Source organism: Vibrio sp. 1731, from assembly GCF_033339955.1.
Taxonomy (GTDB): Bacteria; Pseudomonadota; Gammaproteobacteria; order Enterobacterales; family Vibrionaceae; genus Vibrio; species Vibrio alginolyticus.
This window is the reverse complement of sequence record NZ_JAWOVO010000003.1, coordinates 173,015-229,910: the sequence shown is the minus strand read 5'-3', so window position 1 is coordinate 229,910 and position 56,896 is coordinate 173,015. Positions and strand designations below refer to the sequence as shown.

General features: G+C 45.5%; 57 protein-coding genes (1 of these 57 only partly in view). 28 read left to right on the top strand and 29 right to left on the bottom strand.

The genetic code is table 11. The features are described 5' to 3' along the window. Positions 1 to 120: 120 nt before the first annotated feature. Positions 121 to 1,677, bottom strand: a complete 1,557-nt coding sequence (locus tag R7035_RS05720; protein ID WP_080773721.1) for a DUF3612 domain-containing protein — start codon at positions 1,675 to 1,677, stop codon at positions 121 to 123. Positions 1,678 to 1,851: 174 nt separating this feature from the next. Here R7035_RS05720 and R7035_RS05715 point away from each other — a divergent pair, with 174 nt between their 5' ends. Next, positions 1,852 to 2,430: a malate synthase gene (locus R7035_RS05715; protein ID WP_005374156.1), complete on the top strand. Its 579-nt coding sequence runs from the start codon at positions 1,852 to 1,854 to the stop codon at positions 2,428 to 2,430. 90 nt (positions 2,431 to 2,520) lie between these two features. Here the strand turns inward: R7035_RS05715 and R7035_RS05710 are convergent, their stop codons facing one another. After that, a complete protein-coding gene (locus tag R7035_RS05710) occupies positions 2,521 to 3,534 on the bottom strand; it encodes a GGDEF domain-containing protein (RefSeq protein ID WP_318146008.1) in 1,014 nt (337 codons plus the stop codon). Between the two features lie 349 nt (positions 3,535 to 3,883). On the opposite strand from R7035_RS05710, the gene R7035_RS05705 reads away from it, so the two are divergent. From R7035_RS05705 to R7035_RS05695, 3 genes are read left to right on the top strand one after another with little or no spacing between them, the layout of a single operon-like run. Further along, positions 3,884 to 5,236, top strand: coding sequence for a DASH family cryptochrome (locus R7035_RS05705; protein WP_318146007.1), 1,353 nt, complete (start codon positions 3,884 to 3,886; stop codon positions 5,234 to 5,236). After that, entirely contained in the window at positions 5,236 to 6,780 is a 1,545-nt protein-coding gene (locus R7035_RS05700) for a cryptochrome/photolyase family protein (protein ID WP_318146006.1), read from the top strand. The genes R7035_RS05705 and R7035_RS05700 overlap by 1 nt, the downstream gene beginning before the upstream one ends. Further along, positions 6,780 to 7,487, top strand: coding sequence for an SDR family oxidoreductase (locus R7035_RS05695; protein ID WP_318146005.1), 708 nt, complete (start codon positions 6,780 to 6,782; stop codon positions 7,485 to 7,487). The genes R7035_RS05700 and R7035_RS05695 overlap by 1 nt, the downstream gene beginning before the upstream one ends. A 61-nt stretch (positions 7,488 to 7,548) precedes the next feature. Here the strand turns inward: R7035_RS05695 and R7035_RS05690 are convergent, their stop codons facing one another. After that, positions 7,549 to 7,695: a DUF2256 domain-containing protein gene (locus R7035_RS05690; protein ID WP_318146018.1), complete on the bottom strand. Its 147-nt coding sequence runs from the start codon at positions 7,693 to 7,695 to the stop codon at positions 7,549 to 7,551. Positions 7,696 to 7,728: 33 nt separating this feature from the next. Next, positions 7,729 to 8,871: a peptide-methionine (R)-S-oxide reductase MsrB gene (gene msrB / locus R7035_RS05685; protein ID WP_318146004.1), complete on the bottom strand. Its 1,143-nt coding sequence runs from the start codon at positions 8,869 to 8,871 to the stop codon at positions 7,729 to 7,731. A gap of 202 nt (positions 8,872 to 9,073) precedes the next feature. On the opposite strand from msrB, the gene R7035_RS05680 reads away from it, so the two are divergent. Both R7035_RS05680 and R7035_RS05675 read left to right on the top strand, forming a co-directional pair. Next, a complete protein-coding gene (locus R7035_RS05680; RefSeq protein WP_318146003.1) occupies positions 9,074 to 9,472 on the top strand; it encodes an OsmC family protein in 399 nt (132 codons plus the stop codon). Between the two features lie 129 nt (positions 9,473 to 9,601). Beyond that, positions 9,602 to 10,156: a sugar O-acetyltransferase gene (locus R7035_RS05675; RefSeq protein WP_031780875.1), complete on the top strand. Its 555-nt coding sequence runs from the start codon at positions 9,602 to 9,604 to the stop codon at positions 10,154 to 10,156. 87 nt (positions 10,157 to 10,243) lie between these two features. Here the strand turns inward: R7035_RS05675 and R7035_RS05670 are convergent, their stop codons facing one another. The 5 genes from R7035_RS05670 to R7035_RS05650 all read right to left on the bottom strand — a co-directional run bounded on the left by R7035_RS05670 (position 10,244) and on the right by R7035_RS05650 (position 12,991). Then, positions 10,244 to 10,543, bottom strand: a complete 300-nt coding sequence (locus R7035_RS05670) for a hypothetical protein (protein WP_318146002.1) — start codon at positions 10,541 to 10,543, stop codon at positions 10,244 to 10,246. 13 nt (positions 10,544 to 10,556) lie between these two features. Beyond that, entirely contained in the window at positions 10,557 to 10,739 is a 183-nt protein-coding gene (locus tag R7035_RS05665; protein WP_021035913.1) for a hypothetical protein, read from the bottom strand. Between the two features lie 164 nt (positions 10,740 to 10,903). Further along, entirely contained in the window at positions 10,904 to 11,590 is a 687-nt protein-coding gene (locus tag R7035_RS05660) for a helix-turn-helix transcriptional regulator (RefSeq protein WP_005374113.1), read from the bottom strand. A gap of 47 nt (positions 11,591 to 11,637) precedes the next feature. After that, a complete protein-coding gene (locus R7035_RS05655; protein WP_318146001.1) occupies positions 11,638 to 11,952 on the bottom strand; it encodes a hypothetical protein in 315 nt (104 codons plus the stop codon). A gap of 115 nt (positions 11,953 to 12,067) precedes the next feature. Beyond that, the gene (locus R7035_RS05650; protein ID WP_318146000.1) at positions 12,068 to 12,991 is read right to left on the bottom strand and encodes a LysR family transcriptional regulator; all 924 of its coding nucleotides are present in this window, start codon (positions 12,989 to 12,991) and stop codon (positions 12,068 to 12,070) included. A gap of 138 nt (positions 12,992 to 13,129) precedes the next feature. On the opposite strand from R7035_RS05650, the gene yjjG reads away from it, so the two are divergent. Further along, entirely contained in the window at positions 13,130 to 13,804 is a 675-nt protein-coding gene (gene yjjG / locus R7035_RS05645) for a pyrimidine 5'-nucleotidase (RefSeq protein ID WP_318145999.1), read from the top strand. A 51-nt stretch (positions 13,805 to 13,855) separates the two neighbouring features. Beyond that, complete coding sequence (locus R7035_RS05640; protein ID WP_020834877.1) at positions 13,856 to 14,395, top strand: NUDIX domain-containing protein; 540 nt, start codon at positions 13,856 to 13,858, stop codon at positions 14,393 to 14,395. Positions 14,396 to 14,474: 79 nt separating this feature from the next. On the opposite strand, the gene R7035_RS05635 is transcribed toward R7035_RS05640, so the two are convergent. The 4 genes from R7035_RS05635 to R7035_RS05620 form a co-directional block, all read right to left on the bottom strand. Then, a complete protein-coding gene (locus tag R7035_RS05635) occupies positions 14,475 to 14,909 on the bottom strand; it encodes a hypothetical protein (RefSeq protein WP_104980368.1) in 435 nt (144 codons plus the stop codon). Positions 14,910 to 14,929: 20 nt separating this feature from the next. Continuing rightward, complete coding sequence (locus R7035_RS05630) at positions 14,930 to 15,481, bottom strand: YtfJ family protein (protein WP_104980370.1); 552 nt, start codon at positions 15,479 to 15,481, stop codon at positions 14,930 to 14,932. 79 nt (positions 15,482 to 15,560) lie between these two features. Next, positions 15,561 to 16,280: a carbonic anhydrase gene (locus R7035_RS05625; protein WP_206970441.1), complete on the bottom strand. Its 720-nt coding sequence runs from the start codon at positions 16,278 to 16,280 to the stop codon at positions 15,561 to 15,563. Positions 16,281 to 16,358: 78 nt separating this feature from the next. Then, a complete protein-coding gene (locus R7035_RS05620; protein WP_104980373.1) occupies positions 16,359 to 17,702 on the bottom strand; it encodes an OmpP1/FadL family transporter in 1,344 nt (447 codons plus the stop codon). Between the two features lie 771 nt (positions 17,703 to 18,473). On the opposite strand from R7035_RS05620, the gene R7035_RS05615 reads away from it, so the two are divergent. From R7035_RS05615 to R7035_RS05605, 3 genes are read left to right on the top strand one after another with little or no spacing between them, the layout of a single operon-like run. Then, positions 18,474 to 19,649 (top strand): efflux RND transporter periplasmic adaptor subunit, encoded by a 1,176-nt coding sequence (locus R7035_RS05615; protein ID WP_206970440.1) that lies wholly within the window; start codon positions 18,474 to 18,476, stop codon positions 19,647 to 19,649. 1 nt (position 19,650) lies between these two features. After that, positions 19,651 to 21,615 (top strand): MacB family efflux pump subunit, encoded by a 1,965-nt coding sequence (locus tag R7035_RS05610; RefSeq protein ID WP_047102808.1) that lies wholly within the window; start codon positions 19,651 to 19,653, stop codon positions 21,613 to 21,615. A gap of 14 nt (positions 21,616 to 21,629) precedes the next feature. Beyond that, positions 21,630 to 23,006, top strand: a complete 1,377-nt coding sequence (locus R7035_RS05605) for an efflux transporter outer membrane subunit (protein WP_206970439.1) — start codon at positions 21,630 to 21,632, stop codon at positions 23,004 to 23,006. A gap of 95 nt (positions 23,007 to 23,101) precedes the next feature. On the opposite strand, the gene R7035_RS05600 is transcribed toward R7035_RS05605, so the two are convergent. Then, positions 23,102 to 23,644, bottom strand: a complete 543-nt coding sequence (locus R7035_RS05600; protein ID WP_005374097.1) for a carboxymuconolactone decarboxylase family protein — start codon at positions 23,642 to 23,644, stop codon at positions 23,102 to 23,104. 111 nt (positions 23,645 to 23,755) lie between these two features. Here R7035_RS05600 and R7035_RS05595 point away from each other — a divergent pair, with 111 nt between their 5' ends. Beyond that, complete coding sequence (locus R7035_RS05595; RefSeq protein WP_054728629.1) at positions 23,756 to 24,355, top strand: TetR/AcrR family transcriptional regulator; 600 nt, start codon at positions 23,756 to 23,758, stop codon at positions 24,353 to 24,355. Between the two features lie 155 nt (positions 24,356 to 24,510). Here R7035_RS05595 and R7035_RS05590 read toward each other — a convergent pair whose 3' ends face one another. Continuing rightward, positions 24,511 to 25,767, bottom strand: coding sequence for a type 2 secretion system lipase (locus R7035_RS05590; RefSeq protein WP_017819748.1), 1,257 nt, complete (start codon positions 25,765 to 25,767; stop codon positions 24,511 to 24,513). Positions 25,768 to 26,233: 466 nt separating this feature from the next. Here R7035_RS05590 and R7035_RS05585 point away from each other — a divergent pair, with 466 nt between their 5' ends. Continuing rightward, positions 26,234 to 28,264, top strand: a complete 2,031-nt coding sequence (locus tag R7035_RS05585) for a S8 family serine peptidase (RefSeq protein WP_318145998.1) — start codon at positions 26,234 to 26,236, stop codon at positions 28,262 to 28,264. A gap of 9 nt (positions 28,265 to 28,273) precedes the next feature. Next, positions 28,274 to 28,636, top strand: coding sequence for an ATPase (locus tag R7035_RS05580; protein ID WP_213872749.1), 363 nt, complete (start codon positions 28,274 to 28,276; stop codon positions 28,634 to 28,636). Between the two features lie 218 nt (positions 28,637 to 28,854). Here the strand turns inward: R7035_RS05580 and R7035_RS05575 are convergent, their stop codons facing one another. Genes R7035_RS05575 through R7035_RS05565 form a run of 3 tightly spaced genes read right to left on the bottom strand, consistent with a single transcriptional unit; the run spans position 28,855 to position 30,910 of the window. Further along, positions 28,855 to 30,111 carry a PTS ascorbate transporter subunit IIC gene (locus R7035_RS05575; RefSeq protein WP_005384349.1) on the bottom strand — a complete coding sequence of 419 codons (1,257 nt, stop codon included), beginning with the start codon at positions 30,109 to 30,111 and terminating at the stop codon, positions 28,855 to 28,857. 9 nt (positions 30,112 to 30,120) lie between these two features. Further along, positions 30,121 to 30,408 (bottom strand): PTS sugar transporter subunit IIB, encoded by a 288-nt coding sequence (locus R7035_RS05570; protein ID WP_005374080.1) that lies wholly within the window; start codon positions 30,406 to 30,408, stop codon positions 30,121 to 30,123. Positions 30,409 to 30,466: 58 nt separating this feature from the next. Further along, positions 30,467 to 30,910 carry a PTS sugar transporter subunit IIA gene (locus tag R7035_RS05565; protein ID WP_005374077.1) on the bottom strand — a complete coding sequence of 148 codons (444 nt, stop codon included), beginning with the start codon at positions 30,908 to 30,910 and terminating at the stop codon, positions 30,467 to 30,469. Positions 30,911 to 31,158: 248 nt separating this feature from the next. On the opposite strand from R7035_RS05565, the gene R7035_RS05560 reads away from it, so the two are divergent. Continuing rightward, positions 31,159 to 32,187 (top strand): LacI family DNA-binding transcriptional regulator, encoded by a 1,029-nt coding sequence (locus tag R7035_RS05560; protein WP_005384358.1) that lies wholly within the window; start codon positions 31,159 to 31,161, stop codon positions 32,185 to 32,187. 86 nt (positions 32,188 to 32,273) lie between these two features. Here the strand turns inward: R7035_RS05560 and phnX are convergent, their stop codons facing one another. The 3 genes from phnX to phnW all read right to left on the bottom strand — a co-directional run bounded on the left by phnX (position 32,274) and on the right by phnW (position 35,675). Beyond that, a complete protein-coding gene (phnX, locus tag R7035_RS05555; protein WP_262651464.1) occupies positions 32,274 to 33,089 on the bottom strand; it encodes a phosphonoacetaldehyde hydrolase in 816 nt (271 codons plus the stop codon). Positions 33,090 to 33,165: 76 nt separating this feature from the next. Next, positions 33,166 to 34,545 carry an aspartate aminotransferase family protein gene (locus R7035_RS05550; RefSeq protein ID WP_256900879.1) on the bottom strand — a complete coding sequence of 460 codons (1,380 nt, stop codon included), beginning with the start codon at positions 34,543 to 34,545 and terminating at the stop codon, positions 33,166 to 33,168. Between the two features lie 26 nt (positions 34,546 to 34,571). Beyond that, entirely contained in the window at positions 34,572 to 35,675 is a 1,104-nt protein-coding gene (gene phnW, locus R7035_RS05545; protein WP_256900880.1) for a 2-aminoethylphosphonate--pyruvate transaminase, read from the bottom strand. Between the two features lie 266 nt (positions 35,676 to 35,941). Between phnW and R7035_RS05540 the strand changes: the two genes are divergently transcribed. From R7035_RS05540 to R7035_RS05520, 5 genes are all read left to right on the top strand, one after another. Next, entirely contained in the window at positions 35,942 to 36,952 is a 1,011-nt protein-coding gene (locus R7035_RS05540; RefSeq protein ID WP_005384363.1) for a putative 2-aminoethylphosphonate ABC transporter substrate-binding protein, read from the top strand. Positions 36,953 to 37,277: 325 nt separating this feature from the next. After that, positions 37,278 to 38,384 carry a putative 2-aminoethylphosphonate ABC transporter ATP-binding protein gene (locus tag R7035_RS05535; protein WP_005395343.1) on the top strand — a complete coding sequence of 369 codons (1,107 nt, stop codon included), beginning with the start codon at positions 37,278 to 37,280 and terminating at the stop codon, positions 38,382 to 38,384. 8 nt (positions 38,385 to 38,392) lie between these two features. After that, positions 38,393 to 40,117 (top strand): putative 2-aminoethylphosphonate ABC transporter permease subunit, encoded by a 1,725-nt coding sequence (locus R7035_RS05530; protein ID WP_033906280.1) that lies wholly within the window; start codon positions 38,393 to 38,395, stop codon positions 40,115 to 40,117. Positions 40,118 to 40,126: 9 nt separating this feature from the next. After that, complete coding sequence (gene phnR / locus R7035_RS05525) at positions 40,127 to 40,831, top strand: phosphonate utilization transcriptional regulator PhnR (protein WP_005374048.1); 705 nt, start codon at positions 40,127 to 40,129, stop codon at positions 40,829 to 40,831. A gap of 66 nt (positions 40,832 to 40,897) precedes the next feature. After that, entirely contained in the window at positions 40,898 to 41,803 is a 906-nt protein-coding gene (locus R7035_RS05520; protein WP_033906282.1) for an EamA family transporter, read from the top strand. 68 nt (positions 41,804 to 41,871) lie between these two features. Here R7035_RS05520 and R7035_RS05515 read toward each other — a convergent pair whose 3' ends face one another. Next, positions 41,872 to 42,423 carry an outer membrane beta-barrel protein gene (locus R7035_RS05515; RefSeq protein ID WP_005374044.1) on the bottom strand — a complete coding sequence of 184 codons (552 nt, stop codon included), beginning with the start codon at positions 42,421 to 42,423 and terminating at the stop codon, positions 41,872 to 41,874. A 12-nt stretch (positions 42,424 to 42,435) separates the two neighbouring features. Next, positions 42,436 to 43,362, bottom strand: a complete 927-nt coding sequence (locus R7035_RS05510; protein WP_005384371.1) for a VirK/YbjX family protein — start codon at positions 43,360 to 43,362, stop codon at positions 42,436 to 42,438. Between the two features lie 412 nt (positions 43,363 to 43,774). Here R7035_RS05510 and R7035_RS05505 point away from each other — a divergent pair, with 412 nt between their 5' ends. The 5 genes from R7035_RS05505 (at position 43,775) to R7035_RS05485 (ending at position 49,496) form a co-directional block, all read left to right on the top strand. Continuing rightward, the gene (locus R7035_RS05505) at positions 43,775 to 44,134 is read left to right on the top strand and encodes a DUF3316 domain-containing protein (RefSeq protein ID WP_005374041.1); all 360 of its coding nucleotides are present in this window, start codon (positions 43,775 to 43,777) and stop codon (positions 44,132 to 44,134) included. Positions 44,135 to 44,353: 219 nt separating this feature from the next. After that, complete coding sequence (locus tag R7035_RS05500; RefSeq protein ID WP_042523350.1) at positions 44,354 to 45,754, top strand: FAD-dependent oxidoreductase; 1,401 nt, start codon at positions 44,354 to 44,356, stop codon at positions 45,752 to 45,754. A 113-nt stretch (positions 45,755 to 45,867) separates the two neighbouring features. Then, positions 45,868 to 46,992, top strand: coding sequence for a M14-type cytosolic carboxypeptidase (locus R7035_RS05495; RefSeq protein WP_017819760.1), 1,125 nt, complete (start codon positions 45,868 to 45,870; stop codon positions 46,990 to 46,992). A gap of 453 nt (positions 46,993 to 47,445) precedes the next feature. Further along, complete coding sequence (locus tag R7035_RS05490; protein WP_005374035.1) at positions 47,446 to 48,426, top strand: OmpA family protein; 981 nt, start codon at positions 47,446 to 47,448, stop codon at positions 48,424 to 48,426. A gap of 200 nt (positions 48,427 to 48,626) precedes the next feature. Then, entirely contained in the window at positions 48,627 to 49,496 is an 870-nt protein-coding gene (locus R7035_RS05485) for a LysR substrate-binding domain-containing protein (protein WP_042523348.1), read from the top strand. A gap of 68 nt (positions 49,497 to 49,564) precedes the next feature. Here the strand turns inward: R7035_RS05485 and R7035_RS05480 are convergent, their stop codons facing one another. Further along, positions 49,565 to 50,440, bottom strand: a complete 876-nt coding sequence (locus tag R7035_RS05480) for a LysR family transcriptional regulator (RefSeq protein WP_258497979.1) — start codon at positions 50,438 to 50,440, stop codon at positions 49,565 to 49,567. 248 nt (positions 50,441 to 50,688) lie between these two features. On the opposite strand from R7035_RS05480, the gene R7035_RS05475 reads away from it, so the two are divergent. After that, on the top strand, positions 50,689 to 50,925 hold the full coding sequence (locus R7035_RS05475; RefSeq protein ID WP_054579233.1) for a hypothetical protein: 237 nt from the start codon (positions 50,689 to 50,691) through the stop codon (positions 50,923 to 50,925). 121 nt (positions 50,926 to 51,046) lie between these two features. Here R7035_RS05475 and R7035_RS05470 read toward each other — a convergent pair whose 3' ends face one another. Further along, on the bottom strand, positions 51,047 to 52,417 hold the full coding sequence (locus tag R7035_RS05470) for an L-serine ammonia-lyase (protein ID WP_017819764.1): 1,371 nt from the start codon (positions 52,415 to 52,417) through the stop codon (positions 51,047 to 51,049). A 131-nt stretch (positions 52,418 to 52,548) separates the two neighbouring features. Here R7035_RS05470 and R7035_RS05465 point away from each other — a divergent pair, with 131 nt between their 5' ends. Continuing rightward, a complete protein-coding gene (locus tag R7035_RS05465) occupies positions 52,549 to 53,391 on the top strand; it encodes a YdcF family protein (RefSeq protein ID WP_136976310.1) in 843 nt (280 codons plus the stop codon). On the opposite strand, the gene R7035_RS05460 is transcribed toward R7035_RS05465, so the two are convergent. Together R7035_RS05460 and R7035_RS05455 are read right to left on the bottom strand one after the other, a co-directional pair. After that, on the bottom strand, positions 53,381 to 54,037 hold the full coding sequence (locus tag R7035_RS05460) for a hypothetical protein (protein WP_005374025.1): 657 nt from the start codon (positions 54,035 to 54,037) through the stop codon (positions 53,381 to 53,383). The two genes, R7035_RS05465 and R7035_RS05460, sit on opposite strands and share 11 nt — an antisense overlap. 249 nt (positions 54,038 to 54,286) lie before the next feature. Beyond that, on the bottom strand, positions 54,287 to 54,553 hold the full coding sequence (locus R7035_RS05455) for a DUF333 domain-containing protein (protein WP_005374023.1): 267 nt from the start codon (positions 54,551 to 54,553) through the stop codon (positions 54,287 to 54,289). A gap of 277 nt (positions 54,554 to 54,830) precedes the next feature. Here R7035_RS05455 and R7035_RS05450 point away from each other — a divergent pair, with 277 nt between their 5' ends. Then, the gene (locus R7035_RS05450) at positions 54,831 to 55,349 is read left to right on the top strand and encodes an NUDIX hydrolase (RefSeq protein WP_005374021.1); all 519 of its coding nucleotides are present in this window, start codon (positions 54,831 to 54,833) and stop codon (positions 55,347 to 55,349) included. Positions 55,350 to 55,783: 434 nt separating this feature from the next. Here R7035_RS05450 and R7035_RS05445 read toward each other — a convergent pair whose 3' ends face one another. Both R7035_RS05445 and flgN read right to left on the bottom strand, forming a co-directional pair. Then, positions 55,784 to 56,530 carry a lytic transglycosylase domain-containing protein gene (locus R7035_RS05445; protein WP_136976309.1) on the bottom strand — a complete coding sequence of 249 codons (747 nt, stop codon included), beginning with the start codon at positions 56,528 to 56,530 and terminating at the stop codon, positions 55,784 to 55,786. Beyond that, positions 56,511 to 56,896 carry the 3' portion of a flagellar export chaperone FlgN gene (gene flgN, locus R7035_RS05440; RefSeq protein WP_005374018.1) on the bottom strand. The gene runs 52 nt beyond the window's last position, so the window shows 386 of its 438 coding nt (coding positions 53-438); the start codon falls outside the window, past its right edge; the stop codon is at positions 56,511 to 56,513. Before flgN ends, R7035_RS05445 begins: the two co-directional genes overlap by 20 nt.

The following is a 56,896-nucleotide window of genomic DNA, read 5'->3' as shown; positions in this document are numbered from 1 at the left end:
TACTTAGAGTGACCCTTATTAAGCCGAGGGTCACCTAGCCAACTGACGTTGTTAGTGAATACAAATTGTTCACAAGTATATACCGCCAATCACGTTTATTGTGATTGGCGTTTTTTCTTTCTAAAGCCCGATGATATTCACGTCGCTGCCCGTCTCATCAGCTTCTCCGCACTTGCTGTAACAACTAGGTTGTCTTGGACAAACCGCCCCTCTGGAGCAGATTAACCTTGCTTGGGTTTGAATCCCGCGCTCTATCCAGTTGATGTTTAATATCTTAGCGATAGTCGTTAAGTCTTTTTTGATGTGGGGAGGAATAACACTACTTCCGCCGGAAGCGACACAAAGGGACTTAAGTTCTTCCGCTATGGAAACGGCATCGCCACCTTGTGCAGAAATGGCAGGGTTAAGATCAATACCGGCACATAGCACGCGATTATTCCCCGCAGGATCAAATACGTTGACCGATTCGCAGCAGTAGATACGTGGCTCGTCGCCAACATTTAAAATCGAAATTTGCGCTGAACTGGTATCCAAAGGCTGGGAAAGGCGTCGGAATACCGCCCAGTGCTGGCAAGGGTCGTTCACTTTGCGCATGTTACCCCAAGGCAATGGAATACCATTTCCGCGATACACGGCTTTTAACTTGCCAGGGCCATAGGCATCAAAATAGTGCCAATGAGGGTAAGGCGAGACCACCGTCATGCGACGCATTGCAACGGAAGGAGAAACGCCGGCCTTTTTGTGAACATCAATTTCGTAACCGGAGCGATCAAGCAACTGACGAAAGGGTACTTTGGGGCAAAGCAAGGCACCAGCAAAAAAGCTGGACTCAAAATCACGCCAAGCTTGCAGGATATCTTGCGAATTGAGTTCAGAGTTCGACACAGGGCTGTCCATTTGCTCCCAATTGTTTTGATGCCCGATAGATAAAACGTTATTCATTGCATCGCTGCTATGGAGCACTCGATGGCCGATATATACCGCCAAGTCATACTTCAATCGGGTTGGATAGTCACGCATTCGTTTATTGAGATAAATAGTCCCAGGTGGCTCCATGAAAGACGTAATCAACTGTTTGGCGCTGACGCCCAGTTCATCAATCACATCTTGTGGTGCTCGATCTACCCAGCGGATATCCAATCCCATACTCTTTGCAATGTCTACGAGATCTTCTACAGATAGATTCAGCCGCTTCAAGCCGACCTCTTCGGCGGCGCGCTCTAAATCAGGAAAATGGTTTTGATGGTTTTCTTGGTGTGCGCGGATCAGTAAGTGGGCGAATTGACGCCCCGTGATACCTGTTTGGGAGAGCATTTCTGGTATCGCGATTTGAAGAATATCATTGGAGAACAGGAAGCTCGGCTCCAACGCCATGCCACTAATCCCGCCACGATTTCCTTTGTTGGGTGTGATGGCTTCTAATTCGGGTTCATCATCTAAAAACCAAGCAGGATCTTTTTGAAAAACTTCCGCGATCACTTCGAGCATATCGATACTCGGTACGCGTTTTCCGCGCTCAATCATTGAAAGGTAAGAAACCGACGGAGCGTACTCTGGATTAATTCTTACACAACGGGCAGACAAATCTTCCATCGTTAAATGGTTGTTTTTTCTTAGGTTACGAATTTTCGTACCAAGAAAATGAGACTGACGAATAAGGCTTTTTGACACAGACATTTTGTAAAATTCACATTGTAAAATTTTTGTTGTGAAATTGTAGTCAATATTTCGCTAGTCTACATAATGAGCAGGCAAGGAAATTAACCATCCACTTCACAGAATTGCCTGAAACTTAAATAAAGGATTTAAGTTTTTACTCTAGGACGAGTTTTTAAGTGCGAGGATATGACGATGAATATGCTGAACTTCGATAAAAAAGAGATGCAACAACAACAACGCCCATTTATCGCTGAAGCCGTATTTGCCGTCGAAGCGGTAAGTGCTGAGCAGCAGAGTGAGAAACAAGTAAAAGCGAAGCAACTGCTTGACCGCATGTTCCCATTGGAGAACGGGTCGCACCAAGATGTATCAAGTTACGTGATTGATTACCGCCATGTTTTGGCTTATTTCAAAGACGGTACACACAGCGGCCTGAAAAGCCCAAAACACTTCGTGGCGTACACTGGTGAAAAGGAAGATCCAAAATCGATTTTGTTTAAAGATGATTCGGGTAATCATGTAGAAGTGCTGTTTGGCTGTCACAAAGGCACTGGTTGCGTGGAATTAGTGGACATTGACGATATTCAATTGGAAACTCGCACGACGTTTCATCCTGAACTAACTGGCAATGCACCAACCGCGATGCGCCATTGGATAAGTCTAATCAAAGGCGACAAAAAAGGTAAGCCGATGGCATGCAGTGAAGATAAAGAATATACCGCAAAAAATGGTGACGACTACATTCTAAGTTACTGTTACAGCGTCGATTAAGATACTCATGATTGGATACAAAAACCCCGCACTTTACAGCGCGGGGTTTTCTTTTTCATCATAAAAGTCGTTTTCGCTTAGCCAGTTTATTTAAATTGGCATCACGCGGTTACGACCGAGTTGTTTTGCTTCATAAAGCTGTTTATCGGCTTTATTGATTAAGGCTTCAGGCGTATCACCCAGCTCAAATTCTGCTACCCCAAAAGAAGCGGTAATGCTGTGAACTTGTCTGCCTGAGCGCTTATCTCTGATACGCAGTTTTTCTATCATCCGGCGTAGTGTGTCTGCATATTGGCGAGCAATTCGCAGAGATTTGTTAGGTACAATTAACGCGAATTCTTCACCACCAAAACGGTACGCACATATCCCATCTCGACAGCTTTGTTGTAGCCGGCGGGCAATGGCTTTTAACACTGTATCGCCAAAAAGGTGCCCGTAATTGTCGTTAAATGATTTGAAATGATCGATATCAAGCATGATCAAGGTCATTGCCTGATTTGATGCGATAAGTGAAGAGAGATCTTTGTCAAATGCTCGGCGGTTGTATAGGTTTGACAAACCATCGAACAACGCATCTTGCTGTACTTCAGCCAGTTGGTTTTTGAGGCGAGAAATTTCTTCGCTCGCGTTAGTCAATTGGCTATTCAAAAACTTTGTTGAGTGACGAATTTCGTGTGACTCTGCGACAAGTTGACGAATCACCACCATCACTTCTTCAATGCTTAGGCTATTGTCCTCAACTTTTTCCAGTTTATTAAAGCTTTTGTCTACCATCTCAGAAAAGGAGGAAGTATCTGAAATCGTATCGCTCATTGAACTGGATACTTCATGTAGCAGAACTTCTACATTGGTTCTAAGATCTTCAAGGCTGGTTTCTGCTTTGCTGGCCACATAGTTGTTGTAAAGCTGTTTATTGGTTGCTGGCGGGCAAATACCGTAGTTTTCTAACACCGTGTCTAACTCAAAGTTGAGTTCTGGAATGGTCTTGTCAACGTAGGTATACCAAAGCGCGTAGTTGGCTGGCGTGGCAGCAACATGGTTTTTGATCATCAGTGGGACCGCTTTTTTTAAATTAGCGGTTGATTTCTTAAACTCGTCGGTCATTTCTGCGATGGTACTAGCAAAATGGGATTGGGCTTAGATTAACGGATATTAACTAATGTCGCTTTAATTTTTATCACTTTTGCATGGTTTATATAGAAAATGAGTGATTAAGATCGTGATCAATACCGTTGGATTTAAATTTTATAAAATATCAGTATGAAACATGTACAGGCGTTTGGTGGTATTGCGTGTTTTGAGATATCCAGCAAATGGATTCCGTGTGAACGTTAGTAACCTAATGATCGTCAAATTCTCGTTTTCGTATAAAAGCAAGTAAATCAAAAGGCTTAACGTCAGGGTCTCCGTGAAAAGAACTCGTAGACGAAGAATTAACATCTGAGGGTGCGAATTGAAAAAGAAAATAGGACTTTATTGGTTCACGAACGACTTGCGATTGCACGACAACCCACTGTTGAAAAGCGCCAGTGTAGAAATGGACGAGTTGATTTGCTTGTATTGCTACCCTTCAATGACGCCTTACTTGCATCACTTTGCGCAGGAAGTCTCTTTCGGGCGCGCGAAATTGCAGTTTCTCGACTTATCGCTTAGTGAACTCAATCAATCTTTGAATCACCTTGGTCAGCGATTATGGGCGGTTGAACTAACGCCCGATCAAGCAATCAAGTATGCTGTTAATCGCTTCGGCGTCACACATATATATGCTGACGCCTTTCCCGCTTCGGATGAGCAACAAGCGTTAGATCGCGCAGTTGAAGGCGCGTCTCATGTAAAAATAAAACAGCAAGTAATCCGGACCCTGTTAAGGGAAGAACAACTGCCATTTGACTTGAGCAATCTGCCTACGATTTTCACGCAGTTTAGAAAGCAAGTTGAAGGTTTAGACATCTCTCGGCCCCACGAGAGTATCCGTTCGTTACCTCCAATTCCTTTAGGTGTGAATCTTCCTTCCGTTACTGCATATTACTTTGACACAAAAGCTGCGTTTCATGGTGGAGAAAGCCGCGGGCTTGAACATTGTCGCCAGTATTTTGCTTCCACACTAGCCAGTGAATACAAACAAACACGCAACGGTTTAGATGGCATGGATTACTCCACTAAGTTCTCTCCTTGGCTAGCTCATGGGTGTGTTTCTCCGAAAACTATTTATGCCATGTTGAAACGTTATGAAGCGGAGAATGGTGCAAATGATTCAACCTACTGGATTTACTTCGAACTGCTTTGGCGTGAATACTTTTATTGGTATGCCCGTCGACACAAGCGACAGCTCTTCCGATTCGGTGGCATCCAAAATCGAGCACCACTCACCAGCTTTTACGCGCACCGTTTTCAACAATGGAAGAAAGGTGAAACGCCATTTCCTATCGTCAATGCGTGTATGCACCAACTTAATGAAACGGGTTATATGTCGAATCGTGGCAGACAGTTAGTCGCCAGTTGTTTGGTGCATGAACTTGGCCTTGATTGGCGTTATGGCGCGGCGTACTTTGAGTCACAACTGGTTGATTACGATGTGGCATCAAACTGGGGAAATTGGCAATACCTAGCGGGCGTTGGTGCTGATCCGCGTGGTTCACGACAATTCAACCTCGACAAGCAAACCGAAATGTACGATCCGCACATGGAGTTCATCGATAGGTGGCAAGGTCGTTGTGCTGGCGCGCATTTGGATAGTGTAGACATGGTCGATTGGCCTATCGTAATGGGCAGCAGTGACAAAGCTTCGTCATCGGAGAAACCGTAATGCAATTTGAAACCGTACGATTGATCTTGGGCGATCAACTTAACAGTGAGCACTCTTGGTTTCAGCAACCGGATGAGCAAGTGCTTTACCTGATTGCGGAGCTCAAGCAAGAGAATACTTACGTCACGCATCATATTCAGAAAGTGTGTGCGTTCTTTTCTGCAATGGAACAGTTTGCGAAAGAGCGTCAGAGTGAAGGTCATCAAGTTCTGCATCACACACTGGATGACACACAATCCTTCGACGATCTTGAGCAAGTCTTGCAACACTACGCGAGTGAAGTTGGTGCAAGTAAGTTTGAATATCAACGCCCGGATGAATACCGTCTGCTGGAGCAGTTAGCCAAACTAAAGCTTGATGGGGTCGTGACGCGTTGTGTCGATTCGGAGCACTTTTTGTTGCCGTTTGAGGAAATAGAATCGCAGTTTCCTCAAGGCAAACACATCATGATGGAGCACTTTTACCGCCGGATGCGCAAGCGCTTCGACATCTTGATGCAAGACGGAAAGCCCGTCGGCGGAAAATGGAATTACGATGCCAATAATCGTAACAAGCTCAAAGCCAAAGACATTGAACAACTGCCACAACCTTTGATGTTCAGTACCGACGTGCGCGATATTACTGAGCGGTTGGCACGACATGACATCAAAACTATCGGAAATCTTGAAGGAGACTTGTTGTGGCCGATTAATCGCGCGCAAAGCCTCTCTTTACTCGCGCATTTCTGCCAAGTCTGTCTGCCGTTATTTGGACGTTTTCAAGATGCCATGACAGGCCAGCACGATGCTAAGTGGAGCTTGTATCACAGCCGAATTTCATTCTCGCTTAACAGCAAATTGCTGCACCCGAGAGAAGTCATTGATGCTTCACTCAAGGCATTTCATTCCAACGCAGACATCGACATTTCTCAAGTCGAAGGGTTTATTCGCCAAATCTTAGGATGGCGAGAATACATCAGAGGTGTCTACTGGGCGAATATGCCTCATTACCCGAAAAAGAATGAGTTGGGCGCAGACAGAAAGCTGCCAGATTTCTTCTGGAATGGTGAAACTAAAATGGCCTGTATGCGCAATGCAATTGGTCAGTCCCTCGATTACGCCTACGCACACCACATTCAACGTTTGATGGTCACAGGTAACTTTTGTTTGCTAACCGAGATAGATCCAGACCAAGTGGATGAGTGGTATCTCGGTATCTATGTGGATGCAATTGAGTGGGTAGAAATGCCGAACACTCGTGGCATGGCGTTGTTTGCGGATGGCGGCATTGTTGGCACCAAACCTTATGCGGCGAGTGGCTCTTACATCAACAAGATGAGCGACTATTGCAAAGGCTGCCATTACGACAATAAAGCGCGCAGTGGGGAAGGATCGTGTCCGTTTAACAGTCTTTATTGGCGCTTTATGAACAAGCACGACAAGCGTCTCGCAACCAATCCACGAATCGGGATGATTTTCCGCTCTTGGGACAACATGGAAGAACAGCAGCGCCAAGCGATACTCGATACCGCAGAGCATTACATAGAAAACGTGGAGAACTTGTGATGGAAATACTCATCGTCGGTGGCAATGGTGGAATTGGTTTGGCGATGGTTCAAGAAGCCGCAGCTCGGTTCCCTCAAGAGCACGTGCATGCCACTTATCGTAAGCAGCAACCAGATTGGCAACATCCAAATGTCGTTTGGCATCAAGTGGATGTATCGCAAGACGAGCAGGTAAAAGCGTTCAGTGAGCAGATTGAACACGTCGATTGGTTAGTGAACTGCGTTGGTATGTTGCACACCCAAGAGAAAGGCCCTGAGAAGAATCTTAATTCGCTCGACGCTGACTTTTTTCAGCAAACCATCACGGTTAATACTTTGCCAAGTTTGCTGTTGGCGAAATACTTCACGCCCAAACTAAAATGCAGTACTGCACCTAAGTTTGCGACCATTTCAGCCAAAGTTGGCAGCATTAGCGATAATCAGTTAGGTGGTTGGTACAGCTATCGAGCATCGAAAGCCGCATTAAACATGTTCCTCAAAACCATGTCGATCGAATGGCAAAGAATGGTCAAACATGGCACGGTGCTGTCACTTCACCCAGGTACTACAGACACCGCTTTGTCGGCACCTTTTCAAACCAATGTGCCAGAGGGAAAGCTGTTCACACCAGAGCGAGTCGCAAAGGATTTATTAGGCTTGTTAGAAAAAGCAACTCCGCAAGATAGCGGGGCGTTTTGGGCTTATGATGGGACGTTATTACCTTGGTAAGAGAACGCGTACAAACGTTAATACAAAGGGAATAACATACTCCAGAGAGGGTCGGAGTGACCTACGTTTTCGTTGATTTATTTCTTCGGCAACGCTCAGAACAATAAACGATTTCCTCCCAATTTCGCGCCCACTTCTTTCTCCAAGAAAATGGGCGCTGACAGACCGGACAGACTTTCATGGGAAGGTTGGCTTTAAAACCTTTCATCACGCTGAATGTTCACTCCTAATTTGGTTAAAACTACTTATCAAATAGGTACAGGTAATCGCCGTAGCCTAAACTCGCCATCTTGTTCACAGGTACAAATTTCATCGCAGCAGAGTTCATGCAGTAGCGTAATCCTGTTGGCTTCGGACCGTCTTTAAAAACATGACCAAGGTGAGAATCGCCAAACTTACTGCGAACTTCCGTTCTTGGATAAATCAGCTTGTAATCGGTTTTTTCAACGATGTAACCTGGGTTGATTGGTCGAGTAAAGCTTGGCCAACCTGTGCCAGATTTGTATTTATCAGTAGAAGAAAATAGCGGTTCACCGGTCACAATATCAACATAAATTCCCGCTTCTTTGTTGTCCCAGTATTCATTATCAAACGGACGCTCCGTGCCTTCTTCTTGCGTCACGTAATACTGTAGCTCTGTTAAGTTTGATTTGATTTCAGACTGAGCAGGCTTACTGTACGCTTTCACTTTCGAAAGCAGCTTTTTTTCTTCAATCAACTGTCGAAGTGTTTTAGGACTTTCTTTTCGATCTTCACCAAACACTTCGTCGAGGTATTTATCGCGACCTGATGCGTAGCGGTAGTATTTGTACTTTAGGCTACTCTTCTTGTAGTAATCCTGATGGTACGACTCCGCAGGGTAAAACTTTTCAAACTCGATCAGCTCTGTTTTCAACGGTTTTGGATAGATCATCGCCTTGTCGATTTCCATCATAAACTGCTTAGCAATCTGCTTTTGCTCCGCATTATGATAGAAGATCGCCGGACGGTATTGAGGACCACGGTCAACAAATGAACCTTTATCGTCGGTAGGGTCGATATGTCGGAAGAAGTAATCCAGCACTTGTTCGTAGTTCACAACAGCAGGATCGTACTTCACCTCAATCACTTCAATATGACCAGATTTACCAGAAGAGACTTGGCGGTAAGTCGGGTCTTCAACATGACCACCAGAATAGCCTGATACGACATCGACTACGCCGGGCAGTTGCTCTAAATCCGATTCTGTACACCAGAAACAACCGCCAGCTAGCGTTGCGATTCTTGTATTCTCTGAAGCCTTCAGCTTATCCATCGTATCGGCGGTACCTGTTTTACTCAATAGTAGAAACAAGACTGGAAGTGCGAAGGAGAAACCGGCCAATAACTTAGACATATTCTTCATAGCTACCTCATCGTTATTTTTGTAGAAAGTGTTACTTGAATAAAAAGTGTTACGTATAGAGAAAGGTAACCGAGCGAAAAAATTACAGTAATGTTGAAAATTCCGTTGCCCTTTTATGCGATAGAGCTAAAGTATCGACAAGAAACACACCGCTAGTAAGGGCAACGATGCCTTGAATAAGCGATGCTAAATGAGGTAAATCATGCAAGCTGAAGTTAAATGGATAGAAGATTTTAAATTCCTTGGGCAATCTCAGTCGGGCCACTCCGTAGTGATGGATGGCAATGGTGGTGCAACCGCACCAAGCCCAATGGAAATGGTACTAATGGCTGCTGGTGGCTGTAGCTCTGTCGATGTTGTTGATGGTTTGAAAACAGCAAGCCAAAAGGTTTCGTCAGTTAATGCCAAGCTAACCACAGAGCGTCGTGAAACCGCACCGCGTATCTTTACGCAAGTGAATATCCACTTTGAAGTGTCAGGTGACGAGCTTGACCCAGAAGTCGTAGCAAAAGTGGCGGCTGACTCGCTAGAAAAATACTGCTCGGTTTGCTTAATGCTAGGCGAAGGTGTTGAGATGACCCACAGTTGGGAAATTGTGTAAGTCGACAAACTCCACAAAATATCAAAACAGGAAAGAGAAAAGTCCGGGCTTTTCTCTTTTTTTATTTCGCAATTCACGTACCTTGTGAAGAATCTGAAAGCAGTAATTGCAGGTTGTAGGAGTCTTCCAGTGACAGAACTAGAAAAAATGATGTCTGGCCAGGTCTTTGATGGCATGGACAAAGAAATTGACGCCATTAGAAGCCATGCTCTTCAAGCACTTAGAGCACTTAATAATAACACCGACGAAAGTCAGCGCGACGAATTGCAAAAGCAGCTATTTGGCAAGGTAGGCCGTTGTATTGTCCAGTCCCCTTTTCATTGTGAATTTGGTAAGACCATCGAAATAGGTGAAGAAACCTTTATCAACATGAACGTGGTCATGCTCGATGGCGCCAAAATTACCATCGGGAACCACGTGCTCATTGGACCGAGCGTGCAATTCTATACCGCTTCTCATTCTGTTGATTACCGCAGTCGCCGACGTTGGGAAACGTTTTGTAAACCCATCACGATTGAAGATGATGTGTGGATTGGCGGAAATTCCGTTATTAACCAAGGTGTAACAGTTGGCGCTCGCTCGGTGATTGCAGCGAACTCGGTAGTCAACCATGATGTGCCGCCAGATTGTCTATACGGAGGCACGCCAGCTAAGTTGATTCGTCGTCTCAACGAAGAAGAGTAGAGATCAGTATGCAATAACACTGGCGATTAGAGAGTTCTGACTGAGCTCTCTTCGTCGAGTACATCGTTATATTTTAATGTTAATTCCTCATTCAATTGCTAAAAGAATGGCCCCAATTGATAAAGTCAGGGCAACGATAACAGAGTTCACAATAATAATACCCAGTAATAGAATCGACAAATAACGATACCATTCTGGTACTTCTCTAGAAATATTAGGTAATTTTCGCTTTTTACCTGAGCTAGGTTGAACGATTAAACGAACAAACATCAATGTTCGGAAAAATGCGTAAGGCCAACCTCCAAATATAGTTGGTCGTGTATAAAATGGATAACGTGTAATGGCGAGATGTAAGCCTTGCACAACTAACAAAGGTTGGTTAAACAAGGCTAATAGTCGGTTATGGATGAATAACGATTTGTTGCTCCTCAGTCATCACAAGTGTCGCTTTGCTTTGTTCGATAAGTTGGGCAGCATAAGAAGGGGTAACGGCCTGCATATCACCTTTAGATCGAAGAGTTAAAGACTCCCACGCTTGATCTCTATATTTCCCTGCTTGGGTGTATTGAATCAGTACTTTCATAGCTTCACGCTCCGGTGTGGTTGACGTGCTACTTAAGTTAACGATCTTAGGTTGGTTGCGCATCTGTTAAAAATGAAACATTAGTTTAACCAAGTGTGCCTTTCCAAATATCGCGCATTGGGCAGAGCAATTTAGAATCCTTGTGATGAAGGGATGAAAAACACTCAATCTTTCGATTCATACTGCGCAATATAATGTTTGAGAGATTTGGTTTCCGCACTCTGAAACTCTTCATCGTGCATACGCAGTGCTTGGATACGGTCGAGGCGGAACTGGCGGTAGTCATCGCGCAATTCGCACCAGGCGACCAGCGTCCAGACTTTGCCCCAAAAGAACTGGCCTAACGGTTGGATTTTTCTTTCGGTCACTTGTCCGCTTTCATCTTGGTAATCCAAACTGACCTTAAACTGATGATCAATCGCGTGGCGCAGAAGCTGCCCTCGTTTGGCAGTCTCGGATTGGGTGTGATAATCGGGCACAATCAGCGGACAATCTTCCACTTGTTGTTTGAGCTTATCGGGCAATACCGAAAGTATTTTGGTGGACGCAGAGTGAGACGCTTCGGCGAGTTCAACATCCGACCAGGCTCGAACCATCCGCATACCCAGTTCAAGCGCCATCATCTCTTTTTCTGAGAACATCAAAGGCGGCAGATGAGAGCCAGCTTGCAACAAGTAGCCGACACCTGCTTCACCTTGAATAGGAACACCAGAACTAAGCAACGACTGAATATCGCGATAAATCGTACGTTCGCTAACTTCCATTCTTTCTGCGAGCTCTTTGGCTGTCACGGCGTAACGCTTTGCGCGCAAAAGCGTCAGTAGCTCAAACAGTCGTTCTGATTTGCTCATGATGTTCCTTATCTAGACCTACTGGTTGTTAGTGGTAGTGTGGCTGATTACTTCTCTAGCTCACTGCACATTTTTAAGTTGTGATGTTTAGGCTCGAAGCTTTCGCAGTCAATCATTGATAACAGAGGCTGAAATTCAACGGCTTGCTTAATCTGTTTTCCCGCCTGTTTTGCATCGTCCATTGAACGCCAGTAAATGATGTCTGTCCACACACCGTCCGTCGCTTCGTGACTGAGCGATCGGTACAAAAAGCCCGGCAGATTCTTCACAAACGTTTGTGACTGTTTGGCAGCGGCGATCACGTCTTGCTCTGTTGTGCCTGCGGTTAGACGAAATTGCACAGTTTCGATAACGGTTTCCATATTGTGACTCCTTATTGGTTTTGGCGGATTGCCTGTTGAGTTCCAAATAAGGTTACGCGGATGGAATGTCAGAACATGTCAGTAGTGAAATCTCACTCACTTATCATCAATATGGTTATTTTTCTGGGCTGTTGTAACGATCCCAGTAAGGTAAATCTGTACCGAGTTTTTCGCTGATAAAATCGATAAAGGCTCTTACTTTCAACGGCATGTGCTTGCGCTCAGGAAAAACCGCATAAATGGCGTGTTCTGGTAGAGAGTACTCTTCCATCACCGGTTTTAGATTTCCTGCGGCAAAGTCTCTTCCTGCAATAAATGTTGGCAGTTGCGCAATGCCCGAACCTCTTAACAGCAACTGGCGAATGGCTTCGCTGTTATTGACGATAAAGTTTCCTTTTGGAAGTACCTTGTATTCGCTGCCGTTGTTGATGAACATCCATTCGACGCCGCCACGGAAATAGGAGTAGCGCAGGCAGTTGTGACCGACTAAATCACTTGGTTTTTGTGGTGTTCCAAACTCCGCTAAGTAATCCGGTGAGGCACAAAGCACACTTTTACAAGGGGCGAGACGTTTTGCGATTAGATTGGAAGAGGTGAGTTCACCAATACGGATCCCCAAATCAAAACCGTCTTTAACCAAATTGACCATTTTGTCTTCGAGGTTTAAATCCACTTCAATTTTCGGGTAACGAGCGAGAAACTCGCTGATCAAAGGCGCGATATGCAGCACACCGAAAGACATCGGCACGGTAATTTTGAGCCGACCTTGTGGAGATCCTTGCAGCTCCGATACCGCGTCTACACCTTGTTGGGCCAGGTTGAGCGCTTGAGAAGCGTACTCAAAATAGCGTTCTCCTGCTTCGGTCAGGCTCAGCTTACGCGTAGTTCGATTAAGGAGACGAATGCCCAAATCGTCTTCTAGTTGGTTGATGCGTTTACTGATCGCCGATTTCGTCAGATTCAGCTGTTTGGCCGCAAGGGAAAAGCTGCCGCATTCGACAACAGCAACAAAAACAGGCAGGGAGGCAATCGCGTTCACATCAATCTCCTATTATCGTGAAGCATTTATTGTTGAGCATAAGGATACAATTAATTTCCAATTATAGAGATTATCTTCAAGAAGAAAACAATCTAGACTATGCACCAGTATTACGACCTTGATTTTGGGAAGAAGAAAATGAAGTACGATTGGATCCTGTTTGACGCTGACGAAACCTTATTCCACTTTGATGCTTTCAAAGGTTTGCAGCTTATGTTTTCTCGCAAAGGCGTAGATTTTACTGAACAAGATTTTGCTCATTACCAAACCGTAAACAAACCGCTTTGGGTGGATTACCAAGATGGCAAAGTAACGGCAGATGAGCTAAAACATAAGCGTTTTACCGAGTGGGCTGAGAAGCTGAATACCACAACAGCAGATCTCAACAGCGCATTTTTAGAAGCAATGGCCGATATTTGTAGTTTGTTGCCAGGTGCAAAAGAGCTGATGGAAGCGCTGCAAGGCAAAGCTAAAATGTGCATCATCACCAACGGTTTTACAGAGTTGCAAGCAATTCGCCTTGAGCGCACAGGGATGACTGAGTACTTCGATAAAGTGGTGATCTCTGAACAAGTGGGCGTAGCAAAACCGGACTTAGGTATTTTTGAATACGCGATGCAGCAAATGGGCAACCCATGCAAAACGCGCGTACTGATGGTGGGTGACAATCTGCATTCCGATATTCTGGGTGGTAATAATTTTGGTATTGAAACTTGCTGGTTAAATACCACAGGCGCAAGCGTCGATGAGCGTATCGCACCAAATTACACCGTTGAGTCTTTGAGTGAACTAAAGAACATTTTGGTGGCGTAACCGAATCGGGTATTATTCCGCAGTAACCCTCAGAAAAATCAAGGAATAACCATGTCAGACATCAAACAGTTAGACAGCAAAGTCGTTTACCAGAACAAGTGGATGACGGTGCGTGAGGACAAAATTTTACGTCCGAGCGGCGCAGAGGGCATCTATGGTGTGGTCGACAAACCTGATTGTGCTGCGATTCTGGCTATCGATAACGGGATGATTCACTTGGTTCAGCAGTACCGTTACACCGTAGGTCAACGTTGTTGGGAGATCCCACAAGGGGCGTGGGAATCAAACCCAGATGCGGATCATCTTGAGCTTGCCAAAGGCGAGCTGCGTGAAGAAACGGGCATGCAGGCGAGCGCCATGGCGTATGTCGGCGCGCAGTTTATCGCATACGGCTTTTTGAATCAGACATGTCACGTCTACTTCGCCAGTGATTTAACGGACGTGGGCAATCAACTCGACAGTGAAGAAGAGGATTTGATCACTCGCGCTTTTTCTGTTGAGGAGTTCGAACAGATGATGATCGACGGTACGATCAAAGATTGTGTCACCATCGCTGCTTATGGTTTGGCGAAGCTGAAGAAATTCATTTAGTTATTCATGACGATTTTTTAATGAAAACAGCGGCCTAGTGCCGCTGTTTTTAGTTTGGGTGAGTTCGTTGAGCCATTGCTTACTCGTCGATTTTCTTACCTAAGATTTCCACTTGCGCTTTTTTGGTCACCCCCGCGACTTGCAGCGCAGTGCTGCCAACCGATTCATAGTTCAACTCGATTTTGTCTAACTTCGCGTTATCTTTTGTTGGTAGGCTTAAGCTTCTTGATGACATGCCTTTAGTCAGAACACCTAAACTGTCGAACGTCTTTTCCTGACCATCTTTCATGATTACTTTAACGCTTTTCAGATCGACCGTACCTTGCGTACATTTGATTTTGATGTGGCTGAAACGAGCGTTAGCAAATGGTGACAGTGGATTGACTGTGTCGGTTTCCGATTTAAAACTGACGGTTTTATCTGCAATCTTGTCCCAACCGTTGTCTCCAGCAATCGATTGGAAAGAGGCTACAGCCGCTAAAAGACAGAGCGCGATGGTGTTGAATAGTTTCATAACTTTTCCTTACCTTAGGTTTAGATATTCTGTTTAATCAGTTCGATGACGTGTGTGACTTCGTCTTGAGTTAAAGCCCCTTCTTTCACGAATAAAATTTCGCCTTGTTTATTTTGTACGATAATCGCAGAACTTTCTTGCTGCAGATCCCAAGTTGTTGCTAATACGCCATTTTTGTCTAACACCATGGAAGACCAAAAGAATGTCTTTTTGCTGTCCTCTGCCGACGATTTTACAAATGTACCGGTTCCCCATATGGCGTCTTCTTGGTTGATTACGGTTGTGGTCTGATACTGATCTTCAGGAAAGTGAGCGGCAGTGATTGCTGACATCAGCGGCGCGTTCATCTCTTTAGCTTTACTACGACCTGCAATGGCTTGTATCACACGGACTTTGCCTAACATCTGCTGAGTTGCCCAAGGTTGATAAGCCACATCGTCTCCTTGCAGCGTCATTTCGCCATAGGTATCAATGCTGACGGATGGGGTAGTTTGACCGACAGAAAGGTTATGAGAGAAGGCGAGTGTCGGGGCGAGTGCGAGTAAGAGTGACAGAACAGATGGAGTTTTCATTGGGGGTTCCTGTAACGAAGTGAGGTTAGAGCGAATCAAAATAAGGGGCAAATACGATGCCCCTTATCGGATGTGGCGTTTAGTTAGAAAGTACAACGCGCGCATTTAGCGGTTGCAGCGGACGATTGTTTTGTCCCATGACTTCCATCAGTTTCGCGGCTTGATCTTTGGATAAGGTTTGAGTGTCTTTAAGCACAAACCAGCGCACACCTTCTGAACATGGCGGTGTGGTTAAAGAGCCGTTAAATCGATAGTAGTTTGCAGTTTTTGGCAGTAAGTCATTAATCTCAAAAGTATCTTTAAAGAGCGTGGTTTGATTCTCTTGTGGGATTGCGTTGATCAGTTTAGACAGCGCTGCGTTTTGATCGCCAGCATCAAACATCACCGAAATTACCGCCAACTCGCCGTCTGCGTTGGCGTGTACAAAGTGCGCTTCAAGTGGATATTGGCGGCCTTTGATTTGGTTTTCTGAAGGTGTGTGGAAATGGAACTGTTGCAGCTCGAACGTCTCGCCATCGATGGTGAAGCTGTTACGTCCGTTCACTTGCGCTTGCAGCGTATGACCATTGTTGGTTAAACCAATGACCTGACCAGTGTACGAAAGGTTCAGTGCTTCCAGTTTTGCGTCGGCTGGGTTGTCGATGTTGATTGGGCTTTGGTTTTTCGTGGTAGCGCAGTCTTTGGCGATTTCTCCCCAGTGTTCTGGCCCGTGTTTTTCATTGCCATAGCCCCATTCCGAAGCCTGAGCCGCGCCTAGAGTGAGAAGTGAGAGTGAAAAAGCAAGTAGTGTTTTGTTCATAATAATGTCTCTGTTCGGTCGCCTTGATAAGCGTTGTTACAAGGCAATGACCTAGAGGTCTGATCACTGCCTGACAAATTAGAAACGGTGGCTGAGCTGGGTACCAATTAGGAACGCATTTGAATGGGTAACGCCCGTCACCATCGGTGCAGGAACACCTTCATACGCGTACTCTTCTACGTTGACATCTTCACCAATCAAGTACGTCATGCCGATGTCAACCGTGGTATCTGATGACCATTGGTAAGAGGCACCCGCAGATAACCAGTGACGGTTTGAATCTGGGATAGAAAGCGAAGTCAGCTCATCGACAGGTGTTTTGTCGAACATGTAACCCGTGCGAAGTGTCCAACGTTCATTGGCGTACCAAGTCGCACCGATGGAGTAGTGCGCGGAGTCTTGCCACTGAAAATCTTTTAGCAACTGATCATCAGCTTTCAAGCTGTCAAATGCTGACCAACCAATCCACTGCACAGAATAGTGCAGGGCAAATTTAGGTAAGACGCGGTGATAACCGGAAAACTCCGCAATATCCGGTAGCGGCATAGCAAGCGAGTCGTACGATTCGCCAGCAAAGTGGATGTCACCCTTGGCATCAATGTTAGGGCTGTGCTTGTAGCTTAAACCTAAGCGATGACGTTCGTTAAACTCGTACATCATGCCAATGTTCGCGCCCAGCCCAATGCCGCCAGCCTCCACATCAAGTGCGTTGCCTTTTACGGATCCACAGTGTTGTTCTAGTTCGTTTCCAAGTATGTTCCCACCAACGCAAACACCCACGTCCATATCGCGGTACAGCTCACCAGAGCCGTAAATCACATCAATACCACCACCGATACTAAAACGATCGTTCACCTTGTATGCCAAGCTTGCGCCAAGGTTGACACTCGCTACGCTGGTGACACCGCCAAAAACAGGTGCGCCATAGTTTGGTTTAAACTCCATGTCGGTTCCGAAGTTGGAATATGCCGATAAGCCTAGATACCAGTCGTCGTTGATAGGGTGAATAAAGTAAAAATTGGGTACAACGGCTGGTTGACCAACGCCATCGACGTCATCAATGTCGGTCACGGTTTGAGAGAAGGACGGGGTAATGTCAACTTGAGGGGACGGAGGAAAACCGCCCATACCAACATTGACATCTGCATTAATATTAGCTCGATGATATTGCGCATTTTTAACGGTAACGTCAGGTTTGACGTAAGTGACACCGAACGATAAGGCATTTTGTTTAAACAGCGTCATCGCTGCGGCGTTGCGGCTGACTACAGATGCATTATCACCAATGACGGCATCACCAGCAAAAGCACGACCAAGACCCGTCGCAGAATGTTCGTTAATTTGAAAACCACCGGCATACGCCGTCGAGGAGGCTAACCCGATTAATAAATAAATCGGTGAAAGAGTTAATTGTCGTTGCATGTTTTTCTCATGAATTAATTAGAAGTTGTATTGCAACTAAAATTAGTAAAATAAACAAATCTGACCAGTGTGTTTAGGAGTAAAACTAACAGTGTGCTGACAATAAGTAAATTTAACTTAATAAATATTTATTGTTGAATTTATTAATGCTTCATGGCGTGAATATAGTAGTTATTTTAAGTGTAAATTAAACCCTGAACCTCTATTTTTATTTTTGCGGTATTACTTCTCTATTTTTATTGTGCTGACTGTTCCCTAACAAATAGAGGGAAATCCAGCGATAAAGTGTCCGTGATGGAAACTCTGAGTCATTTGTATTTCCATTGCATCCCAACGTTGGTAGTTCGAATCAGCAAGAGAACTATCGTTTAAACCCACATGACACACTCCTCTCGGTCTTACCTGTGTTATGTGGGTATTTTTTATTTAACTTGCCACTTAACTCCTCTTGAAATTCAATAATTAAAAATGGCCATAATGAAATTTTAATGGATTGCATATTGAATAAGTTAAGATTTTTACTGGTTTGTTGGTATTTAAAAGTTTTGTTTATAATACTTATAACTTGAATTTCTATATTAAAAATGGTCTTTGCTATACGTATTGAATAATAAAGCTTTGAAGTGACTATAATATCTCTGATTTTTCACGTTAGTGAAGTTATTCATTCAGTTTCTTGACGTTAATTTACCTATCTTTACGTCTCGTACCCTGTACGGCTAAGACAAATAGCAGTATAAAATCAAAACGATTATTTACTTCACTCCTGCTATGAAACTCAATAAAAAATGGCTCGTTTTGTGTGGCCTACTTGCTATTGGTGCTGGTGGTTATCATTATCTGCAACGTCCAGAACCCATTTCTCCTTACGCGACAGAAGTCGTTCGCAAAGGCAATATCGAAAAGGCGGTATTAGCTAACGGCATGTTGCAAGCGTCCAAATTGGTGAATGTAGGTGCGCAAGTATCTGGGCAAATTCAACGCCTCGCTGTGAACTTAGGGGATGAGATAAAACAGGGGGACTTGATTGCACAGATTGACAGCCTGACTCAGCAAAACAGCCTCAAAGAAGCCCAAGCGTCTCTTAATAGTCTCAACGCTCAGTACCAGGCTAAGCAAGCGCAGATTAAACAAGCAAACTATGAATACGTGCGCCAAAAAGGCATGTTGGCAGCGAAAGCGAGCTCACGAGCTGATTACGAGAATGCCGAAGCGACGCTCGCCATCTACAAAGCCGAGTTAGCGCAATTGGATGCCGAAATCGAGAAAGCCAAAATCAACGTCGACAATGCGCAGTTAGATCTCGGTTACACCACCATCAACGCACCGATGGATGGCACGGTGGTCTACACCGCGGTGGAAGAAGGACAAACCGTAAACGCCAATCAAACCACGCCAACTATTATCGAGTTAGCCAAGCTAGATACGATGACGGTGAAAGCCGAAATTTCGGAAGCCGATGTGATTTTTGTTCACCCAGGCCAAATGGCGCTGTTCACCATTTTAGGCAAACCGAATCAGCAGTTTAAAGGCACACTGCGCGCCATTGAGCCGGGGCCAACCATCATGGATGGCGATGACAGCTATTTGAGCATTTCAGATAGCGACGCCATTTACTACAACGCTGTATTTGATGTGAAGAACCCGCAAGGTATTTTGCGTATTGGCATGACTGCGCAAGTTTCGATTGTCCTTGAGCAATCGGAAAATACCTTGATTGTCCCTTCACAAGTGCTGCAAAAATCTGGCGGCAAAGGCAACTATACCGTGCCAGTGCTTGAACAGGGCCAAGTGGTGGAAAAGCCCGTGACAGTGGGTATTAACAACAAAGTGAACGCAGAAATTCTCTCAGGTTTGAAGGAGGGTGATCAGGTTGTTCTTGGCAATGCTATGGATGGAGAATCATCAAGCCGAAGTGATCGTCGTCGATCTCCAATGAGGTTCTAAGATGAGTGACGTGCTTTTAAAAGTTGAGGATTTAACTCGACGATTTGTCTCTGGCGACGAGTCGCTTACTGTGTTGAACCACATTAATTTAGAGATAAAACGCGGTGAAATGGTCGCGATCGTGGGTGCATCAGGCTCTGGTAAATCGACGCTGATGAATGTGCTCGGCTGCTTGGATAAACCGTCCAGCGGTCGATACTTCATTAATGGGCAAGATGTCTCGACGTTGGAATCCGACCAACTGGCGGAACTGCGCCGCGAGTATTTTGGCTTTATATTCCAGCGTTACCATCTGCTGGGGGATTTAACCGCGGTGGCAAACGTGGAAGTACCGGCGGTTTACGCGGGAGTTCCTCATCGTCAAAGAACGGAGCGAGCGCAGTCGTTATTGGCTCGCTTAGGGCTGGAAGATCGTTTCACTCACAAGCCCAGCCAACTGAGTGGTGGCCAGCAACAGCGCGTGAGTGTTGCTCGTGCACTGATGAACGGCGGTGAGGTGATTCTCGCTGATGAGCCCACTGGCGCATTAGACAGTCACAGTGGGCAAGAGATGATGGCACTGCTTAAAGAGTTGCATCAACTTGGGCATACGGTCATCTTAGTGACTCATGATATGAACGTGGCGAACTTTGCGGATCGCATCATTGAAATCAAAGATGGTGAAATCATTGCAGATACGCCAAATGCACAAGTTGTAATCAATGAGCAAGCAGTACAGACACCGAGCACGTCTTTTCATCGCCCAGCGCAAGTCGCCAGTAAGTGGTGGAAGTGGGACAGTTTTATTGACGCGCTCAAAATGGCGCTGCTGGCGATGTCTAGCCACAGAATGCGCACGTTTTTGACCATGCTCGGCATCATTATTGGTATAGCCTCGGTGGTTTCCGTGGTGGCACTAGGTAATGGTTCACAACAGCAAATTTTGTCGAATATTTCATCCATGGGAACAAACACCATTGATGTCAGGCCGGGCAAAGGGTTTGGTGACCGCCGCTCCGGACGAGTGAAAACGCTAACCGCCGACGATGCTAAATCGTTGGAGAGTCTACCTTTTGTCGACAGTGTCACGCCGTCTTTATCCAACAGCTTAACCGTGCGTTACGCCAATCAGGATGCAACCGCGTCTGTGGAAGGGGTTGGGGAAGATTATTTCCGTGTGCGCGGTTATGAGATCGCCAAAGGTCAGTTTTGGGATGAAGAGAGCGTGAACTCACTCGCCCAAGAAGCAGTGATTGATGACAACACCAGAAAGGAAATGTTTGCGGATAGAAATCCGATTGGTGAAGTGATTTTTCTTGGTTCATTGCCAGTGCGTATTGTGGGTGTCACGCAGAAAAAAGAAGACGCGTTTGGCAACAGCGACGCGCTGAAAATTTGGGTGCCATACACCACTATGTCGGGACGCATGATGGGACAACGCTACCTCAACGGCATTACTGTACGGATTGATGAGAACGCCCCAAGTGCGGCGGTAGAGCAGAGCATCATCAACTTGTTAAAAATGCGCCACGGTACAGAAGATTTCTTCACGATTAACACTGACACCATTCGTCAGAGCATCGAGAAAACCACCGCAACCATGACGTTACTGATCTCAGCGATTGCGGTGATCTCCCTAATTGTCGGGGGAATTGGCGTAATGAACATCATGTTGGTGTCGGTGACAGAGCGCACGAAAGAGATCGGTGTGCGAATGGCTGTGGGTGCGCGGCAAGCGGATATTTTGCGTCAGTTTTTGATTGAAGCGGTATTAGTGTGTTTGTGTGGTGGTATTGCTGGTATTGGCTTGGCGTTTTTGATTGGTTTTGCATTCAGTACATCTGGCAGCAGCTTCCAAATGATTTACTCAATGAACTCGATCATCTGGGCGTTTATTTGCTCAACGTTGATTGGCATCGCTTTCGGCTTTTTACCCGCTCGCAATGCCGCCAAACTCGATCCGATAGAAGCGCTAGCGAGAGACTAAAAATGAGTAACACAATGAAATTCAAAACTCGATTGGTCGCGGCTGCCTTAAGCGCAGTGTGGTTGTCAGGTTGTGGTTCGCTTATGCGTAGCGACTATCAAGCTCCTGAGGTGCAAGTGCCTGCAAATTGGCAACAGATGCATGTTGCGGGTGATGTCAGTATGGATCCTTGGTGGTTGGCGTTTAACGACCCAACGCTTAATCAATACATTACTCAGGTGTTGGCTCAAAATAACGATTTGACGCTGGCAACGCTAACGCTAAAGAAAGCGCGTTTACAGCTGGGTTTAGCGCAAGATGACCTTTTCCCTACGTTGAGTTCTTCCACATCAGGACAAGCTCAAAAATCTCTTGATAGCGGGGAATCGGCAGATAGTTACAGCACTAACTTATCCGTCAATTACGAGTTGGATTTATGGGGAAAAATCTCGGCAGACGTTGACCAAGCCAAGTGGTCGGCGATGGCAAGTCAACAAGATCGCGAGGCGACCGCACAAAGTTTGGTAGCAACGACGGCATCGCTATATTGGCAAATCGGCTATCTGCAACAGCGCTTAAACCTCAGCCAGCGTAATGTGGTAGACGCAGCTCAAACGCTACAATTGATTGAAAAACAGTACCAACTTGGCGCTGTGGATCAGTTAGATGTGCTTGAAGCCAAACGTACGTTGGCAAGCTTACAAGCGCAGCAAAGTGAGTTTGAACAGAGTTTACTTGAGGCAAACAACGCCTTTGCGATTTTGTTCAATCAACCGCCGAAGAGCATCAGTGCAAACATCCAAATGCTGCCTGAAGGCGATATGCCATCGTTGAGTGTTGGTGCTCCGTCTGATTTATTGATCCGCAGACCCGACATTAAAGCAGCGATTTATGACGTCAAAGCCGCGCTAGCAAATAAAGACGCAGCAGATTTGGACTACTTGCCTAAGCTGACGCTCACTGGGGCTTTGGGGGGATCGTCACAAGCGCTCAAAGACCTGCTTTCCAACCCGATCGGCAGTTTAAGTGCGGATATGACGCTACCGTTTTTGCAATGGAATGAGATGAAAAACAGCCAAGCCATTGCCGATTTAGACTATCAATCGGCTATTGTGAGCTATCGCCAAGTGTTGTACGCCGCATTCCAAGATGTCGAAAATGCCTTGTCAGCACGAGAAAAATTGAAGTATCAAGCGGCGCGTTTACAAGAGCAGTATGATGCCGCAAGTGCTGCTGAGTCCATTTATGCTGCGCGGTATCAGTATGGCTCGACATCGATCATAGACTATTTGAATGCACAAGAAGACACCAGAAACGCGCAAGCTTCTTTGTTGGAAAACCGCTACAACCAGTTTCTCACTCAGGTTACGCTTTACCAGTCTTTAGGAGGAACCGACGTTGCGCCGTTGTAATTAGGTGTCAGCTCACACTAGCGAAGCGCCATGCAACAAAGCCTTTTTGAAGGTATTACTGGTCCCATCAATGGGACCAGTAATAAAAGCTTAAGTTACTTGGCGAACTTCTTGAAAGGTGCATCAACCGGGGTGTCAGCTAGGTGATTGGTGTAGTTACTCATCACTTTTTGCGCTAGACCAAGAACAATTTCAAGCAGTTGCTGCTGTCCGTAACCCGCCGCAAAGAATTTCTCTATCTGAGACTCTTCCACTACACCACGTTGGCGCACCATTTGAAGCGTTGTCTCTCGTAGTGTTTCAAGTTTTTCGTCTGCCAATGGTGTTTGGTTGACGAGAGCATCGACAATCTCCTGATCCACTTTCATTGACGCCGCGATCGCACTATGAGCAGGAACGCAGTAGTGACAACCATGTTCAACGTTGATGGTTTGCCATACGACGGTCAATTCTTCTGCGTTAAATGATGTTTGTTGAAAGAGCTCATGCACAACTTGATAACCCTCAAGCAAGGTTGGCGCTTCAGCCATAACAGCATGAAGATTTGGTAGCATGCCAAACGCTTTGACTGAATTTTCAATCAGGTGCTTTGATCCTTCGGGTGCGTTTTCTGCGGTATACAGTTTAAATTCTGCCATGTTTAAATCTCCTGTAATTGGATATGAGCGGATTAGGCAAGAACAGGATAGTTGATTTTGAGCGGTCGCTCAATATAAAATTGAGCATATGTTCAAAATTGATAATTGCTCATGGCGAATACAAAGAAATTCCAACGTGATGAAGTGGTGAAAGCCGCCTCGGATCTATTCTGGAAGAAAGGTTTTCATGCAACATCTACACGTGATTTACAAGATAGCGTTAATCTGCGTCCTGGAAGTATTTATGCGACGTTTGGGTCAAAAGAGGGGCTATATTGTGAAGCGCTAAAAATGTACGTTGCGAACTTACAAGCCCTGTTTGAGTTGCATTTAGCTCAGAACACAACGGTTCTAGATGCAATAGAAGCTTTCGCGATTGATGTGGTTATCAATCAGCGAGACTCCAATCCCAGTGAAGTGTGCATGTTAGTCAAATCAGCAAGTGAATTTGCTGAGGATTTTAATGCGCTGCGCAATCAAACAAACAGCTTAGCAAACCAATTTGAATCTTTTCTTGCAAAGCTGTTTGAGCGAGCAATCGAGAATGGCGAAATTGAAGCCCAGGATACATTGCTTCTTGCTCAGTTGTTCCAGGTTCAGTTTACGGGTATACGAGCCTACTCATACCGTAGTGATGATGTAACCTTAAAGACGTTGATCTCTATTATGGTGGACAGCTTCCGCGGTAACGTATCAAAAACAGAAAGCTGAATGAGGCTGCTCAAAGTCAACGTCTCTAAATCAACGGCTTGAACTAAGCGAGCTCAAATAAACCCGTTATCGGGGGGCGATATCGATAAAAAATGACCACGAAGCATCGTGGTCATTTTTATGCAGATTAACTTGCAATGAACAACAACGGCTTATTAAAAGCGAAACTCTTCTAAGTTATTGCTGCTTTCTAACATTTTTTCAGCCACATAACGATGCGTTGCTGTGGTTGGGTGAGTCACATCCCAGAACACGAACTTATCTGCGCCAGATGCTGCACATTCAGAACGTAATGAGTGAGTGTACATGTAGTCAACAGAGGATGAACGGTTGATGTCTAAGCAAGGGTCGCTTGCATTTACGAAACCGTGTTCTTCTGGTGCCGAGGTTAACTTCTCAAACAGTGCGTGTGTATCAAACAATGCGATGTTGTAGCCTTGGGCTTTGTAGTACATCGCTTGTGCTTTGATGAACTCGTTCATTTTCAATACTTTCGCACGAATCGTTTCAATTTCTTCCTGTGTTGAGTATTTGAACTGTGGTGCTTTGGTTGCATCAGGCAGTGTCATCAACATGAAGTTCTTAGCGCCAGCGTCTGTTAAACGAATCAGAGCTTCAGCGTAATCCGCTTTTACTTCCGGCACGCTACGGTTGTAGTTCATGAAATCATTTAAACCAAACTCTAACGTAAACAATGTGTTAGCAGGGTTGTAGTTCTTCGCCAGCTTTGTGTAGGTTAAGTAAGAAGAAACTTGTTCGCCGACACCAGTTAGCGCGATGTATTGGTTTTCACCTGCTGCGCCACCAACTGCCCAGTTGTATAGCGGTAAGTTTTTGGCTTTAGCAACGTATTCCGTCCAAACAAAACCGTTTGAGAAGTGACCCAAGAACCAGCTATTCGGGTTAGGAAAGCGCCATTGGGACGCGTTAAAGATGTTGCCTGTATCAGACAAGCTATCGCCTAAAGCCACTACTTTGTTTATCTGATCTGGTTGCATTGCAGCATCATTGCTCCAGATCGTGTGGTTATAAGAATAACGATTGTCAGCAGCAAAAAATGTAATGTCTGCGTTCTCGTTCGCTAGATCTAGTGTTTCTTCACAACGCTGACGAATTACGTTTTGTGAGGTATTGGTGTAGAACATGTTTTTAAATGAAACAGAGCTCCACCAATAGCCATCGATAGTGAAGTCACTACCATCTTGGTTTTTTGCCCATTTCCAATCGGTAGCCGCATCGTCCTTAGAGTGGCTCGTACGATACCAGCATCGAACGTACGTATAAGTTTGATTTTCTTGCGCGCTAACCACTTCAGCCGCAGAAACCATTGCTGGTGATAAAGTTGGCTCCTCTGCAATGGCGGAGGCAAGCGGAAGTAATGCAGTTAATAGTGTGATTGTTTTTTTCATCATTCACTCTTCTTGTAATGGTTATTGTTCCGAATGCGTGAATACGCTCGGCTATAACAGTATTTAGATGAGAATTTTTCTCACTAAACCTTCTAATTCTGAGTAAATGCTCAAGACAGTCAACAACTAAATATTCAATATTTCAGTTTTGGCACCACGGTCAAAAAATCCATTCAGCATAGCAATCGATTAAATGGGTGATATTTAGAATAATTACTCACTAACATTAATTTAACATTCACTTTTTGTTAATTAAGTAATTGCTTTATAAGGTTTTGTCGGTGATTTTTAATGTTAACTTAAAGTGTTTATTGAATGATCTTTTGTACAAATTTGTATATTCATGAAACAAATTGTTTGGCATTTTTGCTCTGTAAACTATAGCTGAAGCTCTCATGCAAACATCATGATGATGACTTTTCATGAGAATATAGTGAATAAAAATTAGCTCAAATAAGGAATAGGGCAAATGCACTACACAACAAGTAAAAAACAAGGCTTATTTTCGTTGTCTGCCGTAGCAATAGCACTGACCACTTCGATGTCAGCGTTTGCGGCTCCACCAATGGGATTTGATGAATCTAAGTTACCGACGAAGTACATCGTCAAATTCAAAGAAGATGCAGTCAGCCGTTCTTCAATGGGTGGTAACTCATTCTGGGGGCCACGAATCGCGCAGGAGTCTGTTCTAGAACAGGTGAAGGCACGTAAGGTGGAAAAACTAGGCAATCGCGCCATTTACAGCGTTGAATTGGATGGCGATGACTTAGAGCCGCTTCGCAATCGTAGTGATGTGGAATACGTGGAAGTCGATCCACCTCGCTATTTGCTCAGCGAAACGACCCCATGGGGATATGAAGCGGTTAATGCTCAACTGCTAGCTGACTTCAATGCGGGTAATCGCACTGTATGTATTATCGATTCAGGGTACGACATTTCGCACAACGACCTAAGCGGTAACCGCGTTGCTGGTACTAACGATAGTGGTACGGGATCATGGAGTGATCCGGGTAACAACAATGCCCACGGTACTCACGTCGCGGGTACGATTGCTGCGATTGCCAACACCGAAGGTGTAAAGGGTGTGATGCCAAACCAGAATGTTAATTTGCACATCGTGAAAGTATTTAACGAATCGGGTTGGGGTTACTCATCTGGGCTTGTTAAAGCTATCCAGACCTGTGCCGATAATGGTGCTAACGTTGTGAACATGAGCCTTGGTGGTAGTCAATCAAGCCGAACTGAGCAAAATGCACTGCAAAATATTTACGATCAAGGCGTTCTATTGATCGCCGCTGCGGGTAATGATGGCAATACAGCGCACAGCTATCCAGCTTCTTATGACTCAGTGATGTCTGTTGCGGCTGTTGATAATCAAAATGATCATGCAGCGTTCTCACAATCTACTAATCAAGTTAAGATCTCAGGCCCGGGTGTGGCGATCTTATCAACGGTTACGGTAGGTGAAGGTAAACTTTCTGATATTACCTTGAATGGTGTCAGTCAGTTTGATCGTGGGATTGTTCCTCACAATCGTTTGATCAATAACGGTTCTTCGTATGTTCCGGATCCAATCGCGGGTTCAGTAACGGCAACGCTAGATAGCTGTGATGTCTCTGGCGGTAACTTTAACTGTGGTGATATGTCGGGCAAAATTTGTTTGACTGAGCGTATCGGCAACCAGTCTTCAGGAAACTACCCTGAAGTAGATGCGGTTCAGGCTTGTTACAATGCGGGTGCGCGAGCTGCAATCGTATACAGCAACTCTGAACTACCTGGTTTACAAAACCCTTTCTTGGTAGACACAAACAACGCTTATCGTATGGTTTCGGTAACGGTTGATCGTGCATTTGGTCAAGAGCTATTGGGGTATGTTGGTCAGGAAATTACTGTTGCAACAACCTCTGGTGAAGATTACGAGTACTACAATGGTACATCAATGGCGACACCGCACGTAACGGGCGTAGCTGGCTTGGTGTGGAGTTACCACCCAACCTGTACAGCAGCGCAAGTACGTAATGCCCTAGTGAAAACTGCAACAGATATTGATGTTGCTGGTCGAGACAACCGTACTGGCCACGGCCTAGTTAATGCTGAAGCGGCGAAGCTGTTCTTGGACGCTGGCTGTAATGGACCTGATGGTGGTAGCTCTTCGGACTCTAGCTTCTCAAATACCAGCCCTGTTGCGATTCCAGATAATAAATCTTCTGGCGCAATCAGTGCAGTAGAAGTCGATCGCTCTGGTGATTCAGGCACAGTAAGTATTGACGTTGATATTAGCCACACTTACATCGGTGATCTACGAGTGACTTTAACGTCACCGACTGGTGGAGAAGTTGTACTTCACAATAATACTGGCGGCAGCGCTAACGATATAAAAAACACGTTCCAAGCGGACTTCTCTGGTTTTGAATCACAAGGCACATGGGAACTTAAAGCGGTGGACAATGCCAGAAGAGACACAGGCACCATCAACAGTTGGACTCTGACCTTTCAATAAGGAGTGACTATGAAGAAGTTGACCTTACTTTCTTTGCCTGCGGTAGGCGCTACCGCACTATTGGCAATCGGACTGAGCTCAAGCAGCTTGGCAAACAATCAAGGATTTCCTCTCGTGGATGAACGCCAAGATCAAGCCGAGCAGCAACCTGCACGTTACTTTGTTAAGTATCATGAAGGAAAAGAGAGCGAAGTGAGAGCGCTTCTTCGTCAGCACAACATTGAAGTGGTCGACGCTCTGGTGAAACAACACGTGTTGGTTGTGGTGGGTGAACAGGCGGAAGTCGATAAGCTCGCCGCTCACGATGCGGTCGAATACACTGAGCAAGAGCCGACAAGAAAGCTGCTATCTAACGGAAATACGCTTCAATAAGCCAAACCTCCTTAAGATAGTGCCAAAAAGAAAAACGCCCCTCACGTGAGGGGCGTTTGTTTTCTTTCTACGATTGTTTTGTATGATTATTTTTTATGACTGGTTTCTTCTAAAGCTAGTCGCTTGCTATGACTAGAGATTCTTGAAGATTGATGCCGATGAGCCTATTCCCGCATCAATCAAGCCAGTTCTCAGCTAATCATATTCAAGCTAACCACTTAGCGAACAATCAGACCCAGTAAGATACCAACAGCGCCGAAGTCTGCGTCACTAAAGGTCGTGTTAGCAAAGCCTAGGTCGCCCAGTACTGGCATTAGGAATACTGGTAGGAAGGTAATCAGTAGACCTTGTGCAAAAGCACCCAAAATTGCACCGCGACGACCGCCTGTAGCGTTACCAAATACACCTGCCGCTGCACCTACAAAGAAGTGTGGAACGACACCAGGGATAATCACAGTAAGACCCATCACGTAAAGTAGGAACATACCCAAAAGACCCGCCGCAAAGCTCGATAGGAAGCCAACCAATACCGCATTTGGTGCGTATGGGAATACAACCGGACAATCAAGCGCAGGTTTTGCGTTTGGTACTAGTTTGTCTGAGATACCTTTAAACGCTGGAACGATTTCTGCGATAACCATACGTACACCTTGAAGGATGACGTACACACCACCGGCGAATGTGATGGATTGCATCAATGCGAACATGAACCAGTGCTTACCACCACTGACTTCGCGTACAAAGTCACCGCCAGCGAAGATACACGTCACCATAAAGATGATGCCCATGGTGAATGAGATTGCTACTGGCGTATCACGTAGGAACAACAAGCTCTTAGGTACGTTCATCTCTTCAGTAGAGTGTTCTTTGTTACCGAACTTGCTGCCAATAAAGCCCGCTAGTACGTAAGAAAGGGTAGAGAAGTGACCAATAGCAACGTCGTCAGAACCTGTTACTTGCTTCATGTACTTGTGAGCAATCGCAGGGAAGAACACCATCACAGAGCCCACAACCAGAGAGCCAAGCGCGATCAGTGGAACACCTTTCATGCCGCTAGAAGCAAGGATCGCTGCTACCATCATCGACATAAATAGTGTGTGGTGACCCGTTAGGAAGATGAATTTCCAAGGCGTGAAGCGAGCGATCAAGATGTTCACCAACATACCGAAGAACATGATCATCGCCATCTCTTTACCAAACGCTTCTTGCGCGATAGAGACGATAGCTTCGTTGTTTGGAACCACGCCTGTGATGCCAAATGCGTGTTGGAAAATTGTCGCAAAGTCACCCAGAGAAGTTACAACCAGACCTGCACCCGCGCCAAGCACGATGAAACCAAGAATGGTTTTTACCGTGCCTTTAATGCACTCGGTGACCGGTTTTTTCTGGGCAATTAAGCCGATTAGGGCGATAAGACCTACCAGAACCGCCGGCTCTGATAGGACATCGTTCATCAAGAAACTGAAAAATTCCATAACGCCACCTTATAGAGCGCCAAGCTCTTGAAGTGCTACAGATAGACGCTCTTTCATTGCCACTTTGTCGACCATGTTATCAAGCGCAACGATGCGAGGTTCAACGCCAAGTGCGTTCAACTGTTCAACGATGTCGTTAGTACCGATGAAGATGTCACAATCCGTACCTTTTGCAGAACCTAGATCGATATGATCCACTTCTGCGTTTACATTCAATTCTTTCACGATGCCTTTGATGCTCATTTCCATCATTAGGCTAGTACCAAGACCGTGACCGCAAACAACCATAATTTTCATAATTCAGACCTTTTCTTTTTATAGGGGGGTATGCCCATTTCGAAGGGCACATCAGGAGTTAGTATTTTTCGATGACCGCGAGAACATCTTGTGTGTTTTGAGCGGTGCAGATGGCTTCTACATGCTCTTCATTCATAAACAACTCAGCTAGTTTAGAAATCGCATCCACGTGCGAGTTACTGTCTGTCGCGGCTAGCGTAACCAGCATTTTCACTGGATCGTTACCTTCAGAATCGAAGTTCACGCCGCTTTGAATCACTGTGATTGCAAGAGACAAACGGTTAACGCCATCTTCAGGGCGAGCGTGTGGCATTGCCATACCAGGACCTACCACGTAGTAAGGACCGAGCTCTTCGTGTGAGCGGTAAATAGCGTCCACGTAGCTTGGCTCAATCGCGCCATTTTCAATCAGTACTTCACAGGATTTGCTCACCGCATCTTTCCAGTCAGTAGCATCAGAATGGATGCGAATCACATCAGAGGTAATCAGTTCACGTAGCATTGGATCTTTCCGGTTTGTTGTTTTGTTGATGGGTACTTTATCGATCAATTTGTCAGAAAAACCTGAGAATGATCACAAATGGTAGCGCTATCTGATAGCGCTATCATAAATTGTGATAGCGCTACCATTTTTATCAGTCATCCGAGTTTCATATGCTTGTGATCGAGTTCTAATGCGCTAATATCAAAACCACTAAAACGCTGTGGTAAGATGTCGCGGCAGAAAATAGAGAACACTAAATAAGAACAATGAGCGAACCTCGCAAACGAAGAAGTACTGGCAATGTCACCTTGGCGGACGTCGCTAAAAAAGCCGGCGTAGGCACCATGACGGTGTCGAGAGCATTACGAACGCCCGAGCTAGTATCTGACAAGCTGAGAGAAAAGATTCAACAAGTGGTTGATGAGCTCGGCTATATCCCGAATAAAGCGGCAGGGGCTTTGGCGTCTGCTGAAAGTTACTCCATCGCTCTTATCATTCCTTCCCTGTTTGAAAAAGCGTGCGCGCTTTTCTTACCGAGCTTTCAACAAGCGTTGAACAAGGCGGGTTATCAATTGCTGCTTGGTTACAGCGACTACTCGGTAGAGCAAGAAGAGAAACTGCTTTCGACATTTTTTGAGAGCCGTCCAGCCGGAGTGGTGTTGTTTGGTAATGAACACAGCCAACGTACTAATCAGCTTTTGGAAGCCTCGAACACGCCAGTATTGGAAATTGCTGAGTTAAGCTCGAAAGCCAGTTACCTCAATATCGGCGTTGACCATTTTGAGGTGGGTAAAGCCTGTACCAAGCATGTGATTGAACAAGGCTTCAAGAACGTGGGCTTCATTGGTGCGCGTGGCGATCACTCCACTTTGCAACGTAAGCTACACGGCTGGCAAAGCGCGATGATTGAGAACTACCTTGCACCGGACCATTTCTTAACCACCCACGAAGCGCCATCTTCACAATTAGGTGCGGAAGGGTTGGCAAAGTTATTGCTGCGCGATTCAAGTTTGAATGCTCTGGTATGTAGCCATGAAGAGATTGCGATTGGCGCGTTGTTTGAGTGTCACCGCCGAGTGCTGAAAGTCCCGACCGACATTGCGATTATCTGTTTGGAAGGCTCTTCCATGGGTGAGCACGCCTACCCAAGTTTGACCTGCGCGGAATTCGATTACGAACGTATGGGGACGAAAGCCGCAGACAAGTTACTGCAAGCCATTAAAGGTGAGCCTGTAGAGCATGCAACGGACATGGGCTTTAAGCTAAAACGCCGAGCTAGTACTGCGATCAACTAACCTCATTTGGTTAGAAACTAATACGTGATACAAAAAACCTCTCGATGCTGAGAGGTTTTTTTATGCGTGAGAATAGTGACTGTCGACTAAGGACGCTCACCTGCTGCTAGGCGACGTTCGATATCTGCAACCACTTCTGGGAAGTCAGCAATGGTGTCGATAAGGTAGTGCGGCGAGCTCTTGATCAATTTTGTACGCGCTTTTTCACGAGCGGCATCAAGCGTTGCTTCGTCCGCGGCTTGGTATTCTTCAAACGTTAGACCCGCTTCGTTACCAGAAAGCAGCAAACCAACGGTCCACATACCGGCGTTGTGACCTTCATCGATGCCCGGTGCTGCGTCATCCACTTTGATGCACGCATTAACGTCAGTTACATTCAGCTCAATCACATTCTTCAGTGCCATAAATGGTGCCGGGCGACCACCTTGAGGCAGGTCATCCGTTGCTACCACGTAATCCGGTTTGTAGCCGTAATCCGCTGCAACAGGAATCAGCACATCCATCACTTCGCGAGGGTAACCAGAACAAGAACCGATCTTGATGCCTTTGTCTTTCAGACCGTTCACAACTTCAATCACATTAAGGATTGGGTCTGCATGGTCTGCCACTTTTGCTTTTTGCAGAGGCATGAATGCTGCGTAGATAGCGTCGATGTCTTCGCTGGTCATTGAGCGACCAAACTTCTCATTCCAACGCTTATCAACCGCAGGGATGCGACCCACAGCTTGGATGTGATCCCACTTACCAAGTCCCATTGGTTCGCGCGCTTCTTCAAGGTCGATTTCAAAATCAAAGCCTTGTTTGAATGCTTCCACAAAGATGCTGGTTGGCGCAAAAGAGCCGAAATCGACGATAGTGCCAGCCCAGTCAAAGATCACTGCTTGAATTGGTGAGTTGCTCATGTTCAATCCTTTTTCTTGCTTGCTAGAGCGCTTGCCTATACGTTGGAACCGCGCTCTGGATAAATTGGTTTTGAGGTTAGAAGTAGTTAAAGTCTTTGCACACTTTGGCGATGGCTTCTTCAAAGATCGCCAACGCTTCTGTCAGTTGTTCGCGAGTGATGATCAGCGGTGGGCTGAGTTGAATCACATTGCCTTGCGATACCTTGAAGCTCACGCCGTTGTTGAGGCATTGGTACAGCACAGCTTCCGCTTCGTCATACGCGCGCGATTTGCTTTCGTGGTCAGTGACCAACTCAATACCCCACAACATGCCAATGCCACGCACATCACCAATCACTGGGTATTTGGCTTTCATCTCTAGCAGCTTTTCACGCATGAACTGGCTGTCGGCTTTGACTTTATCTAGCAAGCAGTCTTGTTCAATGGCTTCCATAGTTGCCAGTGCTGCAGCACAACCGATAGGGCTTTTCTCATGAGTGTAATGACCCATTGAGATTTGCTCAGCAGTGTTGTATTTGTCTTTGGTTACCATGGCAGCGATAGGCACTAACCCTCCGCCCAAACCTTTACCGATGCAGAGCATATCTGGCTCGATGTCATAGGCTTGGTAGGTAAACCATTCACCGCTGCGACCCATGCCGTTAGGGATGTCGTCGATGATCAGCATGACATTGTGTTTGTCACAGATTTCGCGGATGCGTTTCCAATAGGCTTTACTCGGCACTTGTACGTCGGTATTACGAACCGCTTCTGCGATAAACGCGCCCACGCCACCTTCTTTCTCAATCACGTATTCAAGGTAGTCGGCGTAATGCACGTCGCTGCCGTCCGCGACTGGGAAAGCACCACGGTAAGATACGGCTGGTGGAATGCGCTCAACACCTGCCATTAATGGCCCCATGCCTTGTCGGAAACACGCTTCGCCACCTACTGAGATGGCATCCAATGATGCGCCGTGGAAGGAATCCCACAGAGACACCACCTTGTAGTTGCCCGTGATGTGGCGTGCTAATTTAAGAGCCATACCAACCGCAGATGTGCCACCCGGAGCAAACAGCACACGGTTCAATTCACCGCCACAGATTTGGGTGAGCTTTTCGGCACATTCAATCGCGGTCTCGTTGGTAAAACGACGTGGTGAAAACGGCAGTTTGGCAATTTGCTCTTGCACGCGTTTCATCACATGCGGGTGACCGTAGCCCAACTGGTGGACGTTATTGCCATGGAAGTCCATGTACTTTTTGCCGGTGGCATCTTGGATGTAGATGCCTTCTGCTGCTTCCAAGGTATCTAAGCAAGGCGTCGACATGGCTTGATGAAGAAAGACTTCCGAGTCACGCTTCAATAATGCTTGCGTGCGTTCGTCGTCCATCGATGCATTCCAAGCTTGGCGCGCTGGTGTCGTGTTGACATCACCTTCGCTGCGGAAATGAGTCGGTTTGATATTCTGAGTCATAACGCTCTCTCAATCAGAAGGCTGCTTTACGCAACTTGCCAGTACATTGCTTTTTCAATTGCACCGATTAAGCGCTCGATATCTGCTGGGTAAACTTCGCCAATGTTGCCGATGCGGAAGCAATCTGCGTTCGATACTTTACCCGGATAAATCACGAAGCCTTGCTCTTTCAAACGCGTGTAGAACGCTTTGAACTGGTAATCACTGTGCGTCGGAGAGTAGAAAGAAGTGATGATTGGCGAGTGAAGGTCATCACTCAGTAGTGGCTCAAACCCCAAAGAACGCATACCTGCAACCAGTGTTTTCTGGTTAGTTTGGTAACGGTTATGACGAGCTTCAATGCCGCCTTCTTGTTCCAGCTCTAACAAGGCTTGGTAGAAAGCGCGAACCGTGTGCGTTGGAGACGTGAAACGCCATTTACCGTGGTTCACTTCCATGCAGTGCCACTGGTCGTAAAGATCAAGGCTCAAAGAACGTGCCTGACCTTGGCACTTTTCTAGCTCAGTTTGTTTCGCAATCACAAAGCCAAAGCCCGGCACGCCTTGAATACATTTGTTTGCAGAGCTGATCATAAAATCGATGCCTAGCTCAGCGATATCGATAGGAATGCCACCAAAGCTCGACATGGCATCGAGAATCACCACTTTGCCGTGTGCTTTTGCTGCAGAAGCAAATTCCTCAATTGGGTTAAGCATGCCAGTGGTTGTCTCGCAGTGAACAATCGCCACGTGTGTGATCGCAGGATCCGATGCCAATGCAGTTTCCACCTCGTTCAAGTGTGGCTGTGATGTTTCGCCTGGGGAAACTACATGGCATGGAATATTTAGGTAATCAGCGATCTGAGCGATACGCGCACCGTAAGCACCGTTGTCGACAACCAACAATTTTCCATCTTTGCCAATGGCGCTGCCAATCGTCGCTTCTACTGATGCGGTGCCACTACCTTGCATTAGTACGCTGGTGTAGCCGTCTTGCTCCGTCGCCAGTTTTACAAGCTTAGTGCGGATCACTTCTACAATGTCTTTGTTGTATTCATCATCCCAAGTACACCAGTCTTTCAGCATGGTTTCGCGTACTGTTTCAGAAGTAGATAGAGGACCTGGAGTCAGTAGTAGGTATTCGTTTTTCATCTCGATTTCCATCAGAATAAGCTAATTGGTCTACACCAAAATTTGAGTTCACTCTAGCGAGGAAGAAAAGGGCAGTAAATAGGTGAATCTCCAATTTCATAAAACTTTAATATCCAGAAAATGGCGGATCAATTGAACGATTATTTATCGCAAATTTTCGTAAAACTGCCATTTAATGGTCATGATTTCGTCACAAAGGCTCAGTAGGGTGTATATCGTCAACTGGTACAGACCAAATTGAAACTTAGCCAAATTAACTGGAGAAAATGATGAAAAACCGTTTGATGAAAGGATCGCTGGCTGCACTTGTCTCTCTGCTAGCTACGAATGCAATGGCAGCACAGGAAGTCACGGTTTACACCGCTTTCGAAACTGACATTCTTGCTAAATACAAGTCTGCGTTTGAGAAAGATAACCCAGATATCAAGATTAAGTGGGTTCGCGATTCAACCGGTATCATGACGGCGAAATTGCTGGCAGAAAAGAACAACCCTCAAGCGGAAGTGGTTTGGGGTCTTGCTGGCTCGTCAATGGCACTGCTTAAAGATGAAGGTCTTCTTAAGCCTTACACACCAAAAGGTTTGGAAGAGCTGCACGCGAACCTAAACGACCCTCAATCAAACCAAGCTTGGTTCGGTAACGATGCGTTCTTTAACGCAGTTTGTTTCAACGAAGCGGTAGCGAAACAACTTAACCTACCGAAACCAACGTCTTGGGAAGACCTCACAAAGCCGGTTTACAAAGGTCACATTGCAATGCCGAACCCAGCTTCTTCAGGCACTGGCTACATGCAGGTTTCTGCTTGGCTACAAAACATGGGAGAAGATCAGGCATGGAACTACATGCGTGACCTAGACAAGAACATTGCACACTACACGCACTCGGGCTCTAAGCCATGTGTTCAAGCGGGCATGGGTGAAGTGGCTATCGGTATTTCGATGGCAAGCCGCGGCGCGAAGCTGAAAACACAAGGCGCACCACTAGCGGTTATCACACCAAAAGGTATCGGCTGGGAATCAGAAGCCGTTGGTCTTGTAAAAGAGTCGGATGCAGCGAAGCGCGTTGTCGACTGGTCAATCTCTAAAGCAGCAAACGAGCTTTACGTAGAAATGTATCCGGTGGTTGCACATAAAGAAGTGAAAGCGACTGTGTCTAACTTCCCTAATGTTCAAGAGAACATGGCGAAGATGGACTTCGCGCAAATGGGCAGTAAGCGTGCAGAGATTCTAGCAGCATGGTCTGAGAAGTTCGATGCGAAATCAGAGCCAAAATCTTAATTGAATTTGCTTTGAGTTGAATGCTGAAATCCACCTCGGTTGAGGTGGATTTTTTGTTTTCTCTGTTATTTCAGAGTTTGCTGAAAGTAGATTCCTAGTCTCACCTAGGTTCGCTGGAATGACGGACTTAAGAAAGTTGGGAGCTTCTATCCGCACTTACAACGTCATTCTCGAGAGCGACGAAGGAGTGAGTCGGGAATCTCTAATTGTCACCTAAACAAACCTCATCGCCCTTCATCTATTTGTCATCTTCTGGCTATAAATTTGTCATTGGAACGTAACACTCCAAAACTAAAGTTGGTATATACCATTTGGAGCGTGTGTTATGTCAACTAACCAACATTACCTAAATATCGAAAATGTAGTGAAGCAATTCGGACAATTCACTGCATTAAAGAAAATCTCGCTAGCGATTGAAAAGGGCGAGTTCGTTTGTTTTCTTGGTCCTTCTGGCTGCGGTAAAACCACTCTGCTACGTGCCATTGCAGGTTTAGACTTGCCAACGTCTGGTGCGATTTTTCAAAACGGTCAAGAGACCACATTCCTACCACCAGAGAAGCGCGATTTCGGCATCGTATTCCAATCTTACGCGCTGTTTCCGAACTTAACTGTGCAAGAGAATATTGCGGTGGGTTTGAAGAACCAAGGCATGTCGACCAAAGAAGCGTTAGAGAAGGTGGATTATTGGTTAGAAACCATTGGTCTTCCAACCTCTGGCGAGAAATTCCCGAACCAACTTTCCGGTGGTCAACAACAGCGTGTTGCTTTGGCTCGTGCATTAGCTTTGTCTCCGGGTCTACTGCTGCTTGATGAGCCATTATCGGCGCTGGATGCAAAAGTACGTGTTCACTTACGTGATGAGATTTGTAAGCTGCAACGCAAGCTAGGCATTACCACCATCATGGTTACGCACGATCAGGATGAAGCGTTGTCGATGGCGGATCGTATCGTGGTAATGAACCATGGTGTGATTGAGCAAGTCGGCACACCTCAAGAGATCTACCAACAACCAGCCACGCGCTTTGTCGCTGAGTTTGTCGGCAGCATGAACTTTATTGAAACCTCAGTCGCAACGGACTCCCAAGTACGCATTGCAGAAACCCTAATGCCAGCGCCAAGCTTGACCAATCGTAAGATCCAACGTGGTGACCGCTTTGACCTTGCGGTGCGTCCTGAAAGCATCAAGTTCGTTGAAAACTACAACAACTCTTTACCTGTGCGAGTTACCGCAACCGAGTTTTTAGGGGCGTTTTTCCGCATTGATTGCGTATTGCAAAACGACAGCTCAACGAAAACCATCGTCGTGGATGTGCCTGTGGAAACGGTTCAAAAACTCAATATCAAGGCGGGCGATGTACGTTACATCCAGTTTGCTGAAGAAGGGCTACATGGTTACGCCGTGCCCTCGGTTGATAAAGCGCTAGCAGCGTAGGTGTAAACATGGATGCGAAGACAATGACGATGAATAGCCTGACCACACAAGACAAAGCAAAATCCTTACTCGGACGTGTTAGCCGTGACAACCTTGTGTTGTTCGGTTTGCTCGCTGGTTTGTCGACCATGATGGTGCTGTTCATCTTAATGCCGCTTTGGGCAATGTTGACCAAGAGTGTGCAAAATGCCAATGGCGAATTTGTTGGATTGGCCAACTTTGCTACGTACTTTTCTTCTTCAAGCTTATGGGTGTCGGTGGGAAACACCTTCACTTTGGGCGTGATTGTGACCTCGGTAGTGGGTGTGCTTGCATTTGGCTATGCCTACGCGCTGACTCGTTCACGCATGCCGTTTAAAGGTTTGTTCCAAATCCTAGGTACTGCGCCAATTCTTGCGCCTTCGTTGCTACCAGCGATCAGTTTGATCTTCCTTTTCGGTAATCAAGGCATTGCCAAAGAGATGCTGTTAGGAAACTCGATTTACGGCGTGATTGGTATCTCGATGGGTTTGATTTTCTGGACCTTCCCTCATGCATTGATGATTTTGACGACTTCGCTGCGCACTTCAGATGCCCGTTTGTATGAAGCAGCCCGCGCACTGAAAACTTCACCCATCAAAACTTTCTTTATGGTGACGTTACCTGCGGCGAAATACGGTTTGATCAGTACGCTTATCGTCGTCTTTACGCTGGTTATCACGGACTTTGGTGTGCCGAAAGTGATTGGGGGCAGCTACAACGTTCTGGCGACTGATATCTTCAAGCAAGTTGTGGGGCAGCAAAACTTTGCCATGGGTGCGGTGACCAGCATTATGTTGTTATTCCCTGCGGTAATGGCGTTTGGCGCAGACCGCTGGGTACAGAAAAAACAAAAGAGCTTATTCGACACTCGCTCGGTGCCTTATCAGCCAGAACCTAATAAAGCGCGCGACAGCATCTGTTTGGTTTACTGCAGCATCATTTCTATCGCAGTGCTGGCGGTGCTTGGTATGGCGGTGTATGGCTCGTTAGTTACGTTCTGGCCTTGGAACAAAGCGCTGACGCTAAACAACTACAACTTTGCCGAAATGAGCACTTACGGTTGGAGCCCATTCTTCAACTCGCTAACGCTAGCAGGTTGGACGGCAGTTATTGGTACAGCCATCATTTTTGTCGGTGCTTACTGCATTGAGAAAGGGCGTGCGTTCGATCCAATTCGCCAGGTGATGCAAATGCTTAGCGTGGTGCCAATGGCGGTACCGGGTATGGTGCTTGGTTTGGGTTACATCTTTTACTTCAATGATGCGAACAATCCTCTGAACGTGCTTTATGGCACCATGGCATTCTTGGTGATTAACACGGTAGTGCATTACTACACCGTGGGTCACATGACTGCACTGACAGCGCTAAAGCAGTTGCCATCGGAGATTGAAGCCACGGCGGCATCGGTGAAGCTTCCTCAATACAAGTTGTTCTTTAAAGTGACATTACCTGTGTGCTTACCTGCGATTTTGGACATTGCGACTTACTTGTTTGTTAATGCATTGACCACCACTTCTGCGGTAGTATTCCTTTACTCAACCGATACGATTCCGGCTTCGGTCTCGATTCTGAATATGGATGATGCAGGTCAAACTGGCGCTGCAGCGGCAATGGCTGTGATGATTATGATGGCTGCCGCAATTGCGAAGATTGTTCAGATGACTTTGGGTAAATTGTTAGAAAATCGCACACAAGCTTGGCGCAAAAGATAAGGACACTTCGTGCAATACGTAAAAATTAAAGATTCGATTGTTGAACAGATTGAAGCGGGCATGCTATCGCCGCGTCAAAAACTGCCAGCAGAGCGTAAGTTGGCGGAGTCGTTCGATACTACACGCGTCACTCTGCGTGAAGCTTTATCACTGCTAGAAGCGGAAGGTCGAATCTATCGCGAAGATCGCCGAGGTTGGTTTATCTCACCTGAGCCATTGCGTTACGACCCAACCCAAACGCTGAACTTCCCGAACATGGCGAAAGCGCAAAATCGTGTGCCAAAAACGGAGTTGGTCGCAGCAAAAGGGACGCTGGCAAACAAACAAGCCGCGCGCTTGTTGGACTTGCAACCTTTCTCGGACGTGTATCGAGTCGACCGAGTGCGATACCTTGAAGACAGGCCTGTGGTGTTTGTAACAAACTACATTCGTCCAGAGCTGTTTCCGAACCTGCTGGATTACGATTTATCAAATTCACTGACGGACATTTACCGCGAGCATTATGGCGTGACGTATCAAAAGATTCGCTACCGCATTTCAACCAGCACTTTGTTGGGTGAAATGGCTCAGGCACTGCGCGCGACAGCTGGCACTCCCGCGATGGTGGTGGAGCGCATCAACTACAACCAACACGGTGAGTTGATTGATTGCGATATCGAATATTGGCGACACGATGCCATCAGCATTGAATCTCTGGCGGAACTCAATCGTTAAGTGGATTTTTCCATCATCTAAGGCTCCATCTCGGGGCCTTTATTTTATTCAGACAGGAACATTGAAATGGATATGTTGGCGATTGGTCTCGTCGTTTTCTCTGCTGTTCTCCATGCGGGTTGGAATATCCTTGGTAAAAGCAACTCAGGTTCTGGACTCGCGTTTACCATGGCCGCCAGCTTCTCTGCATGTTTCATTCTTACCCCTTATTTGATTTGGTATTTGGCGACCATTGGCTGGACATCATTACCGAGCGAGTTTTGGGGATTGCTGCTCATTAGCGGCATTTCACAAATGGTTTATTTGATCGGTTTGATTGTCGCTTATAAGCACGCGGACGTGGGTGTGGTTTATCCAATTGCTCGGGCACTGCCAGTGATGATGGTCGGCGCAATCAGTGTGGCATTGGGGCATGAATTATCCAGTCAGCAGTGGCTTGGATTCTTGCTGATTACCCTTGGTTGTATGCTGGTACCACTGACGAACTTTCGTCAAATGACATTGGGCTCTTATTTGAACGTTGGTGTGTTCTGGGCATTGATTGCCGCAATAGGCACAACGGGTTACTCCGTGGTTGATAAAGAAGCGCTGAGTTTACTCACAGGGCAAGCGTCAGAGATCTTGAATGATCAGTACAGTGCGATCTTTTACTTAGGCGTGCAGTTTTGGGCAATTGGTATTCCTGCTCTTGTTTGGTGCTTGGTTACAGGCAAGCCAGATGAGATTAAGACTGCGTGGCAGATCCGCAAAACAGCCAGCATGGCGGGGGTAATGATGGCATCCACCTACGGTTTGGTGCTGTTTGCGATGACCATGACCGACAACGTGAGTTTGGTCGTAGCACTAAGGCAAATCAGCATTGTGTTTGGATTGTTTATGGGGATTTGGTTTCTGTCTGAGAAATGGTATCTCACCCGAGGGCTTGGCGTTACTTCTATCGTGGCGGGGATCATTCTCGCGCTTGCGTATTGACCTATATTCACGAAAAAAGGCAGCGAATGAGCCTCTCGCTGCCTTTTGTATTAACTTGTAAGCCTTGTTTAAAAACGCAGTTGCGCACCAAACATCACGCCGCTAGAGTCAAAATCGCTGTTTTTTGAGTACACATATTCTGCATTCAAACCAAAGTGTTTATAGCTCCAGCCGATACCGCCAGCGGCTTCCCCTCCGACACTTGAGTGTTCGATGTTCTTGCTCTGACCGTTCACTTTATAAGTGTATTCGAGAGTGTAGAGAGTGACACCTGCCTTGCCGTACAGTTCGAAACCTGAACCCAGAGGATAGCTAGCATAGCCACTCAAGCGAGGTCCGGAGAAGCTCGTATCGGTGACTTCTGAAATCGGACTCACGAGTATCGAGCCGATACCGTCAAACGCGCCTTTATAACCTGCTTCGATACCAAAGTTATGTGTTGGCATGTAGCGGTAATATATTTCACCTAAGAACATGTCGCCTGATTCTTTGCTTGTCGGAGCATCGTAGTTCACATCGCCATAGCCAATGTTTGTACCTATGATGTGCTCACTGGTTTCTGCATTGGCTGACAAAGAAAAAGCCGACAACACTAAAGCAGTAATGAATGAATAACGCATGAACGCTTCTCCTTAGCTTTTAGCTTGCTCGCCTTTTAATATTTGTTCGAAAGTGATCTTGGTGTTGTCTAGCCATTCATAACGGCGACGATACATCGAACGCTTAGAGCGCGACATGCCTTCGATATCTCGACGGGGTGCATTTACATCAATTGAGTAAAAATGACGATTGTATTCGGTGCCGCCCAATTCTTGCCAGAGTGCATCGTAATCCGTTTTGATTCGCCCTTTGCTGTAGCGCTTAGCTGCGTAAGTATGCGACTGCGTTTTCACTGCTAGAATCGTGTTCACTTCCCAAATTTGTGCGAGCAAAGTGAGCAAGCTCACCATCAAGCTTTTTGGTCTCTGTCCGTAAAGCTTACGAGTTAGCTTTTTAATTTTCGCGTTGTTTTCTTCACTGCTTCGCGGTCCTTGTAAGCCGCCAATCATAATGCTGCGTCCAGATTCGATGTGACCGAGCGTAAAAGAGAGCGTGTAGAAGTTGCCATCTTCAGCGCTGTGCAGCACTAGGCTCATGTCGCCTTCTTTTTGATAACGTGCTTCGTATACTAATCTCACCGAGTACAGTATTTCGTCAATTTCAAAAGAGGCTAATGTTAGGCCTTTCGAGTCTGTGTAGATTTCTTCGATTGTTTGTTTAGAAAACAGTTCTGAAATCGTTTTATAGTGATCAACTACCAAGTTAGAACGATCGAACGCTGAGTTGTTTTTGATGATATACGGACGAAACGGTTTCTCTAAAAACCGATGCGTACGTGTACAAAGCAACTCTAACAATGACGATTCAATATTGTCTGAAAGGTGCTTAAATGCACGTTTGTAATAAAGCGCACGTAAGATGAACTTAGCTCTGTAGGTCCAAATTGGCTTGTAGACATCAGCATAATCATCTGAGTAAATCGATTTGCTATGGTAAAAAATGGATTTGTTTGCGGTCATTTTCACTCCAGATTAACTTGTGCTCAATAGCGACAATTAAGAACCGACGGACGAGCAGCGAAGAACCCGAAAAGGAGGAATGCAAAGCACGACTGAAAAGAGGTGGTTTTTGCTGTGTCCGACGTTTGTGTAAGGTTTTGAACACTGTTCTTTTGCTGGAATTCTAAGAGAAAATTGACCTTAGGTATTGTATGGTTTGGTAAGGAAGTGTCAGGTTGAAACCCATTGTTCAAAAGAAAGAAAATGCGAATGTCGGCTGAATATGACGTTGAGTTGCTAAGTTAATGTGAAATAAGTTGAACGAAAATTGAACATTATTTGAAATTGTTTTGACGTGTTTTAGGTCTTTATACGTACCTTATAAGTATCGAGCCAATTTTGGCCCGATGTAAAGGTAAGTAAGGAGAGGTTTATGAAACGCTTAACAACTTTAGCAAGTACGATTGCTCTGATTGCTGCACCTTCTATGGCTCTTGCTAGTGGTTATCAGTGGACAAACGATACCGAAACTATCCATGGCGACGTAATGGATAGCAAACAAGCGGCTTATGAAATGGGCCGAGACATGATCCAAAGCTACCAAAATAAATCATCTGGACAACTCCGTGATGAGTTTACGAGCCTTACAACGTATGTTGATCGCCAATCGTTTTCTATCACTGACTCAAAAGTCATGGTAAATGAGTTCTTGCAAAGTGACGGGCAAGTTGTTTACCAGCCTATTCTCAATGTTCAATACGAGTACCGCATGCGTGATACCGGTAAATACTAACCAGTAAGACGGACTTGAATTGTTTACCACTAATATTTTTTGCTGTTTGTTTTGGGGAGCCACGAGCTCCCCATTTTGTTTTTGTCGAAAGCGAAAATTTTCACACTCTCAGTGCAACATTTTCTATCGCTCAGCGTTAGATTTTCTTGCTCGTTGATTGTCATCATCGTTTGTAAAGTGTTTGCGGAAATGGATGTAACGCACTAACGAGGATACCCGATGACACATCATTCATATTGGTTCAAGCAGGCAATTGAAGCTGAGCAACCAGAAACGCCACAACCGTTACAGCAGAACATTAATACTGACGTTGCGATTGTTGGTGGCGGATACACCGGACTTTGGACCGCGATTATGATTAAGCAGCAATCTCCGGAAAAAAAGGTAGTCGTGATTGAAAAAGGCCTTTGTGGCAGTGGTGCATCGGGCGCAAACGGCGGTTGTATGCTGACTTGGTCTACCAAGTTTCCGACATTGAAACGGTTATTCGGTGAAGAACATGCTGCTTGGTTAGTAAAAGAGTCGGAACAAGCAGTGCTAGAGATTGACGACTTTTGTCAGCAGCACAACATTGATGCGCACTTATCGTTGAAAGGGGTTTATTACACTGCAACCAATCAGGCTCAAACTGGGGGAATGCAGCCAGTTGTGGACGAGTTAAAGCGATTAGAAGTGAACAGTTGGCGTCGTTGCTCGGTGGAGGAACTGCGTGCCAATGCGGGTTCACCTCGACATATAGAAGGCTTTCACTCTCCAGTTGCAGCCAGCGTTCAACCTGCATTATTAGTGAGGGGGTTACGCCGTGTTGCTATTGATCTGGGTGTAGAAGTTTATGAGAACACGCCGATGACGCGTCTAGATTATGGAAAACCTGCCACTGTCTGTACACCTAAAGGAAATGTTCAAGCGCAGCAGGTGGTATTGGCATTAAATGCATGGATGGTGGAGCAGTTTAAACAGTTCAAAAACAGTATCGTGGTGGTCTCTTCCGACATGGTGATCACCAAGCCCCTTGGTGACGCACTACCTCTATCTGGTTGGCAGGCAGGTTCTAGCGTGTTGGATTCACGTATCTTCGTCCACTATTACCGAGATACGCCAGATGGCCGTTTGATGTTGGGGAAAGGCGGCAATCAGTTTTCTTTCAATAACCAAGTCGACGCAATGTTTAACAAGCCAACACGCTACCAAGGTCTACTGCGCAAGTCGTTCGATAAGTTGTTTCCTCATTTGAGAGGAGAGGAGTTTGCTTATTCATGGACGGGGGGCTCTGATCGTTCTGCTACTGGTTTCCCTTTTTTCGGCGAGCTAGATAAACAGAGCAATATCTTTTACGGATTTGGTTATTCAGGCAATGGTGTAGCGCAGACTCGAATGGGCGGAAAGATCTTATCTTCATTGATATTGGGAATCGATAACGAGTGGACGAACAGTGGTTTAGCCAAAGGACCGTTGGGGTATTTCCCACCAGAACCGCTTCGCTGGACCGGGGCTATGATAGTGCGCAACGCGGTACGTCGAAAAGAGGAAGCAGAAGATAACGAGAAAACGCCGTTTATCTGGGATAAGTGGCTAGCAAAACTCGCGGGACCAGCAGGCAAAGCGGATAAGCTTGACTAAACTGAAGACTTTAGCCACAAACGAGACAGTTTGCAGTGAAAGTCATTGGGGCGCGATGAAGCCTTGTGTTAGCCTCTGTCTTTCAAGCTCAGATTTAAAAGGTGAGTCATAAAATGAAAGTATTCAGCAACTTCGATAGCGGCAGCATTCACGTAGTGAAAGCGGACGACAAAAACGACATCCAACTCAAAATTCCTAACGACAATATGTCGGAATTCTACCAGTGGTTCCACTTCCGTCTTGAGACAGAAGCCGAGCAATCACACACCATCAAATTGCTTGATTTGGCTAAATCGGCTTATCCAGAAGGATGGCAAGGTTACGATGTGGTTGCGTCTTACGATCGTGAAGAATGGTTCCGAGTACCGGCAGAGTTCGATGGCGACACGCTGACTTTCACTGTAATCCCTGAGCGCAGCTCAATTTACTTCGCGTACTTTGCGCCATACACGTACGATCGTCATTTAGACTTGTTACACATGGCACAAAGCGCGCACCACTGCCAACTAGAGACGCTTGGTCATACGCTAGATGGCAATGACATGAGCTTGCTTACTTTTGGTGAGCCAGAAGAAGGCAAAAAGAAAATCTGGATGATTGCACGTCAGCACCCAGGTGAGACCATGGCGGAATGGTTCATGGAAGGTATGATCCAACGTCTGTTAGATGAAAACGACACGGTTGCGCGTGCATTGCTTGAAAAAGCGGTGCTTTACGTCGTACCAAATATGAACCCAGACGGTGGTATTCGCGGTCACTTGCGTACCAACGCAGTAGGTGTAAACCTAAATCGTGAATGGCAAACGCCATCAATGGAAAAGAGCCCAGAAGTCTACCTTGTGCGTCAGCGCATGCTGGAAACGGGTGTTGACATGTTTTTAGATATTCATGGCGATGAAGCGATTCCGTATAACTTCGTCGCTGGCTCAGAAGGTATTCCTTCTTACGATGAAAATCTTGCCGCTTTAGAGACATCATTTAAGCAAGCGTTACTGACTATTACGCCAGAGTTCCAAGATGAGATTGGTTACGATAAAGATGAGCCTGGTAAAGCGAATTTGACGGTGGGTTCAAATTGGGTTGCAGAGCAGTTCAAATGCTTGTCTTACACAATCGAAATGCCATTTAAAGATAACAACAATCACCCAGATCCACTTTACGGTTGGTCTCCTGAGCGTAGTGTCTTGTTTGGGCAAGATGTATTAGCTGCAACGTTAACCGTAGCGGATAAAATTTAGCGCGACGAGTTAACGCTTTTTCATTATTTCGAAAACAGCTCATTTAAATGAGCTGTTTTTTGTGCTCTCCAGATCCACGCTCCCCTGTAAAAATTTGTTGCCATTCACAAGCTTAAATGATGATTCTTAAATTTGAGAAAGTGGCTTTTTATGGTGATTTGCGTCACAGAAAGTTGGCTTCTTTGTGATATTCTCCGCAACGAATTGACTATGGCTAAACCAACGCAACGAACTTTGTTTTTCGGTTGGGTATGCGGATGAAGCTCATGAATAGATGGTCTTGAGGTTACCTTTTTCCGTTTTACGTCATTGGCGTTTGAATATCATTTTTGATTCTTTCCTACGCTATTTAGCTATTTCTATTCGAAGAAAAGAGAAAGTTACGGCTTCATATTTTACGGCAGTATGCTGCCGCGATGTGTTGCTTTGTGTACAAGAAAAAGGAAAAGAATAATGAAAAAAATCGCTATAGCAGTGGCTACTGTACTTGCTGGTGGTGTGATCTCAAACGTTGCACTTGCTGACACTTACATGGGCGGTAAAGTAGGTTACAACTCTCTAAACGATGCGTGTTACCTAAACGAACCTTGTGACGACGACAGTTTTGCAGCATCTATGCACTTAGGCTACAGCTTCAACAAGTACGTTGCAGCAGAGTATGGTGTTGATTACCTTGGTGACTTCACTGCAAACTTCAAAAAGCCTGGCCTAAACACCGTTGATGGTGATCTTTGGGCGTTGACGCTTGCTCCTAAATTTAACCTACCGCTAACGGATTCTTGGAATCTATTCGCGAAAGTTGGTGCTGCATACATGATGGCTGGTGACGAGAAAGATTTCGTACCAACTGGCTCTCTGGGTGCTGAATACCAAATCAACTACAACTGGAGCCTACGTGCTGAATACCAACGCTACCAAGATATGTCTGATGATGTAATTGAAGACATGGATTCAGATTTCTTCGGTATCGGTTTCAACTACAAGTTTGGTTCTGAGCCTGTCGTTCAAGAAAAAGCCGTTGAAGAGGTGGTAGAAGCACGTCCTGCAACACGCATTGTAGATCACGTTTACCCTGCTCAAACAACAGCGACAGTACAATTCGACTTAGAAAGTGCAGAAGTGAAAGACGCGTCGAACCTTTCTGGTACCGTTGATTTGATGAATACTTACCCACAAGCTCAAGTTGAGATCACGGGTTACAGCGATACGACAGGTTCTGCTGCTTACAACAAGCAACTCACAGAAAAACGTGCGAAAGCCGTTGCTGACGAGTTCCAAGCAAAAGGTATTGCGGCTGAGCGTATGACAGTGAAAGGCATGGGTGAAGCTAACCCAGTGGCAAGCAACGAGACACGTCAAGGTCGTCAAATGAACCGTCGTGTTGAAGTGGTTGTTCCTGCGTTTGAATACCAAACAACTGAAAAAGCAGAATAATTCCTGCTTAAGATAAAGTTCCAAAAGCCAGCGTGTATCACGCTGGCTTTTTTGATCCCGCTTAACAAACTAAGTAGTTGTGTAGAAACATAATTATATCGGGACGCTTTGACATGTGCTCAACATACGTAAACTCAGCACCTTCATCAATTTGTCATCACCAGTTCATAGCATGACAGCCAAGTGTTTGGGAGAATTATATGCAAAGTTTACCGCCGCTCAATTTGCTCCGAGCCTTTGAAGCCACGGCGCGACTACAGAGTTTTACAAAAGCCGCAGAGGAGCTAAATGTGACTCGTGCGGCCGTAAGCCAACAGGTGAAATCGCTAGAGTCACAGCTCAATGCGACGTTATTCGAGCGTAAGGGCACTCACCTTACGCTGACCTGCTCCGCGCAAGAATACTGGCCAGTGGTTAATCATGTGCTTCAAACATTATCGACCACGACGCAGCATTTATTTACTCGTCCCAAGAATACGCAAGTTAACTTACATGTCGCTCACAGCTTTTGCTCTCAATGGTTAATGCCAAGATTGGCTGATTTTCAGCGACAATTCCCAGACATCTCCTTTAAAATCTCGACTACTGCTAGTACAGTTCCAAGCGCCAGTGCGATTGCGGATATCGAAATTATTAACGGAGATGGAGATTGGCAAGAGCAAGAAGCCATACGATTAACCCAAGAAAACTGGATCGTTGTCGCAAGCCCGGGCTTTATGCATTTAAACCCGATAAATGACCTCTCGCAGTTAGCTAAAGTGCCTAAAATCTGCACTAGCGGTTATCATGAATCTTGGCAAGAGTGGCTTGCGCACCAAGGTTATCAAGGGAAGGTGAGCAAAGTCGTCGCCGAGTTTGAGCATTCATTGCTTGCTATTCATGCTGCGATTAATCAACTTGGCGTGTTGTTGGTAAGAGACTTTCTTGTTGAGGATGAGCTGCAACAGGGCGTATTAGTCCAGGTTGGAACTTGGCATATGCCAAGTTCTGGTGCACATTATATGATGGTTCGAGCATCCGAAAAATCACACGTAAACACCTTTGCTCAATGGTTAATGCAGAGTCTTTAACGTTCGTTCAGCGAGTGAGTAGAGCGCATGTGTGGTTTGGCTATTATTAGCAGTAGCAAGTCATCAGTCTAGGACTGAGCGACATGCTTAATGACATCTAATAACCACTGATTTACCGGATCTTGCTGTTGAGAGCGACGGCAGCTCATCACGTAGCGAACATCAAGCTCTAGCCCAGCAGGAAGCGCGATACTTCGGCAACCCTTAGGAACATGTCCACTCATCGTTATGCCAAAATGATTCGTTTGCAGAAGCACTTTTTGAATCATCGCTGGATGCTCAATTTCCACTTTAGGTGTGGTTCTAAAACCCATATGTTTGAGCCTTTCCAACACTGGGTATCGGTAGTCGTTCCATCCCGGCGTTTTAAAAAGTATAAAAGGGTATTCTTCTAGTTCTTGGGAGTTTTGAGCGGGATGATCTTGTCGAACAAAAAATACCGCTTTTCCTCGCCCTAGTTCGGTCTGAACAATTGACTGTGGCAGATCTTCATCAAAGTAATGAATCGCAATGGCGTTTTCACCGTCAATTAATCGTTTTTTTGCTTCGCTACCCCAGCGCAAACATGAGAATTTTGCGTTTGGGGCGTGCTTTAGTAACTCCAAGTAAAACTTGTCACCAAAGTACTCCCAAAACAATGTGTTGGCATAAATAGTGATTGAACCGTCAAAATGAGCTGGTGAAAAATGCTGTGGTTTGATGGAATCAATACTGTTGATTATTTGCTCAAAATGCGCAATGTTCGCTTCCACAAAAGCTGTTGGTTCAAAGCCATTTTTGGTCTGAACGAATAGCGGATCATTGAGCTGAGTTTTCATCTTTGTCAGATTTTTGCTGATTGCTCCTGACGTTTTACCGAGTGATTCTGCGACTAACCGGACGTTACGTAACTCATACATCCGTTTTAATACCAAAATATTTTGAATATCCAGATTAACGCTCATACATTGTCTCGCTTGGCTTTTGTCGACAAATCATATCGCTGAATTTCTTAAGAAAAGACAACGCTCGGTCAATTTAAGTTGCTGCCTTATCCCTGATTTATTGAAGGTAACGATAAGTTATTCTTGGTTACATCAGTTTATTAGCATGGATTTCCATTTGGTAAATAATGGCTTTCCTCGTATGAGCGCGTTTCTGTTGTTACAGTTTTTCCACCGACAGAAAGTAAGAACGATAATAGAGGTGATGTATGAAAAAACTAATCGCACTTGTTTTGATGGTTTGCTCAACAAACGTAGCATTTGCTGGTGATGGGTCATACACGGGCACGATTGATATGACGATGGCAACGAAAAATCAGGTTGACGTAGAGCGTTCAGATTCTCAATTGACGCTGAAGGGTCGCAATGAAATGGCCTATGGCGGTGTAACAATCCATTCGGATGCTGCAACTCAAAAAATTGAACTTCGTGGTCGACGTGATTAATCGAATAGTTTCTTGTTAAGAAAATGCCGCGAAGAACGCGGCATTTCTATATGTAATATCATCAGATCATAATTACCAGATAAGCGTATGGTGAGAAGCTAAGCGCAATGACCACCTGCCATTATTCGCATGGCGGTGCCATATGAATGACAGCTAAGCCCCCCAAAGAGGTTTCACGGTATTTTTTATTCATATCTTTACCAGTCTGATACATGGTTTCGATAACTTTATCTAAAGAAATTAAACATTTACTTGTGCGCTTTAATGCCATACGCGATGCATTAATCGCTTTCATTGCTCCCATGGCATTTCTTTCAATACAAGGTACTTGAACCAAGCCGCCAATCGGGTCACAAGTCATACCCAATGAATGCTCCATCGCAATTTCCGCAGCAATACAAATCTGCTCGTTACTGCCCCCTCTTAGCGCTGTTAAGCCAGCGGCAGCCATGGATGAAGAAACCCCAACTTCTCCCTGACACCCCACTTCTGCACCAGAAATTGACGCGTTAGTTTTATATAAGATGCCGATAGCGCCGGCGACTGCGAGAAAGTCTTTTAGCTGTTTAACATCGAGCTCTTTGATGAAGCGATGGTAGTACATCAATACCGCCGGAATCACCCCTGCTGCACCATTCGTTGGAGAAGTGACGACTTGCCCTCCTGCTGCATTTTCTTCACTAACCGCAAAGGCGAAGAGATTGATCCAATCCATGATCTCCATCGGATCGTTTTCAACTGCAGCGTTGGCTTCGAGCTTTTTCAAAAGGTTTGGTGCTCGACGAGTGACATTTAGACCACCTTCCAAAATCCCTTCCGTATCGAAGCCACGTTGCATGCAGAGCGACATCACTTTCCAAATTTGCTCTGCTCTTTGGTTAATTTCTTCGTCTGAGCGAAATGCGAGTTCGTTTTGGAGGATCATGCCTCCCAAGCTGAAACCGTTCGTCTCGGCTTTTTCCAGCATCTCATCTGCGGATGTAAACGGAAATGGTACTGCGACCTCATCTTGTTGCGTGCCGTTCTCTAGTTCGTCGGCGGTGGCGATGAATCCGCCCCCAATGGAGTAATAAATTTCAAACGCTACTTGATCTCCAGCAGCGTCTAATGCCGTAATCGTCATGCCATTTTCATGCAGGGGAAGGTTGTCGCTATGAAAGACGATGTCATGGTCGTAGCTAAACTCAATCTGGTGTGTACCGGCGAGCATGAGCGTATTATTGTCTATGGTATTTTGTAGCGCACTTTTGGCACTGCTCATTTTGATGGTATCAGGTTTATTTCCCATCAAACCAAGGACCGTGGCTCGGTCTGTATGGTGCCCTCGACCTGTCAGTGACAATGAGCCATAAAGGTCCACTTGCACCCGATGCACTTTCGCCATAGAGTCGCTAACTAGCTGAGTGAAATGGAATCCGGCAAGCATAGGACCATTAGTATGGGAGCTGGATGGCCCGACACCAATTTTAAATATATCGAAAATCGACAGCATAATTGACTTCCTTTAGCAGTGAACCTTTATAAAGGTCTCTAGAACAGTGTTGTTAACTAGATGTTAAAGCTTGTGGGTCGGGAGTGAAAGAAGATTTTTGTAACACTGCCAACTAAGCGCGAGATTTTAAAATGAAGTTAGACAACATCGTCATCGTTTTAGGTAAACGCCTCGTCAATAACAAATTGACCTCTGAGGGCATAACCAGAGTCGAAGTTTTGTCTTGTAGGACTGCATCACTACCGACAGAGCGAACGGCGATTATTTTTTGTGGCGGAGTAACGCAAGGACAAAGCGTTTCTGAAGCAGAGGCGATGTACGCGTATTTTAGAACCCTAAACGCAGACTCTGTGAATCCGTTCCCTGAACGTCATATACTCTTAGAAACGGAGTCGTTGAACACGTTTCAAAACATGCGTTATGTTTCCCAAGTTTTGTGCAAAAGTGGGTTGTTCGAGTTATGGTTGGGGCATCCGGTTGAGGTTATCTTGCTATCTAATGACTACCACCTCGAACGAATCATTGATATCCAGAATTTGATGGATGAGCAAGGCTTATTACGAGTACTTAAATCCGATTGCGAATCCATTGGGGTGACTCTCAATATTCCACTGGATATCAGCAAACATATTCGCGTGCCATACCCACATAAAGGGCTTATGGCGGAGACATTCTTGCTACTCGATGAACTCACAACCTACCGAGTTTATTTAGAAGGGGTCAAGCATGGCGCATTTTTCCGAGATTTATCAATTGTCCGAAAAAAGCCACTTATGATCGCAAGAGATGCTATTCACAAATTGCTCTCTTTACCGCTCGATAAAGAGGCTTTGCAACATATTGAAGAAATGAAAAAGGCCGTCGAAATGACGGCCTTGGATGAATCTGTAGGTGCTGCGGAAAAGGCATTAAGTATCTTCCATCCGATACTGACTGCATTGAACCGTCGCTTTGATCCTGAGTCTATTCATTAAGCTCGCGTTTTGTACGGACGGCGCTTAATGCGATCAAGCAGTAGCAAAGCAGTTCTATACCTTCTTCTGAGATATTTTTAACATCACGGATGTAATTTTCATCCATCACTTGTTGCCAAAAACTACCCATACCATACAAACGAGAGAAGACTAATAATAGCATTACAGCACCAACTAATAGCTTCATATGTGGCACCGTTAAAATGGTCGCCATTTCGTTCATGGTACCTTTACCACCTTGGTAAGCTTTGGCGCAAGCCAGTGCGGTGACAGCAAGTGCTGGGAAAACCCAAGAGCCATGATGAATCATATCTGTCCAATAGTCCGTTTCGCGAATAATCAGTACTGCAAAAAATCCTGCAATCAAAATAGCCGCATGCTTTAGCTGAGGCTGTTGTTTCGATAAGCTGAAAAACGACCATGATGCAATAGCAAGCATCACAAGCTGGAGCGTTTCTGTAACGGAAAGCTCGCCAAGGCTTGATCCCAACACGACATAATCAAGACGAAGACTAAGGTTAACGAGAATACTTATAGCGACAATCATCAAGGCGTTTAAACTCGATTTATAAATAATGCGCTTTGATTTTTCAGTAACAACGTTGCTTGGGGCTGACTCGGCTTCTTTTACTATTTGTGTTTTCATCTTGCTCACCTGTCCCAGAAAATGTGGAAGAAATGTGAATTAGTGTGATCTGTGTTTGGAATTTTATTGTCCAAGTGGAAAGTTATGTCAGGGGAATGTCAAGAATAGAACACTGTTCGATATAGGGTCGATGTGCGGTAAAGTCAGAGATATGTAAAAACAACGTAAGAACACTTTGATAAATCAAATAAAAAAGGAGCCCAAAGGCTCCTAAGTGATAGAGGGAAGGTGACGTATCGATAAAAATAATTAGTAGTTGTCACCCTCATTTTCTTTGTGATTCTCGCGATAGTATTCCCATTGCTCGACGCGTTCATTGTCCGACAGCACACAGTAAGTGACACGTTCGCCGTTTTCCGACACGGTATCCAGCTCACCACCTTGCTGAACACAGTATACGGCTGCGGGATTTGCAACGGAGGTATACTCAGTTGATCGGGTCGCTCCCTCGTAAGTTGAACAACCAGCCAGTACCAATGTTGCAGCCATAGCCATCATTAAATTTGTCTTTTTCATTCTTTATCTCCGCATGGGGTGGGCGAGTATTGTATTGATTATAGGCAACTTTAAGAGATTATTGTCTTATCGATGTTAAAAGTAAGAGGGACGTATAAGAATTTAGATATTCTCATTTATTGCTGATTAGCACGTCACACTTCTGTTCTTGGCGTATTGTTGTGAAGGTCATATCAATCACTTCCTGACAAGCGCTCGAACGTACCTGGCCTACAACAATGATTTAAAGTGTGAAATTCGGTAATATGCGCACAAAACATTGACCGTGGTATTTTCGATGAGACATTTAAAATCGACCGTTCATCCAGACATAGAGCATTTGGATGACAAAATTGTTTTTCAGCGCAATGCAGCGCGAGCCATTGTACTTGATGGTGAAGATGTGCTGTTGCTCTATACAGAACGTTACCATGACTACACGCTACCAGGCGGTGGTATTGATGATGGTGAAGATGTCATTGCTGGATTAGTCCGTGAATTAGAGGAAGAAACGGGCGCCCAAAATATACATGGTATTAAGCCTTTCGGAATCTTTGAGGAGTTTCGTCCGTGGTACAAGGATGACGCTGACGTGATGCACATGGTGTCGTATTGTTATACATGTAAAATCGAACGTGAGCTAGGCGAAACGGCGTATGAAGATTACGAAGTTAAAAATGGAATGCGCCCGGTATGGATGAACATACACGAAGCAATTGCACACAATGAAAAAACGATGGCAGAAAGCCCGAAAAAAGGCATGAGCATTGAGCGCGAAACGTTTTTGCTTCAGTTGATTTCTAAAGAATTACTATAAACAGCTAGCTTGCATCATTACGACTTAGCTTCTGTTGGCGCTATTGTTGGTAAAGATTTTAGAGCAATAAAAAAGTCCGGACTCCCCCCCGGAACCCGGACTTATTCCAGACGCGCAAGCGAAGCGTCATCTTGATATGTTAGATTTGTTTCGAACTATGAAAACAATAGCTGTTTTACATTTAGTGTGTAAATAATTATTAGGTCTGACCATTGGTTTTCATGTTTTTTGCAAACGCAATGTGACGCATATCTACCCAATTGCCAAGCGCAATTGGGGCGCTTTTTAGTAAACCACTACTCTTTCTTATCTTTGAGATACCTTACCTCAACTTTTTTGCACACGTTTGCATAGAGATCACGAGTTTTCAAATTCGCCGAACAGGATCTTGTAATTTTACGTTTCTCTGACATTGAGCTCTGTCGTAGCTTTTATCACAAATTAACTAGCGGAGGCAGTCGGCTAAAGTCGACCAGCGGTTGTGAAATCATAGGAGTGTCTGGAGCAAACAAGAGTAAAGGTTGAAATGATGAGGATTGTAACTGACCGATATCTATCAACTTTTCCAATGCATAGAAGCGGCTGACATATTGGCGAGTCTCGTTAGGCAGCGTGAGTTGTTGGAAATCTCGACTTCCTGCTCGCTGAATAGCACGTGCAACACGTCCTTCTCCGGCATTGTATGCAGCTAAAGTGAGAGCCATATTTTGATCGAATTTGTTGTATAAAAACGCCAGGTACTTGAGCGCGGCCGTTGTGCTGGCTTCTGTGTCAAAGCGATCGTCTTGTTTTGTATTTATCGTTAATCCGAATCGTTTCGCTGTGGTTGGTATCAATTGCCAAAGTCCGGCGGCGTTAGCGTGAGAAACGGCTTTGGGGTTGTATGAAGATTCTAACATTGGCACTAAGGCTAGGCTATTTGGTAATGAGTGGTTTTGAAGCTGTTTGAAAATGTGGTTAATTACCGGTTTGGATGAATCGAGACGCTTGGCAATTTGTGGCTTGTATGGTGCTAATACTTGATACTGCGTTTGAATATCGACAGCATTTGGTTTTGCCTGGCATGTGATTGGAAGGTAGGACAGAAAGGCAATAAAAATAAAAAGGCCTACAGTACTCAGCCGAGATGGCGACTGAATCTGTAGGCAAGACGAACATCGTTTAGAACGATTTATCTTCATAAGTGTGTTGCACAGGTTGTTTGAGTTGACTGACCAACTCATGGAACGCCGCAGAGCTGTGGCCATTGCTCTGATTGTATTGTTGGCACTGACTTACCAACGTTTCCAATAGCGCCCATTGTTTTCTAGCTTGCATACCTATTTGGGCAGGCAAAGCATTGAAAATTCGTTTTACGCTGGCGTCATTACACGCTAACCCCAGCGCTCGCATACACTGGCTTCTGTCATTGGCGGAGCGGCTGAGTTTATTGAGTATCGGCATTTGTTTCTGAACATTGTCGTTCAGTGCCTCTCCATCAAACTTTAAGTACAATACCTTTTGCTGCTGCAGCAAAGGAAGCAGTTGTTGATAAAGCTTAATATCCT

Excerpts from the sequence above, each read along its gene's own strand:
- R7035_RS05720 (WP_080773721.1), bottom strand. The coding sequence starts at position 1,677 with ATGTCTGTGTCAAAAAGCCTTATTCGTCAGTCTCATTTTCTTGGTACG.
- R7035_RS05715 (WP_005374156.1), top strand. The coding sequence starts at position 1,852 with ATGAATATGCTGAACTTCGATAAAAAAGAGATGCAACAACAACAACGC.
- R7035_RS05710 (WP_318146008.1), bottom strand. The coding sequence starts at position 3,534 with ATGACCGACGAGTTTAAGAAATCAACCGCTAATTTAAAAAAAGCGGTC.
- R7035_RS05700 (WP_318146006.1), top strand. The coding sequence starts at position 5,236 with ATGCAATTTGAAACCGTACGATTGATCTTGGGCGATCAACTTAACAGT.
- R7035_RS05695 (WP_318146005.1), top strand. The coding sequence starts at position 6,780 with ATGGAAATACTCATCGTCGGTGGCAATGGTGGAATTGGTTTGGCGATG.
- R7035_RS05690 (WP_318146018.1), bottom strand. The coding sequence starts at position 7,695 with ATGAAAGGTTTTAAAGCCAACCTTCCCATGAAAGTCTGTCCGGTCTGT.
- msrB (WP_318146004.1), bottom strand. The coding sequence starts at position 8,871 with ATGAAGAATATGTCTAAGTTATTGGCCGGTTTCTCCTTCGCACTTCCA.
- R7035_RS05680 (WP_318146003.1), top strand. The coding sequence starts at position 9,074 with ATGCAAGCTGAAGTTAAATGGATAGAAGATTTTAAATTCCTTGGGCAA.
- R7035_RS05665 (WP_021035913.1), bottom strand. The coding sequence starts at position 10,739 with ATGAAAGTACTGATTCAATACACCCAAGCAGGGAAATATAGAGATCAA.
- R7035_RS05660 (WP_005374113.1), bottom strand. The coding sequence starts at position 11,590 with ATGAGCAAATCAGAACGACTGTTTGAGCTACTGACGCTTTTGCGCGCA.
- R7035_RS05655 (WP_318146001.1), bottom strand. The coding sequence starts at position 11,952 with ATGGAAACCGTTATCGAAACTGTGCAATTTCGTCTAACCGCAGGCACA.
- yjjG (WP_318145999.1), top strand. The coding sequence starts at position 13,130 with ATGAAGTACGATTGGATCCTGTTTGACGCTGACGAAACCTTATTCCAC.
- R7035_RS05640 (WP_020834877.1), top strand. The coding sequence starts at position 13,856 with ATGTCAGACATCAAACAGTTAGACAGCAAAGTCGTTTACCAGAACAAG.
- R7035_RS05635 (WP_104980368.1), bottom strand. The coding sequence starts at position 14,909 with ATGAAACTATTCAACACCATCGCGCTCTGTCTTTTAGCGGCTGTAGCC.
- R7035_RS05630 (WP_104980370.1), bottom strand. The coding sequence starts at position 15,481 with ATGAAAACTCCATCTGTTCTGTCACTCTTACTCGCACTCGCCCCGACA.
- R7035_RS05625 (WP_206970441.1), bottom strand. The coding sequence starts at position 16,280 with ATGAACAAAACACTACTTGCTTTTTCACTCTCACTTCTCACTCTAGGC.
- R7035_RS05620 (WP_104980373.1), bottom strand. The coding sequence starts at position 17,702 with ATGCAACGACAATTAACTCTTTCACCGATTTATTTATTAATCGGGTTA.
- R7035_RS05615 (WP_206970440.1), top strand. The coding sequence starts at position 18,474 with ATGAAACTCAATAAAAAATGGCTCGTTTTGTGTGGCCTACTTGCTATT.
- R7035_RS05610 (WP_047102808.1), top strand. The coding sequence starts at position 19,651 with ATGAGTGACGTGCTTTTAAAAGTTGAGGATTTAACTCGACGATTTGTC.
- R7035_RS05605 (WP_206970439.1), top strand. The coding sequence starts at position 21,630 with ATGAAATTCAAAACTCGATTGGTCGCGGCTGCCTTAAGCGCAGTGTGG.
- R7035_RS05600 (WP_005374097.1), bottom strand. The coding sequence starts at position 23,644 with ATGGCAGAATTTAAACTGTATACCGCAGAAAACGCACCCGAAGGATCA.
- R7035_RS05595 (WP_054728629.1), top strand. The coding sequence starts at position 23,756 with ATGGCGAATACAAAGAAATTCCAACGTGATGAAGTGGTGAAAGCCGCC.
- R7035_RS05590 (WP_017819748.1), bottom strand. The coding sequence starts at position 25,767 with ATGATGAAAAAAACAATCACACTATTAACTGCATTACTTCCGCTTGCC.
- R7035_RS05585 (WP_318145998.1), top strand. The coding sequence starts at position 26,234 with ATGCACTACACAACAAGTAAAAAACAAGGCTTATTTTCGTTGTCTGCC.
- R7035_RS05580 (WP_213872749.1), top strand. The coding sequence starts at position 28,274 with ATGAAGAAGTTGACCTTACTTTCTTTGCCTGCGGTAGGCGCTACCGCA.
- R7035_RS05575 (WP_005384349.1), bottom strand. The coding sequence starts at position 30,111 with ATGGAATTTTTCAGTTTCTTGATGAACGATGTCCTATCAGAGCCGGCG.
- R7035_RS05570 (WP_005374080.1), bottom strand. The coding sequence starts at position 30,408 with ATGAAAATTATGGTTGTTTGCGGTCACGGTCTTGGTACTAGCCTAATG.
- R7035_RS05565 (WP_005374077.1), bottom strand. The coding sequence starts at position 30,910 with ATGCTACGTGAACTGATTACCTCTGATGTGATTCGCATCCATTCTGAT.
- R7035_RS05560 (WP_005384358.1), top strand. The coding sequence starts at position 31,159 with ATGAGCGAACCTCGCAAACGAAGAAGTACTGGCAATGTCACCTTGGCG.
- phnX (WP_262651464.1), bottom strand. The coding sequence starts at position 33,089 with ATGAGCAACTCACCAATTCAAGCAGTGATCTTTGACTGGGCTGGCACT.
- R7035_RS05550 (WP_256900879.1), bottom strand. The coding sequence starts at position 34,545 with ATGACTCAGAATATCAAACCGACTCATTTCCGCAGCGAAGGTGATGTC.
- phnW (WP_256900880.1), bottom strand. The coding sequence starts at position 35,675 with ATGAAAAACGAATACCTACTACTGACTCCAGGTCCTCTATCTACTTCT.
- R7035_RS05540 (WP_005384363.1), top strand. The coding sequence starts at position 35,942 with ATGATGAAAAACCGTTTGATGAAAGGATCGCTGGCTGCACTTGTCTCT.
- R7035_RS05535 (WP_005395343.1), top strand. The coding sequence starts at position 37,278 with ATGTCAACTAACCAACATTACCTAAATATCGAAAATGTAGTGAAGCAA.
- R7035_RS05530 (WP_033906280.1), top strand. The coding sequence starts at position 38,393 with ATGGATGCGAAGACAATGACGATGAATAGCCTGACCACACAAGACAAA.
- R7035_RS05520 (WP_033906282.1), top strand. The coding sequence starts at position 40,898 with ATGGATATGTTGGCGATTGGTCTCGTCGTTTTCTCTGCTGTTCTCCAT.
- R7035_RS05515 (WP_005374044.1), bottom strand. The coding sequence starts at position 42,423 with ATGCGTTATTCATTCATTACTGCTTTAGTGTTGTCGGCTTTTTCTTTG.
- R7035_RS05510 (WP_005384371.1), bottom strand. The coding sequence starts at position 43,362 with ATGACCGCAAACAAATCCATTTTTTACCATAGCAAATCGATTTACTCA.
- R7035_RS05505 (WP_005374041.1), top strand. The coding sequence starts at position 43,775 with ATGAAACGCTTAACAACTTTAGCAAGTACGATTGCTCTGATTGCTGCA.
- R7035_RS05500 (WP_042523350.1), top strand. The coding sequence starts at position 44,354 with ATGACACATCATTCATATTGGTTCAAGCAGGCAATTGAAGCTGAGCAA.
- R7035_RS05495 (WP_017819760.1), top strand. The coding sequence starts at position 45,868 with ATGAAAGTATTCAGCAACTTCGATAGCGGCAGCATTCACGTAGTGAAA.
- R7035_RS05490 (WP_005374035.1), top strand. The coding sequence starts at position 47,446 with ATGAAAAAAATCGCTATAGCAGTGGCTACTGTACTTGCTGGTGGTGTG.
- R7035_RS05485 (WP_042523348.1), top strand. The coding sequence starts at position 48,627 with ATGCAAAGTTTACCGCCGCTCAATTTGCTCCGAGCCTTTGAAGCCACG.
- R7035_RS05480 (WP_258497979.1), bottom strand. The coding sequence starts at position 50,440 with ATGAGCGTTAATCTGGATATTCAAAATATTTTGGTATTAAAACGGATG.
- R7035_RS05475 (WP_054579233.1), top strand. The coding sequence starts at position 50,689 with ATGAAAAAACTAATCGCACTTGTTTTGATGGTTTGCTCAACAAACGTA.
- R7035_RS05470 (WP_017819764.1), bottom strand. The coding sequence starts at position 52,417 with ATGCTGTCGATTTTCGATATATTTAAAATTGGTGTCGGGCCATCCAGC.
- R7035_RS05465 (WP_136976310.1), top strand. The coding sequence starts at position 52,549 with ATGAAGTTAGACAACATCGTCATCGTTTTAGGTAAACGCCTCGTCAAT.
- R7035_RS05460 (WP_005374025.1), bottom strand. The coding sequence starts at position 54,037 with ATGAAAACACAAATAGTAAAAGAAGCCGAGTCAGCCCCAAGCAACGTT.
- R7035_RS05455 (WP_005374023.1), bottom strand. The coding sequence starts at position 54,553 with ATGAAAAAGACAAATTTAATGATGGCTATGGCTGCAACATTGGTACTG.
- R7035_RS05450 (WP_005374021.1), top strand. The coding sequence starts at position 54,831 with ATGAGACATTTAAAATCGACCGTTCATCCAGACATAGAGCATTTGGAT.
- R7035_RS05445 (WP_136976309.1), bottom strand. The coding sequence starts at position 56,530 with ATGAAGATAAATCGTTCTAAACGATGTTCGTCTTGCCTACAGATTCAG.